The sequence below is a fragment of the Azospirillum formosense genome (assembly GCF_040500525.1).
Lineage (GTDB): Bacteria > Pseudomonadota > Alphaproteobacteria > Azospirillales > Azospirillaceae > Azospirillum > Azospirillum formosense_A.
On the sequence record NZ_CP159402.1, the window covers coordinates 1,343,552 to 1,397,793 of the forward strand.

The following is a 54,242-nucleotide window of genomic DNA, read 5'->3' on the forward strand; positions in this document are numbered from 1 at the left end:
CACCCTGCTGTCGGTCGTCGACGGCAAGCCCTACAGCGTGCGCACCGACCTTGTCGGCACCGAGACATTGACCGTCGGCGGGCGCGCGGTGCCGGCGCAGCATCACCGCATGTCCGGCGACGTGGAGCGCGACCTGTGGTTCGACGCGCAGGGCACGCTGCTGAAGACCCGCTTCAAGCGCAGCGGCTACGATGTTACCTACATCCTGGACTGAGATGTGTTCTGCGTGAGGGTGTGATGCCGCTGTTCGTGTTCCCCGACGACCCGTCCTGGAACGAGGAGGCCGACGCCGTGGAGTTCGCGGTGGAGGTCGGGGAGTATCACGGGCGGGTCTTCGTCCCGCGCCGCGCCCTGCAAACCCTCGCCGGCCATCTGCCGAAACCGGACGAGGCGCTGCAGTATGTCTGCCTCAACCGCCCGGTCTTCGACAAGGCGGTCGAGGCCCGCATCATGGACCGCAAGCTGGACCCGGACGCGAACGTCCATTTGACGGCAAGGGATGTGCGGCGGGTCGCGCCGTAAAGCGTGAGTGGTCGAACGGAGCCCCCACCCACCCCTTCCCCGCTTCGCAGGGGAGGGCTTTTTCTCCTCCCCCCTGCGGAGCTCTCGCGCAAACCGGAGGTTTGCGCTGACGCGGCAGGCGGACCTTCGGTCCGCCGAGAGCGGGGGGAGGCCGGGAGGGGGGCCCTGCACGACCATCCCCACCTTCAAATGCTGTAATTGTCCGCGATCCCCGACCGCAACTGCTCGACCTGTTCGCGGAAGCCGCCGCTCTCGCGGCCCGGCTCGTTGCGCACGTCCTGGACGATGCGCGCCGGACTGCCGCCCAGCACGATGATCCGGTCGGCGAGATGCACCGCCTCCTCCAGGTCGTGAGTGACGAACAGCACCGTCTTGCCCGTCTCCCGGTGGATGCGCAGCAGCTCGTCCTGAAGGCCGTGCCGTGTGATGGCGTCGAGCGCGCCGAACGGCTCGTCCATCAGCAGGATGTCGGGATCGACGGCCAGGGCGCGGGCGATGCCGACGCGCTGGCGCTGGCCACCCGACAGCTCGTAGGGCCAGCGCCGCCCGTAATCGTCCAGCCGGACGAGGCGCAGCGCGGCGGCCACCCGCTCCTCCCGCTCGGCGGTGGAGATCGGCAGCCCCTCCAGCCCGAAGCGGACGTTTTTGGCGACCCGCCGCCAGGGCAGCAGGCGGGCGTCCTGGAAGACGAGGCTGACCGGGCGGTGGCCAGGCTTCTTCGTCTCATGGATGGTCACCGCACCGGCGCGCGCCGTGTGCAGACCGGCGACGACGCGCAGAAGCGTGGACTTGCCGACGCCGGACGGCCCGACGATGGCGACGAAGCTGCCGCGCTCGATGGACAGATCGACGTCCACCAGGACCGGCGGGGCCTCGGCCCCGTAGCCGATGGCGACGCCCTTCAAATCGATCACAGCGGAGCCGTTCACTTTTGCCATGCGAGCACCCGCTGCTGAACCTGCATGAACAGGAAGTCGCACACGCCGTACAGCGCCGCGATGGTGACCATGTAGAGCACGACGATGTGGGTGGCGAGCAGGCCGGAAGCGTCGGACATGCGCGCGCCCAGGCCGGAGATGCCGAACAGTTCCGCCGCCACCACCGTCATCCAGCCCTGCCCCAGCCCGGCGCGCACGCCCGACAGGATGCCCGGCAGCGCGCCGGGCAGGACGATCTTGAACAGGCGCGGGATCAGCCCGCCCTGCCCGAAGGCGTGGCCGAGTTCGATCAGGTCCTTGTCCACCCCGCGCACCGCGCTGTAGGTGGCGTAGTAGTTGATCCAGAAGACGGTCAGGGCGATCAGGAAGGTCGCCGCCGACTTGCTGACGCCGAACCAGATGATGGCGAAGGGAATCCAGGCGATGGACGGGATGGGGCGCAGCATGCGCACCACCCAGGCCTGGAAAGCGTCCCAGATGCCCCAGGTCGCCGCCGCCGTGCCGAAGGTGATGCCAAGGACGGTGCCGAGCGCCAGACCAGACAGGTAGTGCGACAGGCTGGCGAAGACCATCGCCTGCCAGGTGCCGGACCGGAACTCCGCCAGGAAGGCGCCGGGCACCGCGCTGGGCGACGGCAGCAGCCCGGCGGGCACGACGCCGCTGCGCGCCAGCGCTTCCCAGGCGAGCAGGAAAGCGCCGACGCCGAGCGCCGACAGGGCGATGGAGCTGTGGAGCTTCAGCGGCTGACGCATCGCGCTTACTTCGCGGCCGCCGCGTCGTAGAAGCGGAAGTCGAACGCCTCCGCCACCGGGATGGTGCCCTCGGCGGAACCGATCTCCTTGGCGTAGGCCATCATCTGCTCGACCGCCGGGACCACGCCGTGCGGGTCGGCGACGAACTTGGAGCCCGGCGAGCGGAAGGCGGCCTCCAGCGTGGCCGGCTCCATCAGGCCCTTGCCCAGATACTCGTTGGCGACCTTGGCGGAACGGGCCGGGTCCTTGGCGATCAGGTCCACGGCGCGGATGTGCGCCTTGAGCAGGCGGGTCAGCGCCTCGCCATGCTCCTTGGCGACCGGGCCGCGGACGGCGATGACGGTGCCGGGCTGGTTCGGGAACATTTCCGCGCCGGTGGCGAGCAGCCCGACGTTCGGGTCGACCTTCTGGGTCACGGTCACCGTCGGCTCACGGATCGTCGCCGCGTCGAGCGCGCCGGCCAGCAGGGCCTGCTGGGTCTTCTCGATGCCCATGGAAATGATGTCCACGTTGGCCGGATCGACCTTCACCACCTTGAACAGCCAGTGGCGCAGCACCGTGTCCGGGACCGAGCCCGGCGGCTGCGTGCCGATCTTGACCTTGCGGCCACTGTCGGCGACGAACTTCGCGATGGACTCCGCGGTGGCCTTGCCGCCCAGCGCCTTGGCGAACTCGCCGCGGCTGGCGACGACCATCTCCTCGACCGCCGAGTTGGCAATGACCGACACGTCGGCCCCCTTCGAGCGGGCGACCAGGACCGGGGCGACGCCGGCGTAGAGCAGGTCGATCTTGCCGGCGGCCATCGCCTGGATCGCGTGCGGACCGGATTCGAACTTGGTCAGCTTCAGGTCGATGCCCGCCTCGCGCGCCCAGCCTTCCCCTTCCAGGATGAACAGCGGGGCGGCGGCAAGGATGGGGATGTAGCCGACCTCCAGCTTCACCGGGTCGGCGGCGCGGACCGCGCCGGGCGTGAAGGCGGCCAGAGAGGCGACGGCGGCCACGGCCAGCATCGCGGAGCGTCGGGTCAGGGTGGTCATGGTTCCATCCTCGCAGGAAATTGCCCGCCTATTTAGCACATCTCCCATCGGAAGGAAGAGCGAATTACACATTCTTGAATGATGAAATTGATGATTTCACATAATACGTTTCGATCTGTGAAATCTGATAGGCCATAGGAAAAAGTCCCTTCGCGGGAGGGCGAAGGGGCTTTTTCCGGTACGGAAGAGGGAAACCGTTATGCCCGGCCGCGCATCAGGGCGTTACGGCCGAACGCGCCGTCCACATAGTCGAGCAGCTCGCCCAGTGCCTCCACCGGGGTGACCGTTCCGGTGTCGATGGTCAGCTCCGCCGACTCCGGTGCCTCGTAAGGGGCGGAGACGCCGGTGAACTCCGCGATCTCCCCGGCGCGCGCCCGGCGGTACAGGCCCTTGGGGTCGCGCGATTCGCAGGTGGCGAGATCGGCGGCCACATAGACCTCGTGGAAGCGCTCGCCGCCGATGGCCCGCGCCCGCGCCCGGTCGGCCTGGAGCGGCGAGATCAGCGAGGCGATGACCAGAACGCCCGCGTCGGCGAACAGCTTGGCCGTCTCGGCGACGCGCCGGATGTTCTCCGCCCGGTCCTCCGCCGAGAAGCCCAGACCGGCGTTCAGGCCGTTGCGCACGTTGTCGCCGTCCAGGACGAAGACCTGCCAGCCGCGGTCAAACAAGGCGCGCTCCAGCGCCATGGCCAGCGTGGACTTGCCGGCCCCGGACAGGCCGGTCAGCCAGAGGATGCCGCCCTTATGGCCGTTGGCGGCGTTGCGCTCGTCCGCGGTGACGGCGTGCGACACCTCGGTCGTGTTGGCCGAGGCGGCGGGACCCTCGTCCACCTCGACGACGATGCAGCCTCCGACCACGTCGTGGCCGTCGATCAGCACGCCGCGCCCGGTGCGCGACAGCGCCGAGGCGAGGTCGACGGCGATCGGGGAACGGGAGCGCAGGACGACCTCGGCCACCTCGTTGCGGTGGACCGCCTTGGCCGGGGTGCTCGACAGGTCCTCGATGTCGATGACGGCGGTGATGCTCTCCACCGTCACGCGGTGCTCGCCCGTCGTGATCTTCAGCGTGTAGGTTTTGCCGACCGCCAGCGGCTCCGAGGTCAGCCAGAAGGCGCGGACGCCCAGCCGGTGGGTAACGTGCGGCGCGCCCTCCTCATGGTGGGCGATGTGGCCGCGCTCGGCGAAGATGCGCTTGTCGAGCGTGATGCCGATGCTCTGCCCGGCCTGGGCGGCGACGATGGGCTGGCTGTGGTTCCACCCTTCGATGCTGACCACCGTGGCGGTGGCGCCGGTCGGCGAGAAGCGCAGCGTGTCGCCGACGCGCAGGCGCCCGCTCTCGATTCGGCCCGCCAGGATGCGGCGGTCGTCGGGCTTGTAGACGTCCTGCAGCGGGAAGCGCAGCGGCAGTTCGGTCGGCGCCTGCTGCGGGCGGAAGGCGTCGAGCGCCTCCACCACGGTCGGTCCCTCGTACCAGGGCGCCTTGTCGGAGCGGGTGACGATGTTGTCGCCGTGGCGCGCCGCGATCGGGATCACCGTGGAGGTGTGCAGGCCGAGTTCCGCCAGATAGGCGCGGATCTCCTGCGACACCGCCTCGAAGCGGTACTGGTCGAAGTCGACCCGGTCCATCTTGTTGACGGCGACCGCCACCTGGCGCACGCCCAGCAGATGCAGCAGGAAGGCGTGGCGGCGCGACTGTTCCAACGCGCCCTCGGCGGCGTCGATCACCAGCAGGGCGGCGTCGGCCTGCGAGGCGCCGGTCACCATGTTCTTCAGGAACTCGGTGTGGCCCGGCGCGTCGATGATGACGTAGGGGCGCTGCTCCGTCTTGAAGTGGATCTGCGTGGTGTCGATGGTGATGCCCTGGTCGCGCTCGGCCTGGAGCGCGTCCATCACGAAGGCCCATTCGAAGGGCATGCCGCGCTTGCGGCTCATCTCGTGGACCTGCTCCACCTTGCCGTCGGGCAGGCTGCCGGTGTCGTTCAGCAGGCGCCCGATCAGCGTCGACTTGCCGTGGTCGACATGGCCGACGATGACGATGCGGAGCTGGCCGTTCAGTTCGTTCCGGATGTCCATGGTCCCAATCCCCGCTTCTTACATGTAGCCCGAGCTGCGCAGGCGCTCGAAGCTGTCCTCGGCCTCGTTGTCCATGGCGCGGCCGGCGCGCTCCGGAATGCGGGTCACGACCAGTTCGGCGATGATCTCGTCGATGGTGCCGGCGGTGCTGTCCACCGGGAAGGTGATGTTCTTCTCGCCCAACGAGCGGTAGCGCTTGCCGTCCTTGGCGAAGTACAGCGGGACGATGGGAATTCCCTCGCGCTTGGAGTAGCGCCAGATGTCCAGCTCGGTCCAATGCAGCAGCGGGTGGATGCGGACGTGGGTGCCTTCGTCGAAGCGGGTCTTGTAATGGTCCCAGAACTCCGCCGGCTGGTCCTTCACATCCCAGTCGCCTTCCAGCGAGCGGGGCGAGAAGACGCGCTCCTTGGCGCGGGTCGCCTGCTCGTCGCGGCGGATGCCGACCATGATGCCCTGGTACTTGCCGGTGCGCAGGAGGTTCTTCAGCCCCTCCGTCTTGCGGGCGGCGGCGCGGGTCAGCGGCGGCAGGGTCTGGTCCATGTCCGCTTCCGGCGGGCACTGCTCCACCCGCAGGTCGAGGTCCCACTCCCCGGCGATGCGGTCGCGGAAGTCGTAGACCTCCTGCAGCTCCATCGCGGTGTCGAGCTGGACGACAGGGAACGGCACGCGCCCGAAGAACGCCTTGCGGCAGAGCCAGAGCAGGACGTTGCTGTCCTTTCCGATCGACCACAGCAGAGCCAGCTTGTCGATGCGGTTGTAGGCCTCGCGGAGGATGTAGATGCTCTGGCTCTCAAGGTAATCGAGATCGGCGGTCATTGTGCGGTTCCGGTCTTCTTGAAGGTGTGAATGCCGCATTCGGTCTTGGCGGTTCCGGCCCATCGGCCCGACCGCGGGTCCGCACCGGGAGCGACGCGCTCGGTGCAGGTGAAGCAGCCGATGGACAAGAAGCCGTCGGCTTCAAGCGGATGGCGCGGCAGGTTGCGCCGGGTGAATTCCTGCTCGATCCGCTCGCGGTCCCAATGGGCCAGCGGGTTGATCTTGATGCGGCCCGTGCCCTCCTCCTCGAACAGGGGAAGGGCGGCGCGCGTGGTGGCCTGGAAGCGTTTGCGCCCGGTCACCCAGGCGTCGAAGCCCTCCAACGCGCGGTCCAGCGGCACGGTCTTGCGCAGATGGCAACAGGCGTCGGGCGAGCGGGTGAACAGCAGGCTGTCGGGGTCCCCCGCCGCCAGATCCGCGTCGGTCGGGCCGATGGTGCGCACGCCGGTCAGGCCCAGCGCGGCGATCAGCTTGTCGCGGTAGCGCAGGGTCTCGCCGAACAGCTTCCCCGTGTTGACGAAAACCACCGGAAAGGACGGATCGGCCTCCGCCGCCAGGGCGAGCAGCACCGCCGATTCCGTTCCGAACGACGAAACCACAGCGACGCGGCCGTCGAATTCATCGCGCAGAAGCGCGTTCAGAAGCACCGCACCGTCAAGCCGCCCATACCGCTCGGTCAGGTCGTCCACACGGCCGCGTTTCACAGCATGAGCAAATCCATCGAGCATGGCCTGTTTGCCTATCCACGAAGTGGAGTATTTGTTCTGAATTGCACATTAACACCAGTTTCACGTCGTTGCAATGCATATACATTGTCTACATGTATTATAGGTTTAAGCGAGTTTGTGAAATCTGTTGATTGCACCCCGCCATCGCGCTTAAATGCCCCCATGATGTCTTTTCACGATGGCTCCGGTGTGCATTCCAGGGGGCGGCGATGATCCCGATCGCCCTTGACCCGGCGCATGCGCGGATTGCCCTGGTCGGCCAGGGACCGCTGGCGAAGCGCCGCCTTGCGCAGCTGCGGGAAGGCGGCGCGGCACCGGCGGTCTATTCACCGGAACCGGATGCGGAATTGCTCGCCCTCGCGGGAGTGGCCCTGCGCCGCGCCCTGCCCTCGCCCGCCGACCTGGAGGGCGTGCAGGTGCTGTTCGTCGTCGGCATCGACGACCCCACCGCGGAGTCGCTGGCCCGTCAGGCACGCGACCGCAGCATCCTGGTCAATGTCGAGGATGTGATTCCGCTCTGTGATTTCCATGCTCCGTCTGTGATACGGCGCGGCGACCTGCTGATGACCGTCTCGACTGGCGGCCGCAGCCCGGCGCTGGCCCAGCTTCTCCGCGAACGGCTGGAGACTCTGTTCCCCGCCGTCTGGGCGGACCGGCTGGCGGAAGTCGCCGCGCTCCGCGACCGCCTGCGCGCCGCGGGCGCCAAGGGGCCCGAGGTGCTGCGCGCCTGCCGGGACATGATCGCTGCCAAAGGATGGCTGCCATGATCGCAACGTCACTTCTGTCGCGCCTGCCCGCCTTCGAGCCGGGCAGCGTCTGGCTGGCCGGGGCCGGCCCCGGCGATCCGGGCCTGCTGACCCTGCTGGCCGCCAAGGCGCTGGGCGAGGCCGACGCCATCGTCCACGACGCGCTGGTCGGCAGCGGCATCCTGGAAGCCGCCAACCCCGAGGCCCTTCTCGTGGACATGGGCAAGCGCGCCGGCCATCCCTCGCCCAAGCAGGAGGCGATCAACGCCCGGCTGGTGGAACTGGCGCGCGAAGGCCGGCGGGTGCTGCGGCTGAAGGGCGGCGACCCCTTTGTCTTCGGGCGCGGCGGCGAGGAATGCCTGGCGCTGGCCGAGGCCGAGATTCCCTTCCGCGTGGTGCCCGGCGTGACCGCGGGAATCGGCGGGCTGGCCTACGCCGGCATTCCGGTGACCCACCGTGGCTTCGGCACCACCGCGACCTTCGTCACCGGCCACGACAAGGCCGGCGGGCTGCCCGCAGACCTCGACTGGGACGTGCTGGCGCGGCTGCCCGGCGCGCTGGTGTTCTACATGGCGCTGGGCACCATCGGGACCATCGCCGAGCGGCTCGAAGCCGCCGGCAAGCCGCCGATGACCCCGGTCGCCATCGTGTCGAGCGCCAGCACCGAGGCGCAGAGCGTCATCGAGACCAATCTTGCCCATTGCGCGCGGGACGTCGTGCGGCTACAGGCCAAGCGCCCCGCGATCGTCGTGGTCGGCGAGGTCGTGCGGCTGCGCGCCCTGATCGGCGCGTGGCAGCAGACCACCGGCCAGCATCCGTTTCCCATCGCCGTGTCGGCGTGAGCGTTCGTGTTAGGAGTTGAAGGCATGGCGTTGAACGATAAGTCCAGGAACGAGGCGGTGCTGAAGGCCATCACCGCCAACCGCCTGCGCGACGGCGAGGTGATCTTCCTCGCCCCCGGCCCCGACCTTGGCTGGGTGGAGCGTCTGGACGACGCCGCCCTGTTCGAGGACGCGGCGGCCGCCGAAACGGCATTGGCCGCCGCCAAGGCCAAGGCGGAGGGTGAGCAGTTCGCCGTGGACGTCTACGCCTTCGACCTGCGCGTCGTTGATGGGCAGCCTCTGCCGGTCAAGACGCGGGAGCGCATCCGCGCGCTCGGCCCCACCGTCCGCATCGATCTCGGCAAACAGGCTGCGGCCTGAACCGGGCGGCCACCATTCTGAACAGGGCGAGTTCCATGAACCACATCGCGCCCGGCCGCAACGCCGGGGTCTACAGCTACGACGACATCGACCGCCGCTTCGTCGCGGAGCGCGTGGAGCAGTTCCGCGCCCAGGTCGAGCGCCGCCTGTCCGGCGAGCTGACGGAGGAGGAGTTCAAACCGCTGCGGCTGATGAACGGCCTCTACCTCCAGCTCCACGCCTACATGCTGCGCATCGCCGTTCCCTACGGCGTCCTGACCGCGCGGCAGCTCCGCAAGCTGGCCGAGATCGGGCGGAAGTACGACAAGGGCTACGGCCACTTCACCACCCGCCAGAATCTGCAGTTCAACTGGATCAAGCTGGAGGACACCCCGGCCATCCTGCACGAGCTGGCCGAGGTGGACATGCACGCGCTGCAGACCAGCGGCAACTGCGTGCGCAACGTGACCACCGACCAGTTCGTCGGCGCGGCGCGGGACGAGGTGGTGGACGGGCGGGTCTACGCCGAGATCCTGCGGCAGTGGACGACCCTGCACCCCGAATTCACCTACCTGCCGCGCAAGTTCAAGATCGCCATCATGGGGTCGGACGCCGACCGCGCGGCCATCCGCGTCCATGATGTCGGCGTCTTCGCCAAGCGCAACGAGCGGGGCGAGGTCGGCTTCACCTTCTATGTCGGCGGCGGCCTCGGCCGGTCGCCCTTCATCGGCAAGCTGATCCGCGACTGGGTGCCGGAGGAGGACTTCGTCGCCTATCTCGAAGCCATCCTGCGCGTCTACAACCAGTACGGCCGGCGCGACAACATCTACAAGGCGCGCATCAAGATCCTCGTCCACGAGCTGGGCCAGGAGACGTTCACCCAGGAGGTCGAGGAGGAGTTCGCCCGCCTGCGCGGCCCGAAATACCGCCTCGCCCCGGAGGTCGTCGACGAGATCCGCCGCCGCTTCGGCGGCCCGGCCTTCGAGACGCTGACCGACGAGCCGGAGTCCTTCCAGGCCGCCAAGGCCGCGAACCCGGACTTCGCCCGCTGGGTGGCGGTCAACGTGCTGACCCACAAGGTTCCCGGCTACGCCGCCGCCACCATCTCGCTGAAGCCGGCCGGCGGCATTCCCGGCGACGCCACCTCGGAGCAGATGGAGCTGATCGCCGATCTGGCCGACGCGCACAGCTTCGGCGAACTGCGCGTCAGCCACGCGCAGAACCTCGTGCTGGCGCATGTCCGGCAGGACGCGCTGTTCACCCTGTGGACGGCGCTGGAGGCCAACGGACTGGGCACGCCGAACGCCGGTCTGATCGGCGACATCATCGCCTGCCCCGGCCTCGACTATTGCGCGCTGGCCAACGCCCGCTCGATCCCGCTGGCCCAGGCCATCTCGGCCCGCTTCGCCGATCCGGTGCGGCAGCAGACCATCGGCGAGCTGGGAATCAAGATCAGCGGCTGCATCAACGCCTGCGGCCACCACCATGTCGGCGCCATCGGCATTCTCGGCGTGGATAAGAAGGGCGAGGAGTTCTACCAGATCACCGTCGGCGGCGACCCGACCCTGACCACGGCGATCGGCGACATCCTCGGCCCGGCGGTGACCGCCGACGAGACGGTGGACGCCATCGAGGCCATCGTCGAGGTCTATCTGGCCAACCGGCACGACGGGGAGCGCTTCATCGACACGCTGAAGCGCGTCGGCCACGGCCCGTTCAAGGAGAGAGTCTATGCCGCTCATTAAGGACGGCCGCATCGTCGAGGACGATTGGGTCGCGGTCGCCGACGGCGAGCCGGTTCCCGCCGACCGTCCCGCCATCGTCACCTTCGAACGCTGGCAGGCGGAGCGCGCGAGCTTCGACGGGCGCAACGCGGCGCTCGGCGTCCGGGTCAAGAGCGGGACGCTGGCTCCGACCATCGCGCCGGACCTGAACCGATTCGCCTTGGTGGCGATCGAGTTCCCGAAGTTCCGCGACGGCCGCGGCTTCTCCACCGCCCGCGAGTTGCGTGAGCGCTTCGGCTACGAGGGGGAAATCCGGGCGGTCGGGCACGTCATCCCCGACCAGTACCGCTTCCTCCTGCGCACCGGCTTCACCTCCGCCGAGGCGCCGGAAAACACCAACCCGGAGAGCTGGGCGCGCGCCCTGACGGAGATCACCGTCGCCTTCCAGCCGTCGCTGGACGACCCGCAGCCGCTGTCGCTCCTGCGCCGCCGCCTGGGCTCCTGACACACGCCGCACCGCGCCCGCCTCCCAACGCGCAGATGCGCAGGGAGGCGGGCGCGGTTCGGCTCACACGCCGCCGAACACCCAGAAGAGCCCCCCCGCCGCCGCTGCCGCGACCACCGCCAGCACACCGCCCACGGTGCGCCGCAGCCGGGCCTCCCGCCGCTCGATCTCCTGGCGCTTCTTCAGCAGATACTGCTGCTCGGGTCCAAGAAACGCCCCCGAATCGCCGTCCAGGGACAGGGCGCGCTTCGCCACGCTCCGGCTGCGCGCCGCGGGAGCCGTCCGGACCGACGGGCGCGCCGCCCGCCCCTCCAGAACCATTGATTCGCCCGCCAGCGGACGCCCCGTTCCCGGACGACCACGGCCCGCCTTCCTGGATGTCTTGCGTCTTTTGCTCGCCATGCTCCTCACCTCACCATCGCCCGGCGGAGCATAGCGGCCCCGCCCCGCTTATCCACCCCTTGATGACGGGGGGCCAGCAAGGTCACACAGCGTTTCCCCGCCTTCGCCGAATCAGTAGGCAATTGAGGGAAATTCGCGCAAATCGCCTTCCAGTCCCTGAAAAAGCGAGCGGCGGACAGGAAAAAATCCCGATAACGCCGCTCACAAGCACCAGCAAAATCCGTACTATGCGGCATCGCGCCGATGCAGCCAGGATTTTTGCATGTCCCATGACGTTCCGCTTATTTCCATGATCGCCATCGCATTCGGGTTGGCCTTCATCTTCGGATACATCGCCGACCGGGTCCGATTGCCTCCCCTGGTCGGCTATCTGGTCGCCGGCATCATCATCGGCCCCTTCACACCGGGATTCGTCGCCGATGGGGCTTTGGCCGCCCAGCTGGCCGAGATCGGCGTCATTCTTCTGATGTTCGGCGTCGGCCTTCATTTCTCCCCCTCGGACCTTCTGGCGGTCCGGAAGATCGCCATTCCCGGAGCGGTCGGCCAGATCGGCCTCGCCACCGCGCTGGGAGTCGGGCTGGCCTGGCTGTGGGGCTGGAGCCTCGGCGCCGGCCTCGTGCTGGGGCTCAGCCTGTCGGTGGCGAGCACGGTCGTGCTGCTGAAGGCCCTGGAAGAGCGCGACATGCTGAACACCGCCGAGGGCCGCGTGGCGGTCGGCTGGCTGATCGTCGAGGATCTCGCGATGGTCCTGGCGCTCGTCCTGCTGCCGGCCCTGGCGGAGGTTCTGGGCGGCCACGCGCCGGGCGCCGCGGGGGGTGCCGCCGGGGGCCATGGCGGCGGGTCCGACGGTCCGATCTGGCTGACGCTGGCGCTCACGCTGGGCAAGGTGGCGGCCTTCTCCGTTCTGGCGATCGTGCTCGGCCCGCGGGTCGTCCCGGTGATCCTGACCAACGTGGCGCGGACCGGCTCGCGCGAGCTGTTCACCCTGTCGGTCCTCGCCATCGCGCTGGGCGTCGCCTACGGCTCGGCGGTGCTGTTCGGCGTGTCCTTCGCGCTCGGCGCCTTCTTCGCCGGCGTGGTGCTGAACGAATCCCGCTTCAGCCACAAGGCGGCCACCGATTCGATGCCGTTGCAGGACGCCTTCGCCGTGCTGTTCTTCGTGTCGGTGGGCATGCTGTTCGACCCGTCGATCCTGCTGCGCGACCCGCTGGCGGTCATCGCCGTGGTGGCCCTGATCGTGGTCGGCAAGTCGCTGATCGCCTTCGGCATCGTGGTCCTGTTGCGCTTCCCGGTGGGCATGGGCTTGGCCGTGTCGGCCAGCCTCGCGCAGATTGGCGAGTTCTCCTTCATCCTCGTCGGGCTGGGCCTGTCGCTCGGCCTGCTGCCGGAGGAAGGGCGCGACCTCGTGCTGGCCGGCGCGCTGTTGTCGATCACGCTGAACCCGGCGGTCTTCGCCGGTGTCACGGCGCTGCGCAAGCACCTCCAGGCCAAGCGGGCCGCCGGTGTGCCGCCCTATGGCTGGGAGCAGTTCGAACGGCTCCAGAGCAGCCTCGCCGACGCCCGTCACCAAGCGGAGGAGCGCGAGAAGGAGCATGACCTGCAAATCCAGGCGCTGGCCAAGACCTTCCCCGTGCTGTCGTTGCTGGACGCCCACGAGCAGGAGCGGCTGATGATGCTGTTCCGGCCGAAGTCGGCGGTGCCCGGCGAGCGCATCATCCGCAAGGGCGACCGCGCCAACGCCATGTACTTCATCTCCTCCGGCGCCGTGGAGGTGCTCATGGAGGGCCAGACCATCCGCCTGGGCGCCGGCACGATGTTCGGCGAAATGGCCCTGCTGAGCGGCCAGCGGCGCAACGCCGACGTCGCCGCGGTCGACTACTGCCAGTTCCAGGTGCTGGAGCGGCGCGACTTCAACCAGTTCACCGCCCGCCACCCGGCGCTGCGCACGGCCCTGATCGACATGGCCGCGCAACGGCGCAGGATGAACCAGCAGGACGCCGCCACCGACGAGGCGATGGCCGCGTCGGAAAACGCCGCCTGAGCGGACGCGCCTCGCACGGAACCGCCGCCGGCCTCTCCAGCGGAGGCGCGGCGGCTTCCGCGATCGGGCCGTTGGAGACAAGCAAAAGAAAAGGCCTTGGAGCCGATCAGCTCCAAGGCCTTTTCATCTTCCAGAACATTGGTCGGAGCGACAGGATTTGAACCTGCGACCCCCAGACCCCCAGTCTGATGCGCTACCAGGCTGCGCTACGCTCCGTTCGACGGACCGCCCTTCGTTCTGGAAGGGAGCGGGACTATAGCCGGGACCTTGGTCCAACGCAAGCGCTACAGTTCACTTTTTTTCACACCTCTCGAATTTCTTTTTCCTCTCCCAGAGCGAGCAGAAGGCGCGCCTCCCTCAACTCGTCGAGCGCCTGGGCGATGGCCTGCCGGATGGTGTCCGACAGGCCGTCGAACGCAACGACCGGAGCACCCTCCTCCCCGTCGGGCGACTCCAGGCCCGCTTCCTCCGGAGCGGCCGCGAAGGCGTCGGGGATATCCGGTTCCTCCGGCGTCTCCTCAACCCTCCGGGCCTCCGGATCGTCGTCCACCTTCCCGCCCTTCAGAAGGCGCTGCACGCCCTTGATCGTGTAGCCCTCGCCATACAGCAGGTTCTGAATCTGCCGCAACAGGTCCACATCCTCCGGGCGGTAGTAGCGCCGCCCTCCACCGCGCTTGAGCGGGCGGAGCTGCGGGAACTTGCCCTCCCAGAAACGCAGCACATGCTGCGGCACGTCCAGGTCGGACGACACCTCGCTGATCGTGCGGAACGCCGTGGCGGACTTCGTGGGGCCGCGCGCCTTCATGTCCGGGAAACCCTTGTTGTCGACCGCTCCGTGAGGCGGATCAGGAAACCGCCTTCACGCGCTGCGCCTCGGCTTCCTCCGCCTCAACGACCTCGTTGATGCGGTTCTTCAGGACGTGGCTCGCCCGGAAGACCAGGACGCGCCTGGGCAGGATCGGAACCTCTTCGCCGGTCTTCGGGTTGCGGCCGACCCGCTGCCCCTTCTGCCGGATCTGGAAACTGCCGAAGGACGAGATCTTGACCATCTCGCCGCGGGCCAGGGCGTCGGAGATCTCCTCCAGGACGCTTTCGACCAGATCGGCGGATTCGTTGCGCGACAGGCCGACCTCTTGGTAGACCGCCTCGCTGAGCTGCGCGCGGGTGACGGTGTTCTGTGACATGGTTCGCTTCCCCCCCGAAACCATAGGGGAAAAACCGTAATCCGGGGAAAGAACCCGGTCAATTCAAAAGCTTGGATCGCATCGTTGTGAGCAGCGCAGCAAACGCCACCCTGCGGAAAAACGAAGCGGGTGCGCCGCTTACCAGCGCACCATCGCGGCGCCCCAGGTCAGGCCGCCGCCGATGGCCTCCATGAGGATCAGGTCGCCGCGCTTCACGCGGCCGTCATGCACCGCCTCGCACAGCGCCAGCGGGATCGACGCGGCGGAGGTGTTGCCGTGCCGGTCGACCGTTAGGACGACCTTGTCGGAGGGCAGCTTCAGCTTGCGGGCGATGCCGTCGATGATCCGCTGGTTGGCCTGGTGCGGCACCAGCCAGTCAACCGCCGACGGCTCCAGACCGTTGGCCGCCAGGGCCTCCTCGACGACCGAGGACAGCTTGCTGACGGCGTGGCGGAACACGTCCTGGCCGTTCATCCGCACATGCCCGGCCGTGCCGGTGGTCGACGGGCCGCCATCGACGTAGAGCAGCCCGTACTGGGCGCCGTCCGAATGCAGGTGGGTGGACAGCACGCCGCGGTCCGCCGATGTGCCGGCGGCGTCGTACCCCTCCATCACCACGGCCCCGGCGCCATCGCCGAACAGGACGCAGGTGGTGCGGTCCTTCCAGTCGAGCAGGCGGGAGAAGGTCTCCGCGCCGATGACCAGGGCGCGGTTGGCCTGCCCGATGCGGATGAAGTTGTCGGCGATCGACATGGCGTAGACGAAGCCGGCGCACACCGCCTGGATGTCCAGCGCGAAGCCCTTGGTCCCCAGCGCCGCCTGCACCTTGGTGGCGGTCGCCGGGAAGGTGTTGTCCGGAGTCGTCGTCGCCAGCACGATGCAGTCGATGCTGGCGGCGTCCACCCCGGCATGCTCCAGCGCGCGGGTCGCCGCGGCGATGGCGAGGTCGGAGGTCAGTTCCCCGTCGGCGGCGATGTGGCGCGACTTGATGCCGGTGCGTTGGACGATCCACTCGTCCGAGGTGTCCACACGGGCTTCGAGGTCGCGATTCGTGACGACGTTGGCCGGGAGGTAGGAACCGCAGCCGAGAACTCGGGAACGCTTGACCATGATGTTAGACCGCCGCCGCCTTCGTGTCGGGAAGAGGCTTGGCGTCGCCGAGACGCTGCATCTCTTCCTTGATTCGGTCGTTGAAACCGTTTGCCGCCAGATTGTAGGCCACACCGATGGCGTTGGCGAACCCGATGGCGTCGGTGCCCCCGTGGCTCTTCACGCAGACTCCGCGCAGCCCCAGGAACATGGCGCCGTTGTAGCGGCGCGGATCGGTGCGCTGCTTCAACCGCTTGAAGGCCCCTCGGGCCAGCAGATAGCCGAGACGCGCCGTCCAGGAGGACTGAAACGTCCGGCGCAGGAACTCCGTGAAGAGCTTCGCCGTGCCTTCGGCGGTCTTCAGGGCGACGTTGCCGGTGAAGCCGTCGGTCACGATCACGTCCACCGTGCCGGTGGCGATGTCGTTGCCCTCGACGAATCCATGGAAACGCCCGGGCAGCGGCATCTCGCGCAGACGGGTCGCGGCGGCGCGCACCACCTCGTTCCCCTTCACCTCTTCCGAACCGATGTTCAGCACGCCGATCGTCGGCTCGGACAGGTTCAGCGCGGTGCGCGCGAAGACCGCGCCCATCACGGCGAACTGCACGAGGTTCTCGGGCTGGCATTCGGTGTTGGCGCCGAGGTCGAGCATCACGCTCTCCCCCCGCAGCGTCGGGAAGAAGGAAGCGATGGCCGGGCGGTCGATCCCGGGAATCGTCTTCAGCACGAACTTGGCCATGGCCATGAGCGCGCCGGTGTTGCCGGCGGATACGACGCAGGCGGCTTGCCCGCCCGCCACCGAGTCGATGGCGAGACGCATGCTCGACTGACGCCCGGCGCGCAACGCGACCGACGGCTTGGCGTCGCCGGCCACGGCGTCCGGGGTGTGACGCACCTCGGCCACCGCTCTCAAGGCGGGTCGCTGCGCAAGCAGCGGCTCGATGCGGGCGGTGTCCCCGAACAGCAGGTAGTGCACCTGCGGGTGACGCTCGCGGGCGATATCCGCCCCGGCAATCACCATGTCGGGTCCTTTGTCACCGCCCATGGCATCAAGGGCAATGGTCAGGCGCTGGCTCACCGCGGACAGGCTCCCTGGCTAGGACGTAGGGCGGCCAACCAAACCGCCATCAGGCCGCCGGAGCGCTCTGAACCACTTCGCGCTGGTCGTAGTGACCGCAGGAGCCGCAGACATGGTGCGGGCGCTTCAGCTCGCCGCAGTTCGAGCACTCGGCGTAGGACGAGGTCGGGAGAGCGTGGTGCGAGCGACGCATGTTGCGGCGCGACTTGGAGGTCTTCTTCTTCGGAACAGCCATGGCCGTAAACTCTCTTCATTGTAAAAGGCGGCCCGAAGAGGGGCCGCCTGACGCGAGCGGCATTCAATACGGCAATTGCCCCCGAAGGGCAAGCCCGTTCCGCCCTCAATTCTGTCGTTTCAGACGTTCCAGCACGGCAAACGGGTTCGGCTTCTCCGGATCGGCGTCGACGTCATGATCGGAGGGGGCCGGTGCCTCCTCCTCCTCTTCGCCTTCGTTGTATCCGTCGAACGCCACGCCTTCTGCATGAGGATAGGGGTCGAGCGCCAGGGACAAATGCTGGGCGGCCAGTTCACCGATGTCGATGCGCCCGTTGGTCATGGCCTCCGGAATGTCCTCCTCGGCGATGTTCGGGTCGATCTCGATCTCGTCATCCTCGCTGGGAACCAGCGACTCCGGAGCGAACAGGGCGCCGAAGCGGTCGGAGACCTGGGCCGGCACCGGCTCCAGCGTGATGACGCAGGTCTGCACCACGTCGGCCTCCAGTTCCCCCTCGACGCGCACCATCTGGCCGCCGCGCACGGAGCGCAGGCGGACCCTGGCGGTCAGACGTCCGATTCCGTCCAGTTCGAACCGCTCGGCGAGCGCCTTGCGCTCGGCCTCCGTCGCCTCGATGGTTTCGATCAGATCGCCGTCGCGATGGACGGCGTCGGCGCGGACGATGCGCGAGAATTCCGAAGCGGAACCGGCGGAAGGCGGAGTCGTGTTGCGCATGTCAGGCAATTCCTTGTCACAGCGCCCGTTCTGCAGCGGGCGCCTTCGTCTCTCTGTCAGATGAATCCGGTTGCCGGGAAAGGCAAGCCCATTCGGCGAGCCCCATGGAACGAGCCCCATAGAAAGAGACTCGGCCGGAACGGTCAGTCCATCCCGGCGCCGGGTGGCGGACCGAAGCGGACCTTCCCGGCCATGAGCGACTCCAGCGGCTGCGCCTCCAGCCCGGCCGCCTCGCGCCGGACATAGGCCGCCATGACGGCCAGCCGTTGCGGAGGCACATCCGATGCGGTGCCGTAGACGTTGTTGTCGAGGGCGACCTCCAACGCCGCATCGTTTTCATCGGCGAGCGCGCGGTCGTAGACCTCGATCCGTCCGGCGATGCCGCGCGCCATGGTCTTGATTCGCCGCCCGACTCCGCTGTCGCCCACCCCCTGCTCCATCAGCGACTTCTCGAAATGGTCGATCATCGCTTCGAAAAGGAGGCGCGAGCGGTCCGCCGCGGCGGCCCCCTGCCCCTTCAGGCGGCGCATCACCAAGAAGACGTGAAGCACCACCATGTCGAAGCGCCCGTCCAGCGTGTCGGGAACGCCAAGGTCACGGTAAAAGCCCGGCAGCCGGGCCTGCGCCGCGATCGTCAGATAGAAATCGGCGACGGCACGGGCTTCACGCCGACGCCGGAACAGGCGGTCAAGCACGGTTTCTCTCTCGCTCGGAGTTTCGTTGACAGGACAAACCGCGTGATGCGATTGTCCCGGCATTGCGGGCGGAATCCGGCCTGCCGCTCGAGTCCGGCGGTCCGCCCGCGCCATCATAGCCTGAGCACCATGACGAGATCGATTCCTTCGGCGCTGTGCGCCTTCGCCTTTCTGGGTCTCGCCGTCTCCGCCTGCTCGCCGACCGTGGCGACCCGTGGCAACATGGCGGACCCCGACCGAGTCGCCGAGATCAAGGCCGGACAGTCGCGGCGGGAGGATGTGGCGGACATTCTCGGCACGCCGACCTCCTTGGGAACCTTCGACCAGAATGTCTGGTACTACATCGGCCAGAAGACGGAGAAGCTCGCCTTCTTCGAGCCGAGCGTGATGGAGCGCCGCGTCGTCGTCGTCCATTTCGACGACGCCGGCGTGGTGAAGGAGATGAAGCAGCTCGACGCCACCGACGGCCAGCGGGTCGACATCGTCGACCGCAGCACGCCCACCGCCGGACGCGAGCTGAGCCTGCTGGAGCAGATGCTCGGCAACGTCGGCCGCTTCTCCGCCAAGGATTCGCGCAACCGCGGCCCCGGCCGCTGACGCGGAACAGTCTTCCGAGACGCGAAAAGCCCCGCTTCCGCGGGGCTTTTCTTTTGGCGCCGATCCGTTTGGAGCGTGCGCGATCCGACCTCAGCCGATCTGGGCGAGAATCGCCAGGAGCAGGATCGCCACGATGTTGGTGATCTTGATCATCGGATTGACCGCGGGGCCGGCGGTGTCCTTGTACGGGTCGCCGACGGTGTCGCCGGTCACCGCCGCCTTGTGCGCGTCGGAGCCCTTGCCGCCGTGGTTGCCCTCCTCGATGAACTTCTTGGCGTTGTCCCAGGCGCCGCCGCCCGAGGTCATCGAGATGGCGACGAAGATCCCCGTCACGATGGTGCCCAGCAGCATGGCGCCCAAGGCGGCGAAGGCCTGCGCCTGACCGGCGATGGCGGCGATGACGATGTACAGGACCACCGGCGCCAGCACCGGCAGCAGCGACGGGATGACCATCTCCTTGATCGCCGCGCGGGTCAGCATGTCGACGGCGCGGCCGTAGTCCGGCTTGGCGGTGCCTTCCATGATGCCGCTGATCTCGCGGAACTGGCGGCGCACCTCGACGACCACCGAGCCAGCGGCACGGCCGACCGCGGTCATGCCCATCGCCCCGAACAGGTAGGGCAGCAGGCCGCCGATCAGCAGGCCGACGACCACATAGGGATCGTCCAGCCGGAACTCGACCGCGACGTTCGGGAAATAGTGCTTCAGATCCTGCACATAGGCGGCGAACAGAACGAGGGCCGCGAGACCGGCCGAGCCGATGGCGTAGCCCTTCGTCACCGCCTTGGTGGTGTTGCCGACGGCGTCCAGCGCGTCGGTCGTCACGCGGATGTCCTTCGGCATGTCGGCCATTTCCGCGATGCCGCCGGCGTTGTCGGTCACCGGTCCGTAGGCGTCGAGCGCCACCACCATGCCGGCCAGGGCGAGCATCGTGGTCGCGGCGATGCCGATGCCGAAGATGCCGGCCTGCCCGTAGGCGATGATGATGCCGACGCAGATGACCAGGACGGGAAGCGCCGTCGCCTCCATCGACACCGCCAGACCCTGGATCACGTTGGTGCCGTGCCCGGTTTCCGACGAGCGGGCGACGCTGCGCACCGGGCGGAAGGCGGTGGAGGTGTAGTATTCGGTGATCCAGACCAGCAGGCCGGTCACGCCCAGCCCGACCAGCGACGAGACGAACAGGTTGCCGCCGGTGACGTAGCCGCCGCCGTTCAGGGGAATCGGCCGCGTGAAGCCGAACATGATCGCGGTCACGATCAGGATCAGCACGAGCGAGATGCCCGCGGTCGCCGCCAGGCCCTTGTAGAGGGCGGCCATGATGTTGTTGTTGCTGCCCAGCTTCACGAAGAAGGTGCCGGCGACGGAGGCGGCGATGCAGACCGCGCCGATGACCAGCGGGTAGACGAGCAGCAGGCGGATCACCTCGCCCGAAAAGAAAATCGCCGCCAGCAGCATGGTGGCGACGATGGTGACGGCGTAGGTTTCGAAGAGGTCGGCGGCCATACCGGCGCAGTCGCCGACATTGTCGCCCACATTGTCGGCGATCACCGCGGGGTTGCGGGGATCGTCCTCCGGAATGCCGGCCTCGACCTTGCCCACCAGATCGGCGCCGACGTCGGCCCCCTTGGTGAAGATGCCGCCGCCCAGCCGCGCGAAGATCGAGATCAGCGAGGCGCCGAAGCTGAGGGCGACCAGGGCCTCCAGCACCGCGCGGACCTGCACCGGATCGGTCACGCGGTAGATCATCGTCAGGATGCCGTAGTAGACACCCACCCCCAGCAGACCCAGCCCGACCACCAGCATACCCGTGATCGCTCCGGCCTTGAAGGCGATGTCCAGCGCCGGGGCCAAGCCCTGGGTCGCCGCCTGGGCGGTGCGCACGTTGGCCCGCACCGACACGTTCATCCCGATGTAGCCGGCGGCCCCCGACAGAACCGACCCGATCAGGAAGCCGATGGCCACATGGAGGCCGAGGAACGCGCCGAGGATGATGAGAAGCACCACGCCGGCGATGGCGATGGTTGTGTATTGGCGATTCAGATAGGCTCGGGCGCCCTCCTGCACGGCCGCTGCGATTTCCTGCATGCGGTCGGAACCGGCGGAGGCCGCCATGACTTGCTTGCCCGCGTGGTACCCATACGCCAGGGCCAACAGGCCACTGGCGATGATGATGACGAACGCTGCTGCCATCGGTTCCCCCAAATTCTTATGGTTTCGGGCCCGATTACCGCCTTGTCGTGAAAACGACCCGTACAAACGAAGGTGGATGACGGGCGAGTTGTTCACGAAAAGGATGCCGAAGAGAAAGGCACAATGCAACAGCCGCCACGTCCGAATAGGCGCGGCGATTTGGCCGAGGCGCTCCTGACTTTCGGATAGGCGTTTTTCAGAACGGTTACAAATTACGCTGTGTAACCACCTGAACAAGAACATTTTGCACCACGCCCTCCCCCACCACTTTCGCGGCGGCGGCGGCGAGTTTTTCTTTTACGGCAATGATGTTGACCAAGTTGCCGGTCATCACCGACCGGTCGTCCACCGCCGCATAAAGGGTCGACAGGCACCGGTCGTACACGAGCGGCTGGCGGGCCTGGACATAGGGAACCTTGTCGAGAACGACTTCCAGCGTGACGACCACGGTCACGAACTGCTCGACCTTTTGCGTTCCGATGGCCGGAACGACCAGCGGCGCCATGCGGACGAAGCCGGTGGGCGGCTTGGGCGGCGGCTCCTCCTTCTTGGGGGCCGACTCCTCATGCTCGACGAAATACTTGTTGTAGATCATCCAGCCGCCGAAGCCCGCGCCGCCCAGCAGCAGCAGGCCCAAAACCAGCAATATGACGGCCTTGATCACGCCAACCCTTTCCCGGAAACGGAATGGGTCGACGCTAGCGCCGCCCTGCTTTCGATTGCGTTAAGCGGAGTCGCGGGGCGGTCCCGCCGTCAGAAATGGTCCCAGCCGCGAGTCGGCAGGTCGAGCCCCCGCCCCTGCGCGTCGGTCACCGTGACCTCGCCCGCCGGCCCGTCCAGCAGATGGCCGATGGCGGTCACCGGCACGCCGGTCTCCGCCGACAGGGCGGCGAGCGTCGGAGCGGCGTCCTCCGCGGCGGTGAAGAGCAGTTCGTAATCGTCGCCGCCGGTCAGCGCCATGGCGAAACGCACCGGGTCGTCGTCGATCACCGACCGCGCGGCGTCCGACAGGGGCACCCGCCCCGACTCCAGAATCGCGGCGCAGCCCGACTCCTCGCAAAGATGGCCGAGGTCCGCGACCAGACCATCGGAGACGTCGAGGCAGCCGGTCGCCAGCCCGACCAGACGCGGCCCCAGCGTGGTCCGCGGATCGGGCCGCCGCAGGCGGCGAAGCAGCATGGAGCGCGCCGAGTCGTCGGCCACCTCCAGCGTGCCGTAGGCGATGCGCAGGCCGAGCGCGGCGTCGCCGATGGTGCCGGTGACGTAGACGCGGTCACCGGGGCGCCCGCCCCAGCGCGGCACCGCCCCGCCCTTCGGCACCAGACCGAAGGCGGTCACCGACAGGGTGATCGGGCCGGAGGTCGAGACCGAGTCGCCGCCGGCCAGGGCGATGCCGAACCGCCCCTGGTCCTCGCCAAGGCCGGCGGCGAAGCCGGCCAGCCAGTCCTCGCCCACCGTCTTCGGCAGGGCGGTGACCAGCGTGTAGGCGTAGGGGGCCGCCCCCATGGCGGCGAGGTCCGACAGGTTGGTGCGCAGCAGCTTCGCGGCGATGTCGGCGGGCGCGTCGTCGGCAAAGAAATGGACGCCGGCGACCATCGCGTCCGTGGTGACGACCAGCTCCTGGTCCGCCGGGACGCCGAACACGGCGGCGTCGTCGGCAAGCCCGCGGGCGCCCGGAAAACCGGACGCCAGCGGCCTGAAATAGCGGTCGATCCGCCCGAACTCGCCGAGCGGCCTACCGGCGGGGGCTGACCTAGCGGTCTTTGGACTGGTCACGGCTGGGGTCCGGCTGGGCCAGCTCGTCCGGCCGCAGCGCGCGGGCCACATGGTCGAGCACGCCGTTCACCATCCCCGGCTCGCGCGCCGCGAAGAAGGCGTGCGCCACATCCACATACTCGCTGATGAGGATGCGCGGGTGCGTGTCGTTGTGGACGAACAGCTCATAGGCGCCGGCCCGCAGGATGGCGCGCATCAGCAGTTCCAGACGGTCCAGCGCGTAGCGCGGCTCCAGAGCCGAGGCCAGCATGCCGTCGACCTCCGCCCGGCGGTGCGCGGCGCCGCGGACGATGTCGGCGAACAGCTGCGGGTCGGCGGCGACGAACTTCGCTCCGTCGATCTCCTCCCCCAGCCGGTGATTGACGAATTCGCCGATCACGGATTCCACGGCGATGCCGGTCGGTTCGATCTGGTTCAGGTCGATCTGGTACAGGGCCTGAACGGCGGCAAGGCGCGCGGCCTTGCGCCGGGCCTTGGCCGATCCGCCACCCGTCCGGTTCCGGGAGCCGCGCTTCTGTTTCGCGCGGCCAGCCGCGTCGTCGTTGCTCATGATGCTCAGTCTGTCAGGAATTGCACCGCGGGGTTACCGCGGATAGAGGCGGAATTGGCGCTTGAGTTCGATCATGTCAAGGCAGGCGCGCGCCGCGAAACCGCCCTTGTTCTTGGCGGTCACGGAGGCCCGGGCCCAGGCCTGCTCGCGGTTCTCCACCGTCAGCACGCCGTTGCCGATGGCCAGCGCGTAGCGCAGCGCGAGATCCTGGAGACCGCGGGCGCTCTCGTTGCAGACGATGTCGTAATGGGTGGTCTCGCCGCGGATCACGCAGCCCAGCCCGACATAGCCGTCGAAACGCTTGCGCGCCGTGAAGAAATCCATGGAGCGCAGGGCGTACAGGATCGCCGCCGGGATCTCCAGGCACCCCGGGACCGAGACGCGCTGGTAGGTGGCGCCCTCCTTCTCGATCTCGGCGATGGCGCCTTTCACCAGCTCGTCGGCGATGTCCTCGTAGAAGCGGGCTTCCACGATCATCAGATGGGGCTTTTCGGTCATCTCAGGGTCGCTCGGCTGGCCGTTACTGGTCTTGCGGGGGAATCGGGCGGTGGCCGAGCACGGTCAGGCCGTACCCCTCCAGCCCGATGATGGACTTCTTGCGGTTCGACAGCAGAACCATGTCGCGCACGCCCAGGTCCAGCAGGATCTGCGCGCCCACGCCGTAATCGCGCAGGGCGGGGGTCGGGTTGTCGTGACCTTCCAGCCGCGCCAGCACCGATTCCGTCAGGCTGTTGGCCATCGGCTCGCGCAGCAGGACGATGACGCCGCGGCCTTCCCGCGCGATCATCTCCATGGAGGCCTGAAGCTCGCCGTCGCGCGCGGCGCTCTTGTCGCCCAGCACGTCGTCCAGCACCGACAGGGCGTGCATGCGCACCAGCACCGGCTCGTCGCCGGAGATGTCGCCGCGCACCAGCGCGATGTGCTCCGCGTAGGCCACCTTGTTGACGTAGACGTACATCTGGAAGCGCCCGCCGAAGCGGCTGTCCAGGGTCGCCGCCAGCTTCTGCTCGACGATCGTCTCGGTGCGGCGGCGGTAGGCGATCAGGTCGGCGATGGTGCCCACCTTCAGCCCGTGGAACTGGGCGAACTTCACCAGATCCGGCAGGCGGGCCATGGTGCCGTCGTCGTTCATGATCTCGCAGATCACGCCCGCCGCGGTCATCCCGGCCATGCGGGCGATGTCCACCGAGGCCTCCGTGTGGCCGGCGCGGACCAGCACGCCGCCGTCGCGGGCGAGCAGCGGGAAGACGTGGCCCGGCGTCACGATGGCGTCCGGCCCGGCCGTCGGGTCGATGGCGACCTGGATGGTGCGGGCGCGGTCGGCGGCGGAGATGCCGGTCGTCACACCCTCGCGCGCCTCGATGGAGACGGTGAAGGCGGTCTGGTGGCGGGTGCCGTTCTGCTGCGCCATCAGCGGCAGGCGCAGCCGCTCGATGTGGTTCTGGTCCATGGCGAGGCAGATCAGGCCGCGCCCGTACTTGGCCATGAAGTTCACGGCCTCGGGAGTCGCGCACTGGGCCGGGATGACCAGATCGCCTTCGTTCTCGCGGTCCTCGTCATCGACGAGGATGAACATCTTGCCCTGGCGCGCCTCCTCGATGATCTCCTCGGGGCGCGACAGATACTCGTGAAACTCGGACGTCATTCCTGCCCTGCCAGCCGCGCCACATACCGCGCGAGCATATCGATTTCCAGGTTCACCCGATCCCCGGCCTTCAGCGCGCCGAAGGTGGTCGCATCCTGGGTGTGCGGGATGATGTTCACGCCGAAGCGCGCACCATCGACCTCGTTCACCGTCAGCGACACGCCGTCCAGCGCCACCGACCCCTTGGAGGCGATGTATTTCGCCAGGGTGGCCGGCGCCTCGAAGGTGAAGCGCTTCGACTCGCCGTCGGCGCGGACCTCCACGACCGTGGCGACGCCGTCGACATGGCCGGACACGATGTGCCCGCCCAGCTCGTCGCCGACCTTGAGCGCGCGCTCCAGATTGACGCGCGTGCCCTCGGCCCAGCCGCCCAGCGTCGTTTTCGACAGGGTTTCGGCGGAAGCCTGGACGGCGAACCAGCCCGGCCCCTTCTCGACCACGGTCAGGCAGACGCCGTTGTTGGCGATGGACGCGCCGATGGGAACCGTCTCCATAGCGAAGGCGGTCTCGACGGTGAACCGGGTGTCGCCCTGCCGTTCCACGGCCCGAACGCGCCCAACATCGGTGATGATTCCGGTGAACATGGGCCGGCAATTTAGCAGGTTTTCAATCGTGTGAAAGATTCATCCGCACGGCGTGCCACGCAACGGACTGTTGCGCCCGGCACGGTGCCGGACGCCGTGGAAAACGCCACCGCTCAACCGCGGCGGACGTAGCTTTCCACAAGATCGTCCCCGGCCGGACGCAGGTCGGTCCGGCGGAACCGCGCCATGCGCTCCAGCCCGTCCACCCCGAAGGCGTGGACCGCCGGCAGCCCGTCGCCGCCCATGACCGAGGCGGCGCGGAACCATTCGAGCCGGTCCGCCAGATTGGCGCGCAGCAGCGAGGCCGCCAGCGTGGCGCCGCCCTCCACCAGCACGCGGGTCAGGCCACGGCGCGCCAGGGCGGCGCTCGCCGCGACCAGATCCGGCAGGCCCGCGGAGTCGGCGGGCACGCGGATCACCTCGAGTCCGCAGTCCTGGAAGACGGCCAGACGGCCCGGGTCGGCGTCCTCGCGGGTGACCACCCAGGTCGGGACGGACCGCGCGCCCGCCGCCAGCTTCCCGGTCAGCGGCAGGCGCAGCCGGCTGTCCACCACGATGCGCACGGGCGACCGGTGGCCCAGTCCCGGCAGGCGGCAGGTGAGTTCCGGATCGTCGGCCAGGGCGGTGCGGATGCCGACCATGATGGCGTCGTGGGTGGCGCGCAGCCGGTGCCCCCAGGCCCGCGCCGTCGGCCCGGTGATCCATTGCGACTGGCCGCTGTGGGTGGCGATGCGCCCGTCCAGAGTCGTCGCCGCCTTCAATGTATAGAGTGGGCGTTCGTCCTGGATGCGCCGGAAGAAGCCTTCATTGAGCGTCCAGGCCTCGTCCTCGCAGACTCCGGCGTCCACGGTGATCCCGGCGGCGCGCAGCCGCTCCAGCCCGCCACCGGCGACCCGCGGGTCGGGATCGCCGCAGGCCACCACCACCCGTGCCACCCCGGCCTCGGCCAGAGCCAGGGCGCAGGGCGGCGTTTTCCCGTAATGATTGCAGGGCTCCAGCGTCACATAGGCGGTCGCTCCGCGCGCGGCACCGCCGGCGCGGGCCAGCGCTTCCGTCTCGGCGTGCGGCCGTCCGCCCGGCTGGGTCCAGCCGCGCCCGACCACCACGCCATCGCGCACGATGACGCAGCCCACCGCCGGGTTCGGCCATGTGTTGCCGAGCCCGCGCGCCGCCAGGGCCAGGGCGGCCCGCATGTGGCGGACATCGTCGGGATGGATGGCCTGCATCGCCATGGGCGCCGCCCGTCCCCTCACCCGTTCTGGGCTTCGGGGGCGAGCTGCTCGACGAACTCGTTGAAGTCCGACGCCTCGCGGAAGTCCTTGTAGACCGAGGCGTAGCGGATGTAGGCGACCTGATCGAGCGTCTGGAGCGCCACCATGATCATTTCGCCGATCTGCTTCGACGGGATCTCGCTCTCGCCGGAGGATTCGAGCTGGCGCACCAGGCTGTTCACCACCCGGTCGATGCGGTCGGCGTCGATCGGGCGCTTGCGCAGCGCGATGCGCATGGAGCGCAGGAGCTTCTCGCGGTCGAAAGGCTCCCGCTGGCCGGTGCTCTTCACCACCGTCAGCTCACGGAGCTGAACGCGCTCGAAGGTGGTGAAGCGCGCGCTGCAACTGGGGCAGAACCGCCGCCTGCGGATCGCCGAGTTGTCCTCGGTCGGTCGCGAGTCCTTGACCTGGGTGTCCTCGTGTCCGCAGAACGGGCAGCGCATGTCCGGCCTTTCCCCTTAGTCGGTCTTGATGATTACAGGGTCGGGTAGATGGGGAAGCGGCGGCACAGCTCGCGCACCTCCTCCCGCACCTTCGCCTCGACCGCCGCGTTGTCGCCGGAGTTGCTGGCGGCCAGACCGTCCAGCGTCTCGACGATCAGGCGGCCGACCTGCTCGAACTCGGCGACGCCGAAGCCGCGGGTGGTGGCCGCCGGGCTGCCCAGGCGGACGCCGGAAGTGATCATCGGCTTCTGCGGGTCGAACGGCACGCCGTTCTTGTTGCAGGTCATGCCGGCGTGCTCCAGGCTCGCCTCGGCGGCCTTGCCGGTGAGGTTCTTCGGACGCAGGTCGACCAGCACGATGTGGCTGTCGGTGCCGCCGGACACGATGTCCAGCCCGCCCTCGCTCAGCACCTTCGACAGGGCGCGGGCGTTGTCCAGGACGCTCTTGGCGTAGGTCTTGAACTCCGGACGCAGCGCCTCGGCGAAGGCCACCGCCTTGGCGGCGATGACGTGCATCAGCGGGCCGCCCTGCAGGCCGGGGAAGACCGCCGAGTTGATCTTCTTGGCGATCTCCTCGCTGTTGGTCAGCACCATGCCGCCGCGCGGGCCGCGCAGCGTCTTGTGGGTGGTGGTGGTGACCACGTCGGCGTAGGGGAACGGGTTCGGATAGACGCCGCCGGCGATCAGTCCGGCATAGTGGGCGATGTCCACCATGAAGTAGGCGCCGACCTCGTCCGCGATGGCGCGGAAGCGCTGGTAGTCGAGGACGCGCGGATAGGCCGAGCCGCCGGCGATGATCAGCTTCGGCTTGTGCTCGCGGGCCAGACGCTCGACCTCGTCGAAGTCGATCAGGTGGTCGTCACGGCGCACGCCGTACTGCACGGCCTTGAACCACTTGCCCGACAGGTTCGGGGCGGCGCCGTGGGTCAGGTGGCCGCCGGCCGCCAGCGACATGCCGAGGATGGTGTCGCCCGGCTGGAGCAGGGCGAGGTTGACCGCCTGGTTGGCCTGCGACCCGGAGTTCGGCTGGACGTTGGCGAAGCCGCAGCCGAACAGCTTGCACGCGCGCTCGATCGCCAGCGTTTCGGCCACGTCCACATACTCGCAGCCGCCGTAGTAGCGCCGGCCGGGATAGCCCTCGGCGTACTTGTTGGTCATGACCGAGCCCTGGGCCTCCAGCACCGCCTGGGAGACGATGTTCTCGGACGCGATCAGCTCGATCTGCTCCTGCTGGCGGACCAGCTCGTCGCGCACCGCGCGGGCCAGTTCGGGATCGGTCTCGGCGAGCGAGGCGGCGAAGAAGCGGCCGATCTCGGCGCGGGGGTCGGCGTTGGTCACGGTCATGGCAGGGCAGGTCCTTGGTTCAGAAAACAGTCGCGGGCCGGGTAAAGGGCCGTCTCATCCCATCTTGGCGATTCGCCGGCTGTGCCGCTCACCGCCCTCGAAATCGGTCTTCAGGAAGGCGTCCACGCAATCCTTCGCGATCTCCGCGCCGATGATGCGGGCACCCAGCGCCACCACGTTCGCGTCGTTGTGCTGGCGCGCGAGGCGGGCGGTGGTCACGTCGTGCACCAGGGCGGCACGGATGCCCGGATGGCGGTTCGCCGCGATGCTGATACCGATGCCGCTGCCGCAGATCAAGACGCCGAGCGCCGCGCGCTTCCCGTTGATGGCACCCGCCAGCGCCGTGGCGAAATCCGGGTAGTCCACCGATTCCGGACCGTTGCAGCCGAGGTCCAGCACCTCGTAGCCGTTGCCGGCCAGCCAGGAGGCGATCTGGGCCTTCATCTCGTACCCCGCGTGATCGGACGCGATCGCGATGGTGGTCATGAAAGAAAAACTCCGTGCACGAATACGAATGGCGCCGGCCCGGAGGGAACACCCGGCGGGGACGGCGGCACGGCGGGCAAGCTACCAGATGTCGCCCCGAACCGCCAGAAGGACACAACGCACGGGGGCTTTGCGCCGGGCACAGAACCGCAGAAGGGGGCATGCCGGAGGCGGAGGCGGAAAAATGGACAGGGCTCGCGATACATGCCGAGAACAAATGTTTCTCTATTTCCCGTGTCCGTTGACGTTAACGGCCAGTAAGCATGTCGAGCGCTTCGGTGTCGCTCCACGAATCGGTCAGTTGCCGTGCCCGATTCCCATGGTCTTGGCTAACTTCCCCTCACTAGACAATGCCTAAACGTGGGGCAGAGCAGCCCCAGGCCGGCCATTTCCTGGGACATCTGATTTGCCGCGCCTTGTAACTTCATGCAGATCGCAAATAACTTAATTCGCTGCTTTCGAAATTATATTGACACCCAAATCACGCTGTGCAACTTGGTTGCTAGGGACAAAATGAAAAATCAGGACTAATGGCAATGAGTGACCAGCTTCGCGCCGATGTGCCCGATAACGAGCTTCTGCGGATGACCGCGGACATCGTCTCCGCATATGTCAGCAAGAACGTTCTGCCGGCGCAGCAGATTCCCGAGGTGATCAACACGGTCTACTCGTCGCTGACCGGGCTGAACACGCAGCCCAGAGAAGTTCCTTCGGAGCCCCTGAAGCCCGCCGTGCCGATCCGCAAGTCGGTGACGCCCGAATACATCGTCTGCCTGGAAGACGGCAAAAAGCTGAAGATGCTGAAGCGCCATCTGCGCTCCACATACAACATGTCGCCGGACGAATACCGGGCGCGCTGGAGCCTGCCACCCGATTACCCGATGGTCGCGCCGAACTACGCGGCGCAGCGCTCGGAGTTCGCCAAGCGGATCGGCCTCGGCCGCAGCTCCGGCCGCCAGACCCGCCGCAAGGCCGGCTGAGAGTCCGCACCGTCCTGAACGAGACAGGGCCGGCCTTCCCGATGGGAGGCCGGCCCTGTCTCGTTTCACCGCCATGTCTTTCGCGAGGCTGGACCGTCCGGGCCCTGGCGCGGACGGACGTCGCCGAAGCCGCCCGCGCCCCTCATCACCCGCAGTTGCGGCCCGACAGGCGACAGTTGAACCGCTCGACGTTGCGGGTCAGTTCCTGCCCGGTGCTGGTGTTTTCCTCGTTCAGGCAGCGCAGATAGTCCATGGTCTTGTCCACGTACTCCTTCACCTCGAACTGGCAGGCGGCCATCTTGTCCGCGCTGACGAAGGTGGTGGTGTCGCTCATGCAGAGCGGAACGCCGGGCTTCGTGCAGATGATGGTGGTTTCCGCCCGCGCCGGGCTTTGCACCGCCACGGCCAGAACCAGCAGCGCGGCCGCCGGAGCCGGGATCTTTCTCAACAGCACGGGCATTCTCCGCAAGACCGTCACGCAACGCATTGCGATCGTCTCCCTCCACATTCGGTCAGGGCCGCCGCGCCCGGGAGAGCGCTGCCCGGGACGCACGGCGGTCCGTTCGTTCGTGGAGGGGTTTCTACAGGCGTTACATCCGATGCACCAGTGCCCAAGGCGCGGCATAGGTCTAGAGTCGGACCCGAGCAGTTCACCCCCGGAACGGTTCCGCAGGTCCGGTGCCGGGATGTCAGTGCTCACCATCAGCAGAAGCCAAGACTAGCCGCGCCCCCCGCCCCGCCGGGAGGGCGCGCTTCTTGGCGTCTTCATGTCCAGATCCGGGTCAGCGTTTGGCCGCGTCACGCTTCAGGACGAACTGCAGCTTGCTGATCGCGGTCCGTTTCAGCAGTTCCAGGCTCCCGGTGGCGGGTCCGACGACCGACACCTCCGTCGCGGTGACCGGATCGATGGCCATCACCTTCATATAGCTGCCGACCCGCTGGAACTCGAACAGCACCTCGCCGCCGCCGCCCCGTGCGCCGTTGCCCGCGCCATTTCCAGCCGCCTGGCCTTTTCCGGGCGCCCGATTGCCCACCATTGCTTTTTCTCCATCGCCGGCCTTCGCCGGTCCCGTTACCACCTTAGCACAGCGCAACCGTCGCGGAACCCCGTCTGCTACGTTCTGTTGTTGGCGGACGACGCACTCAGCAAGGGAGTACCGGCACCATGGCTGCCAAGACCATGCAGGATCTGCTGATCGAAGAACTCCGCGATATCTACCACGCCGAAAAGCAGCTCACCAAGGCCTTGCCGAAGCTCGCCAAGGCGGCCCATTCCGAGCAGCTCCGCGCGGCCTTCGAATCCCATCTGGAAGAGACCCGCGGCCAGATCGAGCGGCTCGAGCAGGTGTTCGAGGAACTGGACACCCGCACCCGCGGCAAGCATTGCGACGCGATGGAGGGGCTGATCAGCGAAGCCCGCGAAATCATGGAGATGGGCCTCGCCCCGGAGGTTCAGGACGCCGCCCTGATCGCCGCCGCCCAGAAGGTCGAGCATTACGAGATCGCCAGCTACGGCACCGTCCACGCCTACGCCACCGCCTGCGGCCTCACCAAGGTGGCGGATCTGCTGGAGCAGACCCTGAACGAGGAGAAGGAAACCGACAAGAAGCTGAATGTCCTGGCCATCAACGACGTCAACAAGAAGGCCATGCAGGCCAGCGGGCAGAAGGCGGCCTGACCGCGGCACGCCAGGTCACGAGCCGAATCTCTTGTTACAGCGGGGGCCATTGAAGGCGGGCGGGTGAGCCCCTACTATCGGGGTCACCCAATCGATTTTTTCGGTGCCCGCTCATGCGCAGGGTCGCGTCTTTCCTCGGCTGCCTTCTCGTCTCCGCCACCGTCGCCGGTTCGGCCATGGTGGCACAGGCGGCGGAGGGACCGGCGGCCCTGCCACCCTCCGTCCGCATCAAGCCGGTGATGGTCCCCATCGTCACCCGCGGGCAGGTCGAGCGTTACACGCAGATCGAGGTGATGCTGGAGGTGGCGAACGCCACCCGTCTGGGCGAGGTCCAGGTGGCCATCCCGCGGCTGCACGACGCCGCCCTGCGCGCGGTCTATCTGGGCATCGAGGAGGGATGGATCGTCCGCGGCAACATCGCCAACATGCCCGCCCTGCGCCGCAAGATCGACGAGGAAAGCGTCAAATTGTTCGGCAAGGACGTGGTCAGCCGCATCCTCATCACCCCGCTGTCCCGGCAATCCTCCTTTCCCTGACCCCCTTCCCTCTTCCGGCGGTTGCCTCATCGGCCGCTTCGCGGCAGCATGACCGTCTGACCGGTAGGGAAACGCGAGAATGGCCGTGGTTTATGTGGCGCGCAGCGCCGCGCTGACGAAATGGGCGTCCGACGTCGGACAGGGGAAGCACATCTTCAAGCTGGGCGTCGCGGCCGACAAGGACGCCGCCAAGGCCGCCATCGACGCCGGCTGGGCGGGCGAGAGCGATTGGCGCCCGGTCCACAGCCAGGAGGTGGCCGACCTTGAGGAGGAGGCGGTGATCGAGCGCCTGATGCGCAAGGAAAAGGTCATCGATCCGACCTATTACCCGAAGCTGAAGGGCGCCACGGGAGTCTTCCGCATCACCCTGACCAACGTCCAGAACAGCCTTCTCGTCGCCAAAGCGATGTCCGCCGACGAGCCGCTGACCGACGTCAAGGTGAAGCCGAAGGACATCGCGGACTACATGATCCGCAACGCCCTGCCCTCCCCGTCATGAGCAGACCGCCTCTCTACACCATTGGTTACGAAGGCGCTTCCTTCGACTCCGTGCTGCGCGCATTGAAGGCGCGGGGCGTCGGGGTTCTGCTGGACGTGCGGGAGCTGCCGCTGTCCCGCCGCGCCGGCTTCTCCAAGAGGCCGCTGTCCGCCGGACTGGAGGAAGCCGGGATCGGCTACGTCCACCTGAAGGGGCTGGGCACGCCCAAGGAAGGCCGCGTCGCCGCCCACCAGGGCGATTTCGACCGCTTCTGGTCGATCGTCGAAGCGAAGATGCAGACTCCGGAAGCCGAGCACGATCTGAACCGCGCCGCCGCCCTGGCGCGGGAAAAGCCCGCCTGCCTGCTTTGCTTCGAGGCGTCGCCGCACCTCTGCCACCGGCTCCGCGTCGGCGAGGCGCTTCACGGCCGCTTCGGTTTCACGGTGGAGCATCTGAACCCCACCGACCTCTCCTTCTAGGGGCTGACATGCATTCCCGCTGGTACCGCTTCGCCGATCTATCCGCCGGCACCCTTCACGACATGCTCCACCTCCGCCAGAGCGTGCTGGTGGTCGAGCAGGCCTCGCCCTTCCCCGATCTGGATGGTCGCGATCCGGTTGCGCAGCATCTGGCTCTGTATGACGGCGACGGCCCGGCTCCGGTCGGCTACGCCCGTATTTTCGGCCCTGATCCGGCGACCGGCGCCACGTCCTTCGGGCGGCTGGCGTTGGCCCCGGCATGGCGCGGCAAGGACCTGGGGCGCCGGCTGGTCGCGGAGTGCCTGGAGCGGCTGGTCCTCAACTGGCCGGAGCACGACGTTCAGATCAGCGCGCAGCTTTACCTGGAGCGATTCTACGGCAGCTTCGGCTTCCGCCGCGTCAGCGGCGTTTACGATGACGTCGGCATCGACCACATCGACATGCGGCTGAGCCGTTAGGGCGGGAAATTCCGTCTACCTCTTGGCGTCCGCCAGGATGTCGCCGGCCTCCTTGCGGATGACGTTCAGGTTCTTCAGCAGGATCGCCAGCGCCTGATCGTAATTGAAGGCCTCCTCCGACTCGTCCGGGATGTCGGTGTCGTCAGCGGCGACGGAAACCTTGGCCTTCTTCTTCACGGTCGAGAAATACTCGCTGCCGGTCTTCTCGAATCCCTTGATGGCCTTCTGCAGGGCGTCGACGTCGTTGGCCCGGGTGGCGGCGTCCAGCGCCTTCGTCGCCTTCTCAAGCCCGCTCGACGCCCGGAAGGCGAGCAGGAAGCCTTCGGCCGGCTTCTTCTTGCCGGTCAGCGCCTCGAACATCTTCTTGGCGGCGGTCCAGTCGGCGAAGAAGGTGGTGGCGGGCATCTCCTTGCCGCCGCCGGCCTTCTCCAGCTTCTTCAGGGCGGCTTGGCTTTCCAGCTGGGCCATCTGCTCGACGTTCATGGCGCCGCCCAGCATGTCGGCCGCCACTTCGACGGCGCCCTCGTTCTTCGCCTTCTGCGCCTTCACGATGACGGCGCTGAGCTTCGCCCGGAAGATCTTGGTCGCCTGGAGCAGGTCGGCCAGCGCCGCGCGCAGCGCCTTGGCGTCCCCGGCCTTGTAAGCCTTGTCCCAGGCCGCGGCGGCCTTCTCCACGTCACCGGACTTCTTCACCACCGCCAGCGCGTCGCCCGAATTCGGAATTTTCTTCGCCTCGGACTCGCACTTCGCCTTGTGCTTCTTGAATTCGGGAGCGGCGGCGAACGGCATGGTCAGGTCTCCGGCTTGATGTCTTCCACCCCGCTCGACCGCAGCGAACGGTTGCAGAAGACTAAGCGACGTCCCGCCGGCGTCAACACGGACCCGGTTCAAAATGGAAGAAGCGGCTCCGCTTGGCCCATCGCTCTAGCCGACGACCATCGCCTGAAGCGTTTCCAGCCGGTCGGCTTCCGCCGCCGGCTTGTCCCAGCGGATGCGGTGGATGCGCGGGAAGCGCATCGCCAGACCGCTCTTGTGGCGGTTCGACGGGTGCACGCTGTCGAAGGCGACCTCCAGCACCAGCCCCGGCTCGACCTCGCGCACCGGGCCGTAGCGGCGGGTCGTGCGGTTGCGCACCCAGCGGTCGAGTTCCACCAGCTCGGCGTCGGTGAAGCCGAAATAGGCCTTGCCGACCGGCACCAGCTCCTCGCCGCGCCAGACGCCGAAGGTGAAGTCCGAATAGTAGCTGGACCGCTTGCCGTGGCCGCGCTGGGCGTACATCAGCACGGTGTCGAGCGTCAGCGCCCCGCGCTTCCACTTGAACCAGGGCCCCTTGGGGCGCCCGGCGACGTAGACGCTGTCCTTGCGCTTCAGCATCAGCCCTTCGATGCTGTACTCCCGGCTGCCCTCGCGCAGCCCCTTCAGCGCCTCCCAGCCCTCGAACGGCACCAGCGGCGACAGATCCATCCGCCGGGGCCGCACCGCGTCGTGCCAGCGCTCCAGCCGGGCGCGCCGCTCGGTGAAGGGCAGGCTCCGCAGATCCTCCTCGCCGTCGAACAGGATGTCGTAGAGCCGCACCCAGGCGGGAAATTCCTTGAGCATCGCGGCGGTGACCGTTTTGCGGTTCAGCCGCTGCTGGAGGTCGTTGAAGGGCGCGATGTCGCCCTCGTCGCGGGCGACCAGCAACTCGCCGTCCAGCACGGCGTCGAAGGTCATGTGGTCGGCGATGTCGGGAAAAGCGCCGGACACGTCGTCGCCGGTGCGGCTGTAGATTCGCCGCTCGCCGCCGCGGGCCGCCAGCTGCACGCGGATTCCGTCCCATTTCCATTCCGCGGCGTAGTCGGCCGGATCGAGCCCGGCCATGTCCTCCTCCTCCAGGGGATGGGAGAGCATCAACGGGCGGAAGCCGGCGCCCTTTCCCGCCGCCGGCCGGTCGGACCGTCCTTCCAGCCAGGCGAACAGGTCGGCGTAGGGCGGGGTCAGACCGTGCCAGCACTCCTCGAGATCGCCGAGGTCGACCTTGCCCCATTCCGCCAGCGCCGTCTTGGCCAGCCGCGCCGACACGCCCACCCGCAGGCTGCCGGTGATGAGCTTCAGCAGCGCGAAGCGGCCCGAGGAATCGAGCGTGTCCAGCCAGCCCTCCACCAGCCCCATCACCTGCCCGCGCTTGGCCGCGCGCAGCGTATCCACCACCTCGGTCATGGAGGGCGGCAGGCTGTTCGCCCGCTCCGGACGCTCCGGCCAGATCAGCGCGACCGTCTCGGCGAGGTCGCCCACATAGTCGTAGGACAAGGCGAACAGCTCGGGATCGACGCGGGTGGCGACCAGCTGCCGGATGGCCGCCGGCTTGGCCTCGTGGAAGACCAGAGACTCCGTCAGGGCCGCCAGAGCCCAGCCGCGGTCGGGGTCCGGCGTGGTCGCGAAGAAATCCGCCAGCAGGCGGATCTTGCCGTTGCGCGCCGGCATGAAGACCAGCCCGTCGATCAGGGAGGAGAAGTTCTTCACGCCCCCTCCTCCTCGAAGCCGACCAGGGCCAAGGCGCGGGCGCGGATGCCGCGCTGGGTCGCGTGGTGGACCAGCGCCTCCTCGCGGCCGTGGGTCACCCAGACCTCGGGAGCGGCGACCTCGTCGAGCGTCTGGACCAGCTCGTCCCAATCGGCGTGGTCGGAGATGACCAGCGGCAGTTCCACACCGCGCTGGCGCGCCCGCTGCCGCACCCGCATCCAGCCGGAGGCCATCGCCACCACCGGGTCGGTCAGCCGCCGCGCCCAGCGGTCGGCCACCGCGCCGGGCGGGGCCAGGACCAGGGCGCCCTTCAGTTCCTCCTTCGCCGCGACGGTGGCTGGGCGAAGCTCGCCCAGCGGCACGCCGAAGCCCTCGTAGAGCTTGCAGATCGGCTCCAGCGCGCCGTGCAGATAGATCGGCCGGTCGTAGCCGGCGGCGCGCAGCAGGGAGATCACCCGCTGGCATTTGCCCAGCGCGTAGGCCCCGACGACGTGACTGCGCTCCGGAAAGAGCGACAGGGAGTGCAGCAGCTTGTCGATCTCGCCCAGGTCGGGCGGATGGCGGAAGACCGGCAGGCCGAAGGTCGCCTCGGTGATGAAGACGTCGCAGGGCACCGGCTCGAACGGGGCGCAGGTGCGGTCGAAGCGCCGCTTGTAGTCGCCGGACACCACCACCCGCGTCCCCGCATGCTCCAGCACCACCTGCGCGCTGCCCAGCACATGACCGGCGGGGACCAGCCGCACCGTCACGTCGCCGATGCGGATCGCCTCGCCGTAGTCGAGCGTCTGCGTGGCGGCCCCCGCCCCCTCGCCCAGCCGTTGCCGCATGATGGCGAGCGTCCCGGCGGTGGCGAGCACACAGGCGTGGCCGGGCCGGGCGTGGTCGGAATGGCCGTGGGTGACCACGGCGCGGTCCACCGGGCGCAGGGGGTCCACGTAGAAGCCGCCGGGCTCCACGTAGAGCCCCTCGGGGCAGACCTTCATCCAGCGTTCGGCGGGGGGGCGGGCGGGGCTTTGTGCAGGCATGTGCTGCAATATAGGCCGTCCTCGCGAAAGGACAAAATTCCGATTCCAGCGGTTGCACCGGCGCGGAGCACAGCGCAGGATGCGGGAGAACGAGGGAGAGTCCGACCATGCACCACCGCCTGTCCCCGACGCCCGAGGTCGCCGCCGCCCTGGCCGAGGGCCGGCCCGTGGTGGCGCTGGAATCCACCGTCATCTCCCACGGCATGCCCTACCCGAGGAATCTGGAGACGGCGACGGCGCTGGAGGACGCGGTGCGAGCCGAGGGGGCGGTGCCCGCGACCATCGCCGTCCTCGACGGGCGCATCCGCGTCGGTCTGGACGGCGAGTCCCTGGAACGGCTCGCCAAGGGCGGCACCGGCGTCATGAAGCTGAGCCGCCGCGACCTGCCCGTCGCTCTGGCCACCGGGGTGCCGGGCGCCACCACCGTGGCCGCCACCATGATCGCCGCGCGGCTGGCCGGGATCGCCGTCTTCGCCACCGGCGGCCTGGGTGGCGTGCACCGCGGCGCCGAAACCAGTTTCGACGTGTCGGCGGATCTCGACGAGCTGGCCCGCACCAGCGTCTGCGTCGTCTGCGCGGGTGCCAAGTCGATTCTCGACCTGCCCAAGACGCTGGAGGTTCTGGAGACGCGCGGGGTCCCCGTCCTGGGGCTGGGCACCGATGAATTTCCGGCCTTCTACAGCCGCAACTCTGGTCTGCCTGTCTCTCATCGCTGTGACAACGTGCACGAGGTCGCGGCCATCCTGCGGGCCAAATGGGAGCTTGGGCTGGAGGGTGGCGTGGTCCTCGCCAACCCCATCCCGGAGGCCGACGCGCTCGATGGCGAGGCCATGGAACGGGCCATCGCCCAGGCGCTGAGGAAGGCGGAACATGATGGAATCACGGGGAAATCCGTTACGCCTTATCTCCTCGCGGCGCTGGAGCGGATCACCGGCGGGCGCAGCCTGACCGCGAACATGGCGCTGATCCGAAACAACGCCGTCACCGCGGCGCGGCTGGCGACGGCCTACGCGGCGCTGACGGCCTGATCGGTCATAGACCATTACGCATAAGAGGTAAGCCATCCGTGACATCCGGATTTAAGCACCCGTTAACCGACGCCGGGTGAATCTGCGCTCGTTCTTCACGGAGGTCTCTATGCGTGCGCCCAGCCCGTCGAACCTGGTTTCCCGGATGATCGCCATGGCCGCCCAGCCCGACGAGGGCATTGGCGAAACCGACAACCGCCCGGCTGCGCGGGTCAAGAAGATCGTCTGGGCCTCCCAGGCGGCGAAACTGCGGGGCTCCCTCTCCTCGCGCCTCGTCCATGAAATCGAATGCGCGGTGTCCGCCGATCTCGACAGCATGGAGTTGCCGGAGGTGTTCTTCACCTCCGTCGAGTTCGCCGGCCGGGTCATCACCTGCGACCTGGACGCCTCGGGCACGGCTTCGATCTTCGGCCTGATCGACATCAGCGACTATGACGAGCTGGTGGAGGAAGCCGGCGACGACGCGCTGTTCGGCGTCGATTGGGACGGCGTCTACGTCACCCCGGCGCGCACCCGCCACTGAGGCTTTCCGCGCGATCCGAAAAAAAGCCGCGGGACCCGGACGCACGCCGGGTCCCGCGGCTTTTTGCGTTGGCGTCCTCAGCCCAGCGCGCGGGCGAGGATGATGTCGAGATTCTTGAGCATCTCCGGATCGCGCCTGTCCGGCGCGGTCATGATCGCGTGGTCGAGCGCGGTGTGGCAGCCCTGGGCGCACAGCCCGTCGCGCCCCCGCAGCTTCGGCGCGAGCGTCTTGACCAGGGACCGGGCATTCCCGGCGTTGGCGACCACCACGCGGATGACGGCGTCCACGGTGACGTGGTCATGGTCCGGATGCCAGCAGTCGAAGTCGGTGACCATGGCGACGGTCGCGTAGCACATCTCCGCCTCGCGGGCGAGCTTGGCCTCCGGCATGTTGGTCATGCCGATCACGTCGCAGCCCCAGCTCCGGTACAGCTCGGACTCGGCCTTGGTCGAGAATTGCGGGCCTTCCATGACCATGTAGGTGCCGCGGCGCTGATGCGGCACCTTCAGCTCGACCAGCGCCTCCTCGATCAGATCGCCCAGCCGCCCGCAGACCGGATGGCCCAGCGCCACATGCGCCACCAGACCGGTGCCGAAGAAGCTCTTGTTGCGGGCGAAGGTGCGGTCGATGAACTGGTCGATCACCACGAAGGTGCCCGGCGGCAGATGCTCCTTCAGCGAGCCGACGGCGGACACCGACAGGATCTCGGTCACGCCCAGCGCCTTCAGCGCGTAGATGTTGGCACGGAAGTTCAGCTCGGACGGCGGGATGCGGTGACCGCGGCCATGGCGCGGCAGGAAGACCAGCTTCTGGCCGTTCAGCTCGCCCGTCAGCAGTTCGTCCGACGGGTCGCCGAAAGGCGTTTCCACCTTCACCCAGCTCTGATTCTCCAAGCCGTCGATGTCGTAGACGCCGCTGCCGCCGATCACGCCGAGCACCGGCGCGGACCCGGTTTGCGCCATAGTCACATGCCTCCGTCAATGGGAGGGCGCAGTATTCCGCCCCGGCCCGGCAAAGGCAACCGTCACCGGCGCGGCCACGGCGGCGGTCACAGCGTGCGCAGAAGCACCACGACCAGCGTCAGGTAGACGGCGGCCTTCGCCGCGGTGCCGAGGCGGGCGACGCTCCACAGCGCCACGCCGGGGCGGCGGAACAGGGCGACCAGCGCCATCCCGGCGCCGAACCCGCCGAGATGGGCCGCCCAGGCCACGTCGCCCAGGCTGGAATCCGGGGACGGCGGCATCAGCGTCATCGCCACGTTGATCGCCAGGAAGCTGCCCACCACGAAGGAGGCGGGAACCCTCGGCCCCGGAGTCACGCCGAGCGTGGCCTGCGGGTGCAGCAGCAGGAAGGCTCCCATCACCCCGCAGATGCCCCCGCTCGCCCCGACCAGAGGCGCCATGGGGTCGACGGCCAACGCCCCCTCCACGACGGCCCCCGCCGCGGCGCAGAGCAGGAAGAACAGCAGATAGCGCAGGCTGCCCATCGCCAGCTCGACCGCGCCGCCGAAGGCCCACAGCGCCAGCATGTTGCTGACCAGATGCACGATGTCGCTGTGGATCAGGACATGACCGAACAGCCCGCGCCACACCGCCCAGCTGGGCAGCGGCCCGGCCGTCTCCACGGTTCCGAAGAAATAGGCGGGAACGAAGGCGAGGGATTCCGGCGGCACGCCCAGCACGAAGGCCAGCGTGCAGGCCATGACGATGCCCTGGTTGACGTAGGGAATCCTTCTGGCAGCGCGCACCGCTCCCCCTTCGCCGATGACCGGAGCCTTGAGGGCGCGGCCTTCATCCTTGCTCGATATGGGGGTTCTTGCGCCGATGACCAGCACCCGAAAGCACCCCGCGAACGGGGGCACGGGCCGGACCGGTCAGTAATTCCACTCCCACTTGACGCCGACGCGGGTGTCGGAGTCGGCGCCGACGTCCGCCTGGGCCTTGATGTTCTTGGTGATGTCCACCTCGACCGTGGCACGGCTCTGGTTCGCGCCGATGCCCTGCTCCACCCCGACATAGACGCGGTCGCTGACGTAGCGCCCGGCTTCCACCGCCCCGCCCTTGCCGTCGGCCCCACCGGTGAATTCCAGCCGGTCGATTCCGAGCCCGCGGCGCAGATTGCCGATCAGTCCCGGCCCTCCGCCGCCGAAGCCGGCCAGGGTCGCCGCCGACTGGGCGAGTTGGACCGCCTCCACCGCGTTCAGGCTGCCGACCGATTTCCCGAACAGCACCGCGGACAGCACCTCGTCCTGCGGCAGCCCCTGCGGGGAGGTCAGCTCCAGCTTCGGCTGCCCGGCGGTGCCGGTGACCAGAACCTGCGCGGTCACGTCGTTGGCGGTGGCCTCCGCCAGGAAATCCAGCCGCGGGTCGATGGTGGGACCGCCGTCGAACTCGATGATGCCGCGCTTGAAGACGAAGGTCTTGGCGAGAAGGTCCAACTCGCCCTTCAGCATGTTCAGCCGCCCGCTGATCAGCGGCTGGCTGGAGGTGCCGGTGACGGCGAGCTGCCCAGCGAACTCGGCCTCCAGCCCGCGTCCCCGGACGAAGATCTGGTTCTGCGCGCTGATCGTCAGATCGAGGATCATCGCGAAGGCCGGCTCCGACGCCGCCGGCCCGTTCTTCAGGCTGACCGGCTGCGCCTTGCGGCCCTTCCCGACCTCGACGACCTTCAGGTCGACCACGTTGGGCGGGGTCTGGTTGGGAATCTGGATTTCCGCCCGCTCGATCCGCACGGGGCCGGCCAGCCGCGGATTCAGGAAGCTGCCGGTCAGCGTCAGGTTGGTGCCGATGGTAACCGCCGCCAGATCGTTCTGCACCAGCCGCGCCCGGTCGGCCTGGATGGCGAGGTTGAGCTGCTGCTGCGGGTCCGCGGCGGCGGGGCGGATCACGCCGCGCGCGCTGATCTCGCCGCCGTTGGTGGTCCGCCCGCGGAAGCTCTGGATGGTGAAGACGTCGCCGTCGCCGACGACGCGGGCGTCGATGTTGCTGATGATGGCGCCGCTCGCCCGGTTCTCGTAGCGCCCGTTGGCCAGGGTCACCGTGCCGCCCAGCCGGGGGGCCGCCACGGTGCCGTCGACGCTGACGTCCAGCCGCAGCGTGCCGCGCGCCCGGTCGCCGCTGGCCGCCAGCAGGTCGTTGGCGAGCGAGGCGTCGACGGCGCCGCGCAGCGCCGCCTCCATCCGCCCGCGCTCGGGCACCGAGAAGGCCAGCGTGTCCGGGTCCATGGCCAGCGGTGCGGCGGCGGTCAGGGTCACCCGGCCGGCGTTGTTGCTCGTGGCGACATCGCCGTCCACCGACAGGCGGGCCTCCCTCCAGCGGGCGCTGACGGTGGCGTTCAGGCCCGGCACGCCGGCCTGGGTGGTCTGCTGCGCCTTCAGATTGGCGACGCGCAGCGTGGCGTCGGCCTGCGGACGGCGGACGGTGCCGCCGAGAGTCGCCTGCGCGTTCAGCGTGCCGTCCAGCCGCAGGGTCGGGTTCGCCAGCCGGGCCAGCGCCATCGGCACGCGGTCCAGCCGCAGCTCACCCGACAGCCGCTCCCCGTTCAGGCCGAGGTCGGCGGCGAGTTGGGCGTTGCCGCTGACCAGCCGCAGGCCGGACACCTCGTAGCGCCGCTCGCCCAGGGCGATGGCGGCGGGCTGGGTCAGCCGGAAGGATTCGCCGCTGTAGCGGCCCTGGAGCCGGTCGAGCCGGATGCGGTTCAGAGCGCCGTTCTGGGTGAATTCGCCGGCCAGGTCGAGTCCCAGCGGGTCGCGCCCGGCCCCTGCGGCCTCCGCCCGGAAGGCCGCCTTGGCGAGCGAGCCGTCCACGCTGGCGGTCACGCGGGACAGGTCGTTGCCGGCGGCAGCGCCATCCTGAAGCTCCACGCGCGCCTTGCCGCTGGCGTTACCAAGCGCGTCGGCGACATCGGCGTTGGCGGTCAGGCGGCGGGCGGCGAACAGCGGTCCGCCCTCTCCCTCGACACGCAGGTTGGTTGCGTTGGCGGTCAGGTTGGCCGCCTGCTTGCCGTTCGGCGCGTCGAGCGCGACGGTGAAGCCCGCCGCCCCGGTCAGCGGCACGCCGGCCAGTTCCGACAGAGCCTGAAGCTGCGGCAGGTTGCCGTCGAGCTTGCCGGTCGCGGTCATGGCGTCGAGCGCGACGCGCACCGCCCCGGTGATCCGGTTCGGCCCGTTCGCCACGGCGAGGTCGCTGATCCGCAGCGCCTGCCCCTCCAGCGCATAGGCGGCATCCGCCGTCAGCCCGGCTCCGGCCAATTCGGTGCGGGCCGACACGCGCCCCTGCGGCGCGCCCGGCAGATTCTGCGCGGTGGCGTTCAGCCGCGTGTCGCCGAAGCGGCGCCCCTGCACAGCGAGGTTCCGCGCGTGCAGCGCCGCCTCCGCCACCAGCTTGTCCAGCGGACCCTTCGCCGTCGCGTCGAGTGTCAGGACACCCGCCATTTCCGTCCCGGCGGCGGTGCCCACCGGGGCGAGATCGGCGATCTCCAGCCGGGTCTTCGCGTCCACCGCCCCGTCCACCAGTGCCGCATCACCGGTCAGCCGCCCGTTGCGGCCGTCCACCGTCAGATCGGTGAGGCGCATGGCGCCGCCCGGCTCCATCACCGCCTGCGCGCCCAAGCTGACGTCGCGGCCGAGCACGCCGTCGGCGGGCGTTCCGGTCTGCAAACCGCGCAGCGCACCGCTGAGGCCCGCCGTCAGCGTGCCGTCCTCCTGCCGGCGCACCGGCCCGGCCAGGGCCAGCGACCCGGCCAGCGGTTGCCCGGCGAGGGTGGAGAGACGCGACAGGTCGTCGGCGTTCAGCGACACCGTGACATCGGCGGTCCGGCCCCAGCCGGTCACATTGCCCTGCGCCCCGGCGCTGGCCGCCGCGGTGGTCAGGGTCACCCCCTCGATTCCAACCGCCCCGGTGTCGGCGTTGATCCGCGCCCGCCCGTCCAGCCGCACCTCCGGCCCGGCGACCGAGGCCAGGGCGGGATCGTCGCCGGCGAGATCGCGGACCAGTCCCTCAACCACCACGGTCAGCGCGTCCAGCGTGCCCTGGGCGGTGCCCGACACGGTGCCCTCCCGCCAGGCGATGCCGGGGGCGAAGCCGTGCAGGGTGGAGTCCGGCCCGGCCTGAAGCTCGTAGCGCAGGTCGAGACTGCGGCGGTCGGCGCCGACCCGCCCCGAGAGGGTGGCCGTGGCGGCGGCGGTCTCGACGGCCACCGGCTGCAGGGTCAGGGCACCATCCGGAGCGACCACCACGGTGCCCTTCAGCACCGGCTGCGGCCCGGCCAGCGGCGCGATGTCGGGGCCGAGCAGGGACGCCACGTCGCCGGTCGCCGCGAGGGTGACGGCGTGCCCTTCCGGCACCGCCTTGATCGTGGCGTCGGCGGCCAGCCGGGCGGCGTTCTCCGCCGCCGCGGTGAAGGTGCCCTTCCAGTCGTCGAGCGAACCCTGGCCGTCCAGCGAGGCGCTGACCGGCGGCGCGCCGGGGATGTTCAGTGCGGTGGCGATCAGCCCGCCCGCCGGTTCCGACGCCTTCAAATTCAGGTCGAGCCGCTTGTCGTCGGGGTTGAAGGCGACGTCGAGCGCCACCGTGCCCGGCTGCTCGCCCAGCCGGTCCACATTCAGATGCGCTTCCAGCGACGACCCGCCCGAGGCGAGGTCGAGCGACCCGTCGATCCTCAGCCGCGCCTCCTGCCCGATCAGCGGCTCCGCCAGGAGCAGCTCGGCGATGGCCAGCTTGTCCACGGCGACGCCCACCGGCAGGCTGGGCAGCAGAGAGGTCGGCCCCTGGTCGGGCGGCGGCTGCGGCCCCTCGGCGGGCAGCGGCGCGCGCTCCACGACGACACGCTGCGCCTCGATGGCGTCGGCCTTGGCCCGCCCGGTCAGCAGCGCGGTCGGGGCGAGGTTGACGCGCAGATCCTCCAGACGCAGCCACACGCCCTCGCGGTCGGCGACGGTCACGTCCGAGATCGTGAAGTTGATGGGCACCGCGCCGCCGATGGTGCCGATTTTGACCTGGAGGTCCGGGCCGTTGACCGCCTTCTCGATGGTCTGGGCGATCCAGCGACGGACGGCGTTGGCCGGCCCCCAGCCGCCCCCTTCGGTGTCGGCCGCGCGCGCGGCCTCCGTCAGGACCGCCCCGCTGAGGACGGCGATGGCCAGAAGAAGGACGATCAGACGACGCAGACCCGACACCACGCACCCCGTTGCGGCATTCCCCGAATGGTATAACGGGAAAGAGCATGGGCGATCCCGAACCAAGTGGCAAAAATGCGACCCTGCCCGGCATCACCCGTTGAAAGGACGAATCAGAAGGCCTGACCCAGGCTGAGATAGAGCTGCCACTTCGCATCGCCGGAATCGGCGTTCAGCGGGAAGGCCACGTCGGCGCGCAACGGCCCGAAATCGGTGTAGTAGCGGGCGCCGATTCCCGCGCCGACCTTCAGCGGTTCCTTGAAGTCCGGAAAAGCGCTGTCGAAGACGGTGCCGGCGTCGACGAAGGGCACGATGCCGATGGTCTCCGTCACCTTGACGCGCAGCTCCAGCCCGGCCTCGAACAGCGACCGCCCGCCGGTCGGGTCGCCGTAGACGTCGCGCGGCCCGGCTTTCTGGAACCCGTAGCCGCGCACCGACCCGCCGCCGCCCGCGTAGAAGCGGTGGTCCGGCGGAACCTGGTCCAGCGACGCCCCCACCGTGCTGCCGACACCGATGCGCGCCGCCGCGACGTAGCGCCCGTCGTCGGACAGGTCGCGGTAGGCCGACGCGTTGATCTGGAAGCTGGTGAAGATCGAGTTGGTATCCCCGGTGTAGGGGAACCAGGGCGTGGCGAGCAGCGAGGCGCGGTAGCCCTTGGACGGGTTCAGCAGATTGTCCGAACCGTCCCAGGCGATGCCCAGCGGCACACCGATGAAGCCGGTCTGGTACTCCCGCAGGTTGGAGCGCACGCGCCCGCGCTCCCCCGACACGCCATAGGAAACCTTGAGCTGGTCGGTCACCTGCCGCTCCAGCGAGGCCGAGCCGATGGTGGCGACACGGTCGTAGGCCGGCGGCTGCTCCGACGCGACCTGGAAATCCAGGATCAGCGACTGGCGCGGCGCCAGGAAATCGGGCTTGCGGAAATTGGCGGACAACCGGATGTCCGGCAGGTCCAGGCTGCCGCGCGGCCCCTGCGCGGCGCCGTTGTCGCCGCCGATTCGCCCGACCTCCACCCCCAGCCGCAGCCGCTCCGCTCCGCCGAACAGGTTGCGGTGGCCCCAATAGGCCGAGCCGCCCACGCCGTCCTCCGACGAGTAGAAGGCGCTGGCCCCGATGAAGCGATGCAGCTTCTCCGCCAGCGTGACGTCCACCGGCGTGACGCCGCCCGGCCCCGGCTCATCGGCCAGCCGCACCCGCACGGTGTCGAACACGTCGAGCTGGGCGATCTGTTGGCGCGCCCGGTCGACCTTGGCCGGGCTGTAGATGTCGCCCTGCTTCCAGGGCAGGCGACCGCGGATCAGCTTCTCGTTGACGCTGGCCAGCCCGGTGATCGTCGTGTCGCCGAACATCACCAGCGGGCCGGGATCGACCGAATAGGTGACGTCCATGCTGTGGTCGTCGTGGTCCACCACCACCCGCCGCTCGGCGACGGTGGCGAAGGGGTGGCCGCGGTCGGTCATCCGGCGCAGCAGGGCGGCCTGGGCGTCCACCACCTGGGGGGCGCGCGCCCGCTCTCCCACCGGCAGGCCGATGTCGGTGGGCGTCACGTCGCCGCCCGGCAGGGGCGCGCCGTCGGTGGAGGCGACGGTGATGGTCTTGAAGCGGTAAGGCGTCCCGGGCGTCACCGCGACGGTCACCTTGGCCGGCGTCCGGGCCGCGTCCACGCGGATGTCGAGCACGGCGTCGTAAAAGCCGGCGGAGCGCAGCGCCGTCTGCAGGCGCTCCCGGTCGTTGTCGGCCCGCCGCTCCAGCCCCAGCACCGACGGCGGCGGGTCGTCCTTCAGACTGACCAGCGAGGAGCTGTCGCGCAGCAGGGTGCGCAGGTCGTCGTCGTCCAGCCCGGTGAACTCCACCTCGTAGGGGATCTGCGGGCCGGGGGCGTCGGGGGTGGGGTCGTCCTGCCCGGTCCCGTCCTGCGCCGCGGGCGGCGGAGCGGCGTCCGGCGCGGGGTCCTGCGCGCGCGACGGGTCGCCCGGCACGGCAACGAGCGCGCTGGACAGGAGGATGATGGCGAGGCGGGAAGCGGAAACGCGGCGGGTCATCAACCGACCATGTGGGATTCCTTGTTCCGGACGCCAATGATTCGGTCGCCGAGACGCAAGGAAATTCCGCATAGGCGCTTTGGGCGAGTTTCCCCCACCTCGCCGCTTGCGTTATGAAGCCAGATCATTATATTGCGTCGCAACAGTTTCCCCGGCAGAGCCCCCCGATTGATCTCGGAGGGTTTTTTTGTTGTGCGCGGTCAACGAGCCGCGGTGTCGGGGCGGCATTGCGCAACGGAAGCCCCAAAGCGGATTTAAGAGTCCCCGACACATGAATCTTCGTAACGTCGCCATCATCGCGCACGTCGACCACGGCAAGACGACCCTGGTTGATCAGCTCCTCAAGCAGGCCGGTTCGTTCCGTGAGAACCAGCAGGTCGCCGAACGCGCCATGGACTCCAACGACCTGGAGCGCGAGCGCGGCATCACCATCCTGGCCAAGTGCACGTCGGTCCTGTGGAACGACCTGCGCATCAACATCGTGGACACCCCCGGCCACGCCGATTTCGGCGGCGAGGTCGAGCGCATTCTCTCCATGGTGGACGGCGTGGTCCTGCTCTGCGACGCCGCCGAAGGGCCGCTGCCGCAGACCAAGTTCGTTCTGGGCAAGGCGCTGAAGCTGGGCCTGCGCCCGATCGTCGTCATCAACAAGGTGGACCGTCCCGACGGCCGTCCGCACGAGGTGCATGACGAGGTGTTCGACCTCTTCGCCTCGCTCGACGCCTCGAACGAGCAGCTCGACTTCCCGACCCTGTTCGCCTCGGGCCGCAACGGCTGGGCGACCACGGACCTGGAGAACGGCGCCCGCGAGACGCTGACCCCGCTGTTCGAGCTGATCCGCGACCACGTCCCGCCGCCCAAGGTGGAAGAGGACCTGCCCTTCGCCATGCTGGCGACCACGCTGGAGGCGAACCCCTATCTGGGTCGCATCCTGACCGGCCGCATCCAGACCGGCACCGTCAAGGTCAACATGGCCATCAAGTCGCTGAGCCGCGACGGCAAGCTGATCGAGAACGCCCGCGTCAGCAAGGTCCTGGCCTTCCGCGGCCTGGAGCGCGTTCCGGTGGACGAGGCGCACGCCGGCGACATCGTCGCCCTGGCCGGCCTGACCACCACCACCGTGGCCGACACCATCTGCGCGCCGGACGTGGCCGAGCCGCTGGCCGCCCAGCCGATCGACCCGCCCACCCTGGCCATGACCTTCTCGGTCAACGACAGCCCGCTGGCCGGCCGCGAGGGCGACAAGGTCACCAGCCGCATGATCCGCGACCGCCTGATGCGCGAGGCCGAGGGCAACGTGGCGCTCCGCGTCAGCGACACCGAGGGCGGCGACGCCTTCGAGGTGGCGGGCCGCGGCGAGCTGCAGCTCGGCATCCTGATCGAGACGATGCGCCGCGAGGGCTACGAGCTGGCCATCAGCCGTCCGCGCGTGCTGTTCAAGACCGATCCGCTGAACGGCCAGCGTCTGGAGCCGATCGAGGAAGTCGTCGTCGACGTGGACGAGGAGTTCTCCGGCACCGTCGTGCAGAAGATGGCGGAGCGCAAGGCCGACCTCATCGAGATGCGTCCGTCGGGCGGCAACAAGACCCGCATCGTCTTCCACGCCCCGTCGCGCGGCCTGATCGGCTATCAGGGCGAGTTCCTGACCGACACCCGCGGCACCGGCATCATGAACCGGCTGTTCCACGGCTACGCCCCCTACAAGGGCACGATCGCCGGCCGGCGCACCGGCGTGCTGATCTCCAACGCCGACGGCACCGCGGTCGCCTACGCGTTGTGGAACCTGGAGGATCGCGGCCCGATGCTGATCGATCCGGGCGTTCCGGTCTATCAGGGCATGATCATCGGTGAGCACACCCGCGGCAACGACCTCGAGGTCAACGTCATCAAGGGCAAGCAGCTCACCAACATCCGCACCACCAGCAAGGACGAGGCGGTCCGCCTGACCCCGCCGATCCAGATGACGCTGGAGCGCGCCCTGTCCTACATCGGCGACGACGAGCTGGTGGAGGTGACTCCGAAGTCCATCCGCCTGCGCAAGCGCTACCTCGACCCGAACGAGCGCAAGCGTCACGCCCGTGCGGCGGAAGCCAGCTGAGGCGAAAGCCACAGGTCTGCATTGAGATCGCGGGAGGGCTTCGGCCCTCCCGTTTTCTTTTCAGAAGCGATCGCCGCGGCTACCCTTCGAAAAACGCATGCGGAGGGACCGATGTCGGGGCGCGAACACACCTATGGCACGACCGTCACCTGGACGGGCAACCAGGGGACCGGAACCTCGGGCTACAAGGCCTACAGCCGGGACCTTGAGATCGCCGCGCCCGGCAAGCCGCCCATCCCCGGCTCGTCCGACCCGGCCTTCCGCGGCGACTCCGCCCGCTACAATCCCGAAGACATGCTCGTGGCGTCGCTCTCGGCCTGCCACATGCTGTGGTACCTGCATCTGTGCGCCGTGAACGGCGTCACCGTGACCGCCTACACGGACGAGGCGGCCGGCACGATGGCGGAGGAATCCCACGGCGGCGGACGCTTCACCGACGTCGTCCTGCGCCCCCGGGTCACCCTCGCCCCTGGAAGCGATTCCGCCAAGGCCGTGGCCCTGCACCACGAAGCCCACGAGAAGTGCTTCATCGCCAATTCGGTGAATTTCCCGGTGCGGGTCGAGGCGCGTGTCACCGTTGATTGACAAAGAAAAACCCCCTTCCGGATGGAAGGGGGCGACTCCTAGTCCCTCAGGCTCTTCTTCTTGATGTCGGGCTTCTCGCCCAATTCATCGAACTTCTCCTGGACCGGCTTGTCGGGGTCGCCCGAGGCCTGCCCGGTTTCCTCGATGAGCTTGTCCTCGATCCGCTGGGCGGCGTCGGACGGGGCATCGTCCTTGCGATGCCCCCGCTCCTCCGCGCCCATCACTTGTCGCCTTTGAGGATGTCCTTCACCTTGCCGACGACCTTGTCCAGCTTGCCCTCGGCCTTGTCGGCGCGGCCCTCGTCCTTCAGATCCTGATTGCCGGTCAGATCGCCGGCCTGCTTCTTGACTTCGCCCTTCAGCTCCTTGCCGGCACCGGTGATGCGATCGGTGTTCATGGTGCCCTCTCCTTTGATCGGTGACTGTTTCAGGGAGCATAAACAGGGCAGCATGGGAAACGTCACGCCTCCGCTTGGCCGCAAAGGGAGAGGGGCCGTCACGTTGGGCTTTGCCGGGCCTCACTTTTGGCCCAACCCCTCCCTGATCTTTCGGGTAAGGCTGTCCCGCTCCTCCGGGCTGTAGCGCTCCGCGAAACCCGAACCCCACACCGGCCCCGGCCACGCCGGATCCGTCCTGGAGCGGGCAATGACATGGATATGAAGCTGCGGCACCAGATTGCCCAGGGCCCCGACGTTGATCTTGTCGGGGCTGAACCGGGTCTCCAGCGTGCGCGAGGCCAGGGCGATCTCATCCACCAGCCGGTGCCGGTCCTCCCGGGACAGGTGGTGGATCTCCGTCAAGTCCGGCTGGGCGGGGACGAGGATCAGCCAAGGCCACACCCGGTTGTCCATCAGCAGGACGCGGCACAGCGGCAACTCGGCGACCGGGGCGGTATCGGCCTGCAAACGGTCGTGCAGATGGAACATCGTCATGGGGTTCCGTGTCTTCCCTTCGGCTCGTAAGGTTTTCCTTGCGGCGTTCCGGGAAGAAAACGCCCATCCGGTGCGTTCGTCCAGTGGGGATTGCCGGCGTTGCAGGGCTGGCCGCCGGCGCGTCGGAGTAGGACTGGTTGCGGGACTAGGAAAAATGTATAAACTGCCGCACGATCTTTATTCGGTCCGGTGATGTTCCGGTCGGGGGCGTTCGGTCTTCCGGCTTATGCGGATCGCGCGGCGGATTGAGGCGTGTCCTGCAACCAGGGTGATGGGTACGGGTGTTCGGTCCGAAGGCGGTGTCGGGGCGGCGGGTCCCCCTGCGTGCCGATCCGGTTGAACCCCTTCGCTGAATGGAAGAATGCCCGGCCGGGGCGGACAAAGCCAGGACGGTCGGCACACGTTTGGGACAAAGAAAGACGGTCATGCGCAAGTCGGCGATTGCGGCTCTTCTTCTCGTGATCCTGGGCAACATCGGAGTCTGGGCGCTGTGGAACCGCCCGGTCGCCGAACGCTCCTGGGGCGGCGCCATCAGCGGCGTCGGCTACACGCCCTTCCACCCCGACAAGAGCCCGTCCAAGGGCGACAAGGCCTCGGCGGAGGACATCGAGAAGGACATGAAGGCCCTGGAGGGGTCGGTCAAGGGCGTGCGCATCTACTCCACCACCGACGGGTCGGAGCAGACGGCGCCCATCGCCCGCAAGTACGGGATTCCGATCACCGCAGGCGCCTGGATCGCCGGCAAGCCGGAGATCGACGAGCCGGAGATCAACGGCCTGATCAAGCTGGCGCGCGACAACAACAACGTCCGCCGCGTCCTGGTCGGCAACGAGGCGATCCTGCGCGCCGACGTCACCGTCCCGCAGGCCATCGAATACATCAAGCGCGTGAAGAAGAAGGTCAACGTCCCGGTCTCCACCGCGGAGCCGTGGCACGTCTGGCTGGAGCATCCGGAACTGGCCGACGCCGTGGACTTCCTGGCCGTCCACCTGCTGCCCTACTGGGAAGGCGTGCCCGCCGACCAGTCGGTCGACTACGCCATGTTCCGCTACAACGAGCTGAAGACCAAGTTTCCGAACAAGCACATCCTGATCTCGGAAATCGGCTGGCCGGCCGATGGCCCGTGGCGCCGCGGCGCCGAGGCGAGCCAGGTCAACCAGGCCAAGTTCATCCGCACCTTCCTGAACGTCGCGGCGCAGAACAAGCTCGACTACTTCATCATGGAGGCCTTCGACCAGCCCTGGAAGCGGGAGATCGAAGGCACCGCCGGCACGAGCTGGGGGCTGTGGGACGCGTGGCGCAAGCCAAAGTTCCCGATGATCGGCGAGGTGACGGAGCTGCGGAACTGGCCGCTGCTCTGCGGCATCTCCATCGCGGTGGGCTTCCTGCCGCTCGTCTTCTTCCTGTGGCGCCGCGGCGGCGACCTGAAGTTCGGCGGGCAGGTTTTCTACGGCGCGATGATCCAGGGCGTGTCGTCGGTGCTGGTCTTTACCTTCACCGCGGCCAGCGTCGCCGGCCTCGCCACCACGACCGAGATCGCCTGGGGCATCCTGGTCTTCTGCCAGCTCGTCCTGCTCGCCGTCATGCTGATCGACGGGCTCGAGCTGACCGAGGTCGTCTGGCAGGACCGCTTCAAGCGCAAGTTCCAGCCCTGCTCGGCCGCGCCCCTGCCCAACGCGCCGAAGGTCTCCATCCATGTGCCCTGCTACAACGAGCCGCCGCACATGGTCATGGAGACGCTGGACGCGCTGGCCCGGCTGGACTACCCGAACTACGAGGTCCTGCTGCTCGACAACAACACCAAGGACCCGGCGGTGTGGCGCCCGGTCGAGGAGTATTGCCGAAAGCTGGGGCCGAAGTTCCGCTTCTTCCACCTGGACAACTGGCCGGGCTTCAAGGCCGGCGCGCTGAACTTCGGCCTCGCCCAGACGGCGCCGGACGCCCAGCACATCGCCGTCATCGACAGCGACTATCAGGTCCACCCCGACTGGCTGAAGGCGACCATCCCGCATTTCAACCGGCCCGAGGTCGGCTTCGTGCAGTCCCCGCAGGACTACCGGGACTGGAGCCACGATCTGTTCCAGCGCATGATCAACTGGGAATACGCCGGCTTCTTCCACATCGGCATGATCCAGCGCAACGAGCGCAACGCGATCATCCAGCACGGCACCATGACCATCATCCGCAAGTCCGCGCTGGAGGAGGTCGGGCGCTGGGGCGAGTGGTGCATCACCGAGGACGCCGATCTCGGCCTGCGCCTGTTCGAGCACAAATACGAGGCCGTCTACATGCCGGAGAGCTACGGCAAGGGCCTCGTCCCCGACAGCTTCTCCGCCTACAAGACGCAGCGCTTCCGCTGGGCCTACGGCGCCGTGCAGATCCTCAAGCACCACTGGCGCGACCTGCTGCCGGGCGGCCCGCGCCTGACCGCCGGGCAGAAGTACCACTTCATCACCGGCTGGCTGCCCTGGTTCGCCGACGCCGCCCACATGATCTTTGGCATCGCCGGCATCATCTGGTCGCTCGGGCTGCTGGCCTTCCCGAAATATTTCGAGTTCCCGCCCAGCGTCTTCATGATCCCGACGCTCAGCGTCTTCGCCTTCAAGGTCGGCGCGTCGCTCTGGCTGTACGAGGCGCGGGTGAAGTGCGGCTTCTGGGACAAGGTTGGGGCGGCCATCGCCGGCATGGCTCTGACCCACACGGTGGGCCGCGCCATGTGGCTGGGCATGTTCACCTCCGGGCGCCCCTTCGTCCGCACGCCAAAGTGCGAGAACCAGCCGGCCCTGATGCAGGCCTTCCTGATGGCGCGGGAGGAGATCGCTCTGCTGCTGGGCCTGTGGGGCGCCGCTCTGGCCATCGTGCTGGTGTTCGGCCACGAGAACCGCGACGCCTTCATGTGGTCGGGCCTGCTGGTCGTGCAGTCGCTGCCGTACCTGTCGGCCTTCATCACCGCGCTGATCAACGCCTTCCCGAACATCGGGCTGGGCAAGCAGCGTCCGCAGCCGACCGAAACCGCCGGGGCCGGGGCGGACTGACCGTTCCCGTTCCTTGAATTGCACAGGGAATCGCACACGCAGAGAGCCCCGTCGCCAGGACGGGGCTCTTCTTGTTTCCACCCTCGAGGCCGGCCTGCCAAGGCCGGCTGGCTGCTCAGTCCTGGGAACCGCCGTCGGCCAACTGCCCGACGCCGACATGCGCCTGCGCAGGATGGGTGGCGTTCACCTGGATGATCAGCCGCTCGACGATCTGCAGCGCCAGGCGATGCAGGTTCGGGTCCTCGCCCTTCGGGTCGCGATTTTGATGGGCGGCAGCGGCGTCCTCGAGCGCGGCGTGCGCGTCCTCGAGCCGCAAGACGCCTCTTTCCACCAATGCGAGCA

General features: G+C 68.4%; 57 protein-coding genes, 1 tRNA gene and 1 pseudogene (2 of these 59 running past the window's edge). 20 read left to right on the forward strand and 39 right to left on the reverse strand.

Features of this window, described 5'->3' with window-relative positions; all coding sequences use genetic code 11:
- Positions 1 to 214 carry the 3' portion of a DUF6134 family protein gene (locus ABVN73_RS06395; protein ID WP_353859411.1) on the forward strand. The gene continues 419 nt to the left of window position 1, outside the view, so only the last 214 of its 633 coding nucleotides appear in the window; the start codon falls outside the window, past its left edge; its stop codon occupies positions 212 to 214.
- 23 nt (positions 215 to 237) lie between these two features.
- Complete coding sequence (locus tag ABVN73_RS06400) at positions 238 to 522, forward strand: DUF1488 family protein (protein ID WP_038527656.1); 285 nt, start codon at positions 238 to 240, stop codon at positions 520 to 522.
- A 185-nt stretch (positions 523 to 707) separates the two neighbouring features.
- Here ABVN73_RS06400 and ABVN73_RS06405 read toward each other — a convergent pair whose 3' ends face one another.
- The 6 genes from ABVN73_RS06405 to ABVN73_RS06430 all read right to left on the reverse strand — a co-directional run bounded on the left by ABVN73_RS06405 (position 708) and on the right by ABVN73_RS06430 (position 6,865).
- Entirely contained in the window at positions 708 to 1,460 is a 753-nt protein-coding gene (locus ABVN73_RS06405; RefSeq protein ID WP_349619942.1) for an ABC transporter ATP-binding protein, read from the reverse strand.
- Positions 1,448 to 2,212 carry an ABC transporter permease gene (locus tag ABVN73_RS06410; RefSeq protein WP_035674628.1) on the reverse strand — a complete coding sequence of 255 codons (765 nt, stop codon included), beginning with the start codon at positions 2,210 to 2,212 and terminating at the stop codon, positions 1,448 to 1,450. Before ABVN73_RS06410 ends, ABVN73_RS06405 begins: the two co-directional genes overlap by 13 nt.
- Before the next feature lie 5 nt (positions 2,213 to 2,217).
- Positions 2,218 to 3,249: an ABC transporter substrate-binding protein gene (locus tag ABVN73_RS06415; RefSeq protein WP_353859412.1), complete on the reverse strand. Its 1,032-nt coding sequence runs from the start codon at positions 3,247 to 3,249 to the stop codon at positions 2,218 to 2,220.
- Positions 3,250 to 3,446: 197 nt separating this feature from the next.
- Entirely contained in the window at positions 3,447 to 5,321 is a 1,875-nt protein-coding gene (gene cysC, locus ABVN73_RS06420) for an adenylyl-sulfate kinase (protein WP_353859413.1), read from the reverse strand.
- Positions 5,322 to 5,339: 18 nt separating this feature from the next.
- Positions 5,340 to 6,137: a sulfate adenylyltransferase subunit CysD gene (cysD, locus tag ABVN73_RS06425; RefSeq protein ID WP_014240756.1), complete on the reverse strand. Its 798-nt coding sequence runs from the start codon at positions 6,135 to 6,137 to the stop codon at positions 5,340 to 5,342.
- On the reverse strand, positions 6,134 to 6,865 hold the full coding sequence (locus ABVN73_RS06430; RefSeq protein ID WP_353859414.1) for a phosphoadenylyl-sulfate reductase: 732 nt from the start codon (positions 6,863 to 6,865) through the stop codon (positions 6,134 to 6,136). Before ABVN73_RS06430 ends, cysD begins: the two co-directional genes overlap by 4 nt.
- A gap of 209 nt (positions 6,866 to 7,074) precedes the next feature.
- On the opposite strand from ABVN73_RS06430, the gene ABVN73_RS06435 reads away from it, so the two are divergent.
- The 5 genes from ABVN73_RS06435 to ABVN73_RS06455 are packed head-to-tail and all read left to right on the forward strand — an operon-like array spanning position 7,075 to position 11,021.
- Positions 7,075 to 7,632: an NAD(P)-dependent oxidoreductase gene (locus ABVN73_RS06435; protein ID WP_353859415.1), complete on the forward strand. Its 558-nt coding sequence runs from the start codon at positions 7,075 to 7,077 to the stop codon at positions 7,630 to 7,632.
- On the forward strand, positions 7,629 to 8,453 hold the full coding sequence (gene cobA / locus ABVN73_RS06440; protein ID WP_353859416.1) for a uroporphyrinogen-III C-methyltransferase: 825 nt from the start codon (positions 7,629 to 7,631) through the stop codon (positions 8,451 to 8,453). The genes ABVN73_RS06435 and cobA overlap by 4 nt, the downstream gene beginning before the upstream one ends.
- Positions 8,454 to 8,477: 24 nt before the next feature.
- Entirely contained in the window at positions 8,478 to 8,813 is a 336-nt protein-coding gene (locus tag ABVN73_RS06445; RefSeq protein WP_353859417.1) for a DUF2849 domain-containing protein, read from the forward strand.
- Positions 8,814 to 8,848: 35 nt separating this feature from the next.
- Positions 8,849 to 10,537 carry a nitrite/sulfite reductase gene (locus ABVN73_RS06450; protein WP_353859418.1) on the forward strand — a complete coding sequence of 563 codons (1,689 nt, stop codon included), beginning with the start codon at positions 8,849 to 8,851 and terminating at the stop codon, positions 10,535 to 10,537.
- Positions 10,524 to 11,021, forward strand: a complete 498-nt coding sequence (locus tag ABVN73_RS06455) for a DUF934 domain-containing protein (protein WP_353859419.1) — start codon at positions 10,524 to 10,526, stop codon at positions 11,019 to 11,021. The genes ABVN73_RS06450 and ABVN73_RS06455 overlap by 14 nt, the downstream gene beginning before the upstream one ends.
- 63 nt (positions 11,022 to 11,084) lie before the next feature.
- On the opposite strand, the gene ABVN73_RS06460 is transcribed toward ABVN73_RS06455, so the two are convergent.
- Positions 11,085 to 11,342 carry a hypothetical protein gene (locus tag ABVN73_RS06460; protein WP_353859420.1) on the reverse strand — a complete coding sequence of 86 codons (258 nt, stop codon included), beginning with the start codon at positions 11,340 to 11,342 and terminating at the stop codon, positions 11,085 to 11,087.
- Between the two features lie 370 nt (positions 11,343 to 11,712).
- Here ABVN73_RS06460 and ABVN73_RS06465 point away from each other — a divergent pair, with 370 nt between their 5' ends.
- The gene (locus tag ABVN73_RS06465) at positions 11,713 to 13,464 is read left to right on the forward strand and encodes a cation:proton antiporter (RefSeq protein WP_353859421.1); all 1,752 of its coding nucleotides are present in this window, start codon (positions 11,713 to 11,715) and stop codon (positions 13,462 to 13,464) included.
- A 139-nt stretch (positions 13,465 to 13,603) separates the two neighbouring features.
- On the opposite strand, the gene ABVN73_RS06470 is transcribed toward ABVN73_RS06465, so the two are convergent.
- From ABVN73_RS06470 to ABVN73_RS06505, 8 genes are all read right to left on the reverse strand, one after another.
- Positions 13,604 to 13,680, reverse strand: a tRNA-Pro gene (locus tag ABVN73_RS06470).
- A gap of 85 nt (positions 13,681 to 13,765) precedes the next feature.
- A complete protein-coding gene (locus ABVN73_RS06475; protein ID WP_353859422.1) occupies positions 13,766 to 14,269 on the reverse strand; it encodes a MerR family transcriptional regulator in 504 nt (167 codons plus the stop codon).
- Positions 14,270 to 14,309: 40 nt separating this feature from the next.
- Positions 14,310 to 14,648, reverse strand: a complete 339-nt coding sequence (locus ABVN73_RS06480; RefSeq protein WP_014240747.1) for an integration host factor subunit alpha — start codon at positions 14,646 to 14,648, stop codon at positions 14,310 to 14,312.
- A gap of 138 nt (positions 14,649 to 14,786) precedes the next feature.
- Positions 14,787 to 15,758, reverse strand: coding sequence for a beta-ketoacyl-ACP synthase III (locus ABVN73_RS06485; RefSeq protein WP_137138696.1), 972 nt, complete (start codon positions 15,756 to 15,758; stop codon positions 14,787 to 14,789).
- 4 nt (positions 15,759 to 15,762) lie between these two features.
- The gene (gene plsX, locus ABVN73_RS06490; RefSeq protein ID WP_094302201.1) at positions 15,763 to 16,815 is read right to left on the reverse strand and encodes a phosphate acyltransferase PlsX; all 1,053 of its coding nucleotides are present in this window, start codon (positions 16,813 to 16,815) and stop codon (positions 15,763 to 15,765) included.
- 49 nt (positions 16,816 to 16,864) lie between these two features.
- Positions 16,865 to 17,050: a 50S ribosomal protein L32 gene (rpmF, locus tag ABVN73_RS06495; protein WP_014240744.1), complete on the reverse strand. Its 186-nt coding sequence runs from the start codon at positions 17,048 to 17,050 to the stop codon at positions 16,865 to 16,867.
- Positions 17,051 to 17,155: 105 nt separating this feature from the next.
- Positions 17,156 to 17,764 carry a DUF177 domain-containing protein gene (locus tag ABVN73_RS06500; protein WP_353859423.1) on the reverse strand — a complete coding sequence of 203 codons (609 nt, stop codon included), beginning with the start codon at positions 17,762 to 17,764 and terminating at the stop codon, positions 17,156 to 17,158.
- 143 nt (positions 17,765 to 17,907) lie between these two features.
- A complete protein-coding gene (locus tag ABVN73_RS06505; RefSeq protein ID WP_353859424.1) occupies positions 17,908 to 18,459 on the reverse strand; it encodes a ubiquinol-cytochrome C chaperone family protein in 552 nt (183 codons plus the stop codon).
- Between the two features lie 129 nt (positions 18,460 to 18,588).
- On the opposite strand from ABVN73_RS06505, the gene bamE reads away from it, so the two are divergent.
- A complete protein-coding gene (gene bamE / locus ABVN73_RS06510) occupies positions 18,589 to 19,056 on the forward strand; it encodes an outer membrane protein assembly factor BamE (protein WP_353859425.1) in 468 nt (155 codons plus the stop codon).
- A 90-nt stretch (positions 19,057 to 19,146) separates the two neighbouring features.
- Here the strand turns inward: bamE and ABVN73_RS06515 are convergent, their stop codons facing one another.
- The 11 genes and pseudogenes from ABVN73_RS06515 to rpiB form a co-directional block, all read right to left on the reverse strand.
- Positions 19,147 to 21,249, reverse strand: a complete 2,103-nt coding sequence (locus tag ABVN73_RS06515; protein ID WP_353859426.1) for a sodium-translocating pyrophosphatase — start codon at positions 21,247 to 21,249, stop codon at positions 19,147 to 19,149.
- A gap of 205 nt (positions 21,250 to 21,454) precedes the next feature.
- A complete protein-coding gene (locus tag ABVN73_RS06520; RefSeq protein WP_353859427.1) occupies positions 21,455 to 21,913 on the reverse strand; it encodes a hypothetical protein in 459 nt (152 codons plus the stop codon).
- A gap of 89 nt (positions 21,914 to 22,002) precedes the next feature.
- Positions 22,003 to 23,025 carry a thiamine-phosphate kinase gene (gene thiL / locus ABVN73_RS06525; RefSeq protein ID WP_353859428.1) on the reverse strand — a complete coding sequence of 341 codons (1,023 nt, stop codon included), beginning with the start codon at positions 23,023 to 23,025 and terminating at the stop codon, positions 22,003 to 22,005.
- The gene (gene nusB / locus ABVN73_RS06530) at positions 23,003 to 23,575 is read right to left on the reverse strand and encodes a transcription antitermination factor NusB (RefSeq protein ID WP_038527622.1); all 573 of its coding nucleotides are present in this window, start codon (positions 23,573 to 23,575) and stop codon (positions 23,003 to 23,005) included. The genes thiL and nusB overlap by 23 nt, the downstream gene beginning before the upstream one ends.
- Positions 23,576 to 23,608: 33 nt before the next feature.
- Positions 23,609 to 24,076: pseudogene (locus tag ABVN73_RS06535) on the reverse strand (6,7-dimethyl-8-ribityllumazine synthase); the annotation flags it as partial.
- A gap of 19 nt (positions 24,077 to 24,095) precedes the next feature.
- Entirely contained in the window at positions 24,096 to 25,220 is a 1,125-nt protein-coding gene (gene ribB, locus ABVN73_RS06540; protein ID WP_353859429.1) for a 3,4-dihydroxy-2-butanone-4-phosphate synthase, read from the reverse strand.
- The gene (locus ABVN73_RS06545) at positions 25,217 to 25,804 is read right to left on the reverse strand and encodes a riboflavin synthase (RefSeq protein ID WP_353859430.1); all 588 of its coding nucleotides are present in this window, start codon (positions 25,802 to 25,804) and stop codon (positions 25,217 to 25,219) included. Before ABVN73_RS06545 ends, ribB begins: the two co-directional genes overlap by 4 nt.
- A gap of 113 nt (positions 25,805 to 25,917) precedes the next feature.
- Positions 25,918 to 27,036, reverse strand: a complete 1,119-nt coding sequence (ribD, locus tag ABVN73_RS06550; protein WP_353859431.1) for a bifunctional diaminohydroxyphosphoribosylaminopyrimidine deaminase/5-amino-6-(5-phosphoribosylamino)uracil reductase RibD — start codon at positions 27,034 to 27,036, stop codon at positions 25,918 to 25,920.
- Positions 27,037 to 27,053: 17 nt separating this feature from the next.
- Positions 27,054 to 27,518, reverse strand: coding sequence for a transcriptional regulator NrdR (gene nrdR / locus ABVN73_RS06555; protein ID WP_014240731.1), 465 nt, complete (start codon positions 27,516 to 27,518; stop codon positions 27,054 to 27,056).
- Between the two features lie 32 nt (positions 27,519 to 27,550).
- Positions 27,551 to 28,861, reverse strand: a complete 1,311-nt coding sequence (glyA, locus tag ABVN73_RS06560) for a serine hydroxymethyltransferase (protein ID WP_353859432.1) — start codon at positions 28,859 to 28,861, stop codon at positions 27,551 to 27,553.
- Positions 28,862 to 28,915: 54 nt separating this feature from the next.
- Positions 28,916 to 29,347, reverse strand: coding sequence for a ribose 5-phosphate isomerase B (gene rpiB, locus ABVN73_RS06565; protein WP_353859433.1), 432 nt, complete (start codon positions 29,345 to 29,347; stop codon positions 28,916 to 28,918).
- 536 nt (positions 29,348 to 29,883) lie between these two features.
- Between rpiB and ABVN73_RS06570 the strand changes: the two genes are divergently transcribed.
- The gene (locus ABVN73_RS06570; protein ID WP_353859434.1) at positions 29,884 to 30,327 is read left to right on the forward strand and encodes a MucR family transcriptional regulator; all 444 of its coding nucleotides are present in this window, start codon (positions 29,884 to 29,886) and stop codon (positions 30,325 to 30,327) included.
- 145 nt (positions 30,328 to 30,472) lie between these two features.
- Here the strand turns inward: ABVN73_RS06570 and ABVN73_RS06575 are convergent, their stop codons facing one another.
- On the reverse strand, positions 30,473 to 30,781 hold the full coding sequence (locus ABVN73_RS06575) for a hypothetical protein (protein ID WP_353859435.1): 309 nt from the start codon (positions 30,779 to 30,781) through the stop codon (positions 30,473 to 30,475).
- A 328-nt stretch (positions 30,782 to 31,109) separates the two neighbouring features.
- A complete protein-coding gene (locus tag ABVN73_RS06580) occupies positions 31,110 to 31,364 on the reverse strand; it encodes a hypothetical protein (RefSeq protein ID WP_353859436.1) in 255 nt (84 codons plus the stop codon).
- A 128-nt stretch (positions 31,365 to 31,492) separates the two neighbouring features.
- Between ABVN73_RS06580 and ABVN73_RS06585 the strand changes: the two genes are divergently transcribed.
- From ABVN73_RS06585 to ABVN73_RS06605, 5 genes are all read left to right on the forward strand, one after another.
- The gene (locus ABVN73_RS06585) at positions 31,493 to 32,005 is read left to right on the forward strand and encodes a ferritin-like domain-containing protein (RefSeq protein WP_353859437.1); all 513 of its coding nucleotides are present in this window, start codon (positions 31,493 to 31,495) and stop codon (positions 32,003 to 32,005) included.
- A gap of 113 nt (positions 32,006 to 32,118) precedes the next feature.
- On the forward strand, positions 32,119 to 32,541 hold the full coding sequence (locus ABVN73_RS06590) for a hypothetical protein (protein WP_353859438.1): 423 nt from the start codon (positions 32,119 to 32,121) through the stop codon (positions 32,539 to 32,541).
- A 79-nt stretch (positions 32,542 to 32,620) separates the two neighbouring features.
- A complete protein-coding gene (locus ABVN73_RS06595) occupies positions 32,621 to 33,040 on the forward strand; it encodes a hypothetical protein (RefSeq protein WP_353859439.1) in 420 nt (139 codons plus the stop codon).
- Positions 33,037 to 33,498 carry a DUF488 domain-containing protein gene (locus ABVN73_RS06600; protein WP_353859440.1) on the forward strand — a complete coding sequence of 154 codons (462 nt, stop codon included), beginning with the start codon at positions 33,037 to 33,039 and terminating at the stop codon, positions 33,496 to 33,498. Before ABVN73_RS06595 ends, ABVN73_RS06600 begins: the two co-directional genes overlap by 4 nt.
- 8 nt (positions 33,499 to 33,506) lie before the next feature.
- Positions 33,507 to 33,956 (forward strand): GNAT family N-acetyltransferase, encoded by a 450-nt coding sequence (locus ABVN73_RS06605; RefSeq protein WP_353859441.1) that lies wholly within the window; start codon positions 33,507 to 33,509, stop codon positions 33,954 to 33,956.
- Between the two features lie 15 nt (positions 33,957 to 33,971).
- On the opposite strand, the gene ABVN73_RS06610 is transcribed toward ABVN73_RS06605, so the two are convergent.
- From ABVN73_RS06610 to ABVN73_RS06620, 3 genes are all read right to left on the reverse strand, one after another.
- Positions 33,972 to 34,745, reverse strand: coding sequence for a hypothetical protein (locus ABVN73_RS06610; protein ID WP_353859442.1), 774 nt, complete (start codon positions 34,743 to 34,745; stop codon positions 33,972 to 33,974).
- Positions 34,746 to 34,880: 135 nt separating this feature from the next.
- Positions 34,881 to 36,458 carry a cisplatin damage response ATP-dependent DNA ligase gene (locus ABVN73_RS06615; RefSeq protein WP_353859443.1) on the reverse strand — a complete coding sequence of 526 codons (1,578 nt, stop codon included), beginning with the start codon at positions 36,456 to 36,458 and terminating at the stop codon, positions 34,881 to 34,883.
- On the reverse strand, positions 36,455 to 37,441 hold the full coding sequence (locus ABVN73_RS06620) for a ligase-associated DNA damage response exonuclease (RefSeq protein WP_353859444.1): 987 nt from the start codon (positions 37,439 to 37,441) through the stop codon (positions 36,455 to 36,457). The genes ABVN73_RS06615 and ABVN73_RS06620 overlap by 4 nt, the downstream gene beginning before the upstream one ends.
- Positions 37,442 to 37,590: 149 nt before the next feature.
- Here ABVN73_RS06620 and ABVN73_RS06625 point away from each other — a divergent pair, with 149 nt between their 5' ends.
- Positions 37,591 to 38,511, forward strand: a complete 921-nt coding sequence (locus ABVN73_RS06625) for a pseudouridine-5'-phosphate glycosidase (RefSeq protein WP_353857311.1) — start codon at positions 37,591 to 37,593, stop codon at positions 38,509 to 38,511.
- A 109-nt stretch (positions 38,512 to 38,620) separates the two neighbouring features.
- Complete coding sequence (locus ABVN73_RS06630) at positions 38,621 to 39,034, forward strand: hypothetical protein (protein ID WP_035674528.1); 414 nt, start codon at positions 38,621 to 38,623, stop codon at positions 39,032 to 39,034.
- A 77-nt stretch (positions 39,035 to 39,111) separates the two neighbouring features.
- Here the strand turns inward: ABVN73_RS06630 and ABVN73_RS06635 are convergent, their stop codons facing one another.
- The 4 genes from ABVN73_RS06635 to ABVN73_RS06650 form a co-directional block, all read right to left on the reverse strand.
- Positions 39,112 to 39,996, reverse strand: coding sequence for an S-methyl-5'-thioadenosine phosphorylase (locus ABVN73_RS06635; RefSeq protein WP_353857312.1), 885 nt, complete (start codon positions 39,994 to 39,996; stop codon positions 39,112 to 39,114).
- An 86-nt stretch (positions 39,997 to 40,082) separates the two neighbouring features.
- Entirely contained in the window at positions 40,083 to 40,781 is a 699-nt protein-coding gene (locus ABVN73_RS06640; protein ID WP_353857313.1) for a rhomboid family intramembrane serine protease, read from the reverse strand.
- Between the two features lie 126 nt (positions 40,782 to 40,907).
- Positions 40,908 to 45,209: a translocation/assembly module TamB domain-containing protein gene (locus tag ABVN73_RS06645; RefSeq protein ID WP_353857314.1), complete on the reverse strand. Its 4,302-nt coding sequence runs from the start codon at positions 45,207 to 45,209 to the stop codon at positions 40,908 to 40,910.
- A gap of 113 nt (positions 45,210 to 45,322) precedes the next feature.
- Entirely contained in the window at positions 45,323 to 47,251 is a 1,929-nt protein-coding gene (locus tag ABVN73_RS06650; protein WP_353857315.1) for an autotransporter assembly complex family protein, read from the reverse strand.
- A gap of 271 nt (positions 47,252 to 47,522) precedes the next feature.
- Between ABVN73_RS06650 and typA the strand changes: the two genes are divergently transcribed.
- Complete coding sequence (gene typA, locus ABVN73_RS06655; RefSeq protein WP_353857316.1) at positions 47,523 to 49,349, forward strand: translational GTPase TypA; 1,827 nt, start codon at positions 47,523 to 47,525, stop codon at positions 49,347 to 49,349.
- A gap of 111 nt (positions 49,350 to 49,460) precedes the next feature.
- Entirely contained in the window at positions 49,461 to 49,934 is a 474-nt protein-coding gene (locus ABVN73_RS06660; protein ID WP_353857317.1) for an OsmC family protein, read from the forward strand.
- Positions 49,935 to 49,972: 38 nt separating this feature from the next.
- Here ABVN73_RS06660 and ABVN73_RS06665 read toward each other — a convergent pair whose 3' ends face one another.
- The 3 genes from ABVN73_RS06665 to ABVN73_RS06675 form a co-directional block, all read right to left on the reverse strand.
- Entirely contained in the window at positions 49,973 to 50,155 is a 183-nt protein-coding gene (locus tag ABVN73_RS06665) for a hypothetical protein (protein ID WP_109068247.1), read from the reverse strand.
- Complete coding sequence (locus tag ABVN73_RS06670; RefSeq protein WP_145686581.1) at positions 50,155 to 50,331, reverse strand: CsbD family protein; 177 nt, start codon at positions 50,329 to 50,331, stop codon at positions 50,155 to 50,157. The genes ABVN73_RS06665 and ABVN73_RS06670 overlap by 1 nt, the downstream gene beginning before the upstream one ends.
- Before the next feature lie 120 nt (positions 50,332 to 50,451).
- Positions 50,452 to 50,865, reverse strand: a complete 414-nt coding sequence (locus tag ABVN73_RS06675) for an HIT family protein (RefSeq protein ID WP_353857318.1) — start codon at positions 50,863 to 50,865, stop codon at positions 50,452 to 50,454.
- A 425-nt stretch (positions 50,866 to 51,290) separates the two neighbouring features.
- On the opposite strand from ABVN73_RS06675, the gene ABVN73_RS06680 reads away from it, so the two are divergent.
- Positions 51,291 to 53,900, forward strand: a complete 2,610-nt coding sequence (locus ABVN73_RS06680; protein ID WP_094302230.1) for a glycosyltransferase — start codon at positions 51,291 to 51,293, stop codon at positions 53,898 to 53,900.
- Positions 53,901 to 54,015: 115 nt separating this feature from the next.
- On the opposite strand, the gene ABVN73_RS06685 is transcribed toward ABVN73_RS06680, so the two are convergent.
- A protein-coding gene (locus ABVN73_RS06685) for a hypothetical protein (protein ID WP_353857319.1) crosses the window boundary here: on the reverse strand, positions 54,016 to 54,242 show its 3' portion. It continues 58 nt past the right edge of the window; 227 of the gene's 285 nt are visible here — the last part of the coding sequence; the start codon falls outside the window, past its right edge; its stop codon occupies positions 54,016 to 54,018.

What these genes read in the sequence shown, in the direction of transcription:
- ABVN73_RS06500 (WP_353859423.1), bottom strand. Translation starts at nt 17,764, where the DNA reads ATGCGCAACACGACTCCGCCTTCCGCCGGTTCCGCTTCGGAATTCTCG.
- ABVN73_RS06480 (WP_014240747.1), bottom strand. Translation starts at nt 14,648, where the DNA reads ATGTCACAGAACACCGTCACCCGCGCGCAGCTCAGCGAGGCGGTCTAC.
- ABVN73_RS06580 (WP_353859436.1), bottom strand. Translation starts at nt 31,364, where the DNA reads ATGGTGGGCAATCGGGCGCCCGGAAAAGGCCAGGCGGCTGGAAATGGC.
- ABVN73_RS06650 (WP_353857315.1), bottom strand. Translation starts at nt 47,251, where the DNA reads ATGACCCGCCGCGTTTCCGCTTCCCGCCTCGCCATCATCCTCCTGTCC.
- ABVN73_RS06400 (WP_038527656.1), top strand. Translation starts at nt 238, where the DNA reads ATGCCGCTGTTCGTGTTCCCCGACGACCCGTCCTGGAACGAGGAGGCC.
- nusB (WP_038527622.1), bottom strand. Translation starts at nt 23,575, where the DNA reads ATGAGCAACGACGACGCGGCTGGCCGCGCGAAACAGAAGCGCGGCTCC.
- ABVN73_RS06410 (WP_035674628.1), bottom strand. Translation starts at nt 2,212, where the DNA reads ATGCGTCAGCCGCTGAAGCTCCACAGCTCCATCGCCCTGTCGGCGCTC.
- ABVN73_RS06450 (WP_353859418.1), top strand. Translation starts at nt 8,849, where the DNA reads ATGAACCACATCGCGCCCGGCCGCAACGCCGGGGTCTACAGCTACGAC.
- ABVN73_RS06600 (WP_353859440.1), top strand. Translation starts at nt 33,037, where the DNA reads ATGAGCAGACCGCCTCTCTACACCATTGGTTACGAAGGCGCTTCCTTC.
- glyA (WP_353859432.1), bottom strand. Translation starts at nt 28,861, where the DNA reads ATGACCGTGACCAACGCCGACCCCCGCGCCGAGATCGGCCGCTTCTTC.
- ABVN73_RS06625 (WP_353857311.1), top strand. Translation starts at nt 37,591, where the DNA reads ATGCACCACCGCCTGTCCCCGACGCCCGAGGTCGCCGCCGCCCTGGCC.
- ABVN73_RS06680 (WP_094302230.1), top strand. Translation starts at nt 51,291, where the DNA reads ATGCGCAAGTCGGCGATTGCGGCTCTTCTTCTCGTGATCCTGGGCAAC.
- ABVN73_RS06415 (WP_353859412.1), bottom strand. Translation starts at nt 3,249, where the DNA reads ATGACCACCCTGACCCGACGCTCCGCGATGCTGGCCGTGGCCGCCGTC.
- rpmF (WP_014240744.1), bottom strand. Translation starts at nt 17,050, where the DNA reads ATGGCTGTTCCGAAGAAGAAGACCTCCAAGTCGCGCCGCAACATGCGT.
- ABVN73_RS06610 (WP_353859442.1), bottom strand. Translation starts at nt 34,745, where the DNA reads ATGCCGTTCGCCGCCGCTCCCGAATTCAAGAAGCACAAGGCGAAGTGC.
- ABVN73_RS06660 (WP_353857317.1), top strand. Translation starts at nt 49,461, where the DNA reads ATGTCGGGGCGCGAACACACCTATGGCACGACCGTCACCTGGACGGGC.
- ABVN73_RS06430 (WP_353859414.1), bottom strand. Translation starts at nt 6,865, where the DNA reads ATGCTCGATGGATTTGCTCATGCTGTGAAACGCGGCCGTGTGGACGAC.
- nrdR (WP_014240731.1), bottom strand. Translation starts at nt 27,518, where the DNA reads ATGCGCTGCCCGTTCTGCGGACACGAGGACACCCAGGTCAAGGACTCG.
- ABVN73_RS06590 (WP_353859438.1), top strand. Translation starts at nt 32,119, where the DNA reads ATGCGCAGGGTCGCGTCTTTCCTCGGCTGCCTTCTCGTCTCCGCCACC.
- ABVN73_RS06475 (WP_353859422.1), bottom strand. Translation starts at nt 14,269, where the DNA reads ATGAAGGCGCGCGGCCCCACGAAGTCCGCCACGGCGTTCCGCACGATC.
- ABVN73_RS06545 (WP_353859430.1), bottom strand. Translation starts at nt 25,804, where the DNA reads ATGTTCACCGGAATCATCACCGATGTTGGGCGCGTTCGGGCCGTGGAA.
- bamE (WP_353859425.1), top strand. Translation starts at nt 18,589, where the DNA reads ATGACGAGATCGATTCCTTCGGCGCTGTGCGCCTTCGCCTTTCTGGGT.
- ABVN73_RS06455 (WP_353859419.1), top strand. Translation starts at nt 10,524, where the DNA reads ATGCCGCTCATTAAGGACGGCCGCATCGTCGAGGACGATTGGGTCGCG.
- ABVN73_RS06485 (WP_137138696.1), bottom strand. Translation starts at nt 15,758, where the DNA reads ATGGTCAAGCGTTCCCGAGTTCTCGGCTGCGGTTCCTACCTCCCGGCC.
- ABVN73_RS06595 (WP_353859439.1), top strand. Translation starts at nt 32,621, where the DNA reads ATGGCCGTGGTTTATGTGGCGCGCAGCGCCGCGCTGACGAAATGGGCG.
- ABVN73_RS06460 (WP_353859420.1), bottom strand. Translation starts at nt 11,342, where the DNA reads ATGGTTCTGGAGGGGCGGGCGGCGCGCCCGTCGGTCCGGACGGCTCCC.
- cysD (WP_014240756.1), bottom strand. Translation starts at nt 6,137, where the DNA reads ATGACCGCCGATCTCGATTACCTTGAGAGCCAGAGCATCTACATCCTC.
- ribB (WP_353859429.1), bottom strand. Translation starts at nt 25,220, where the DNA reads ATGACGTCCGAGTTTCACGAGTATCTGTCGCGCCCCGAGGAGATCATC.
- ABVN73_RS06670 (WP_145686581.1), bottom strand. Translation starts at nt 50,331, where the DNA reads ATGAACACCGATCGCATCACCGGTGCCGGCAAGGAGCTGAAGGGCGAA.
- ABVN73_RS06630 (WP_035674528.1), top strand. Translation starts at nt 38,621, where the DNA reads ATGCGTGCGCCCAGCCCGTCGAACCTGGTTTCCCGGATGATCGCCATG.
- rpiB (WP_353859433.1), bottom strand. Translation starts at nt 29,347, where the DNA reads ATGACCACCATCGCGATCGCGTCCGATCACGCGGGGTACGAGATGAAG.
- ABVN73_RS06435 (WP_353859415.1), top strand. Translation starts at nt 7,075, where the DNA reads ATGATCCCGATCGCCCTTGACCCGGCGCATGCGCGGATTGCCCTGGTC.
- cysC (WP_353859413.1), bottom strand. Translation starts at nt 5,321, where the DNA reads ATGGACATCCGGAACGAACTGAACGGCCAGCTCCGCATCGTCATCGTC.
- ABVN73_RS06635 (WP_353857312.1), bottom strand. Translation starts at nt 39,996, where the DNA reads ATGGCGCAAACCGGGTCCGCGCCGGTGCTCGGCGTGATCGGCGGCAGC.
- ABVN73_RS06675 (WP_353857318.1), bottom strand. Translation starts at nt 50,865, where the DNA reads ATGACGATGTTCCATCTGCACGACCGTTTGCAGGCCGATACCGCCCCG.
- ABVN73_RS06605 (WP_353859441.1), top strand. Translation starts at nt 33,507, where the DNA reads ATGCATTCCCGCTGGTACCGCTTCGCCGATCTATCCGCCGGCACCCTT.
- ABVN73_RS06665 (WP_109068247.1), bottom strand. Translation starts at nt 50,155, where the DNA reads ATGGGCGCGGAGGAGCGGGGGCATCGCAAGGACGATGCCCCGTCCGAC.
- ABVN73_RS06570 (WP_353859434.1), top strand. Translation starts at nt 29,884, where the DNA reads ATGAGTGACCAGCTTCGCGCCGATGTGCCCGATAACGAGCTTCTGCGG.
- ABVN73_RS06515 (WP_353859426.1), bottom strand. Translation starts at nt 21,249, where the DNA reads ATGGCAGCAGCGTTCGTCATCATCATCGCCAGTGGCCTGTTGGCCCTG.
- typA (WP_353857316.1), top strand. Translation starts at nt 47,523, where the DNA reads ATGAATCTTCGTAACGTCGCCATCATCGCGCACGTCGACCACGGCAAG.
- ribD (WP_353859431.1), bottom strand. Translation starts at nt 27,036, where the DNA reads ATGGCGATGCAGGCCATCCATCCCGACGATGTCCGCCACATGCGGGCC.
- cobA (WP_353859416.1), top strand. Translation starts at nt 7,629, where the DNA reads ATGATCGCAACGTCACTTCTGTCGCGCCTGCCCGCCTTCGAGCCGGGC.
- ABVN73_RS06405 (WP_349619942.1), bottom strand. Translation starts at nt 1,460, where the DNA reads ATGGCAAAAGTGAACGGCTCCGCTGTGATCGATTTGAAGGGCGTCGCC.
- ABVN73_RS06620 (WP_353859444.1), bottom strand. Translation starts at nt 37,441, where the DNA reads ATGAAGGTCTGCCCCGAGGGGCTCTACGTGGAGCCCGGCGGCTTCTAC.
- ABVN73_RS06585 (WP_353859437.1), top strand. Translation starts at nt 31,493, where the DNA reads ATGGCTGCCAAGACCATGCAGGATCTGCTGATCGAAGAACTCCGCGAT.
- ABVN73_RS06445 (WP_353859417.1), top strand. Translation starts at nt 8,478, where the DNA reads ATGGCGTTGAACGATAAGTCCAGGAACGAGGCGGTGCTGAAGGCCATC.
- ABVN73_RS06465 (WP_353859421.1), top strand. Translation starts at nt 11,713, where the DNA reads ATGATCGCCATCGCATTCGGGTTGGCCTTCATCTTCGGATACATCGCC.